The sequence below is a fragment of the Stenotrophomonas chelatiphaga genome, from assembly GCF_032054965.1.
Classification (GTDB): Bacteria; Pseudomonadota; Gammaproteobacteria; order Xanthomonadales; family Xanthomonadaceae; genus Stenotrophomonas; species Stenotrophomonas chelatiphaga.
The window spans coordinates 1-46,910 of the sequence record NZ_DAMBRS010000019.1; the positions used below are offsets into that span (position 1 = coordinate 1).

General features: G+C 67.4%; 39 protein-coding genes, 3 tRNA genes and 1 pseudogene. 30 read left to right on the forward strand and 13 right to left on the reverse strand.

Features of this window, described 5'->3' with window-relative positions:
• Window positions 1-174: 174 nt before the first annotated feature.
• Window positions 175-261: transfer RNA gene (locus RTX79_RS17145), tRNA-Leu, on the forward strand.
• A 108-nt stretch (window positions 262-369) separates the two neighbouring features.
• Window positions 370-456, forward strand: a tRNA-Leu gene (locus tag RTX79_RS17150).
• Window positions 457-499: 43 nt separating this feature from the next.
• Here RTX79_RS17150 and RTX79_RS17155 read toward each other — a convergent pair.
• Window positions 500-1,249 (reverse strand): sulfite exporter TauE/SafE family protein, encoded by a 750-nt coding sequence (locus RTX79_RS17155; RefSeq protein ID WP_312684995.1) that lies wholly within the window; start codon window positions 1,247-1,249, stop codon window positions 500-502.
• 89 nt (window positions 1,250-1,338) lie between these two features.
• On the opposite strand from RTX79_RS17155, the gene RTX79_RS17160 reads away from it, so the two are divergent.
• Together RTX79_RS17160 and RTX79_RS17165 are read left to right on the forward strand one after the other, a co-directional pair.
• Window positions 1,339-2,235, forward strand: a complete 897-nt coding sequence (locus RTX79_RS17160; protein WP_057507881.1) for a LysR family transcriptional regulator — start codon at window positions 1,339-1,341, stop codon at window positions 2,233-2,235.
• Window positions 2,236-2,310: 75 nt separating this feature from the next.
• A tRNA-Leu gene (locus RTX79_RS17165) sits at window positions 2,311-2,397 on the forward strand.
• A gap of 160 nt (window positions 2,398-2,557) precedes the next feature.
• Here RTX79_RS17165 and RTX79_RS17170 read toward each other — a convergent pair.
• From RTX79_RS17170 to RTX79_RS17185, 4 genes and pseudogenes are all read right to left on the reverse strand, one after another.
• Window positions 2,558-4,141: a DHA2 family efflux MFS transporter permease subunit gene (locus RTX79_RS17170; RefSeq protein ID WP_057507880.1), complete on the reverse strand. Its 1,584-nt coding sequence runs from the start codon at window positions 4,139-4,141 to the stop codon at window positions 2,558-2,560.
• Between the two features lie 96 nt (window positions 4,142-4,237).
• Window positions 4,238-5,401, reverse strand: a pseudogene (gene emrA / locus RTX79_RS17175) (multidrug efflux MFS transporter periplasmic adaptor subunit EmrA); the annotation flags it as partial.
• Window positions 5,402-5,412: 11 nt separating this feature from the next.
• Window positions 5,413-6,906: an efflux transporter outer membrane subunit gene (locus tag RTX79_RS17180; RefSeq protein ID WP_312684997.1), complete on the reverse strand. Its 1,494-nt coding sequence runs from the start codon at window positions 6,904-6,906 to the stop codon at window positions 5,413-5,415.
• Window positions 6,903-7,346, reverse strand: coding sequence for a MarR family winged helix-turn-helix transcriptional regulator (locus RTX79_RS17185; RefSeq protein WP_057507878.1), 444 nt, complete (start codon window positions 7,344-7,346; stop codon window positions 6,903-6,905). Before RTX79_RS17185 ends, RTX79_RS17180 begins: the two co-directional genes overlap by 4 nt.
• 145 nt (window positions 7,347-7,491) lie before the next feature.
• Between RTX79_RS17185 and RTX79_RS17190 the strand changes: the two genes are divergently transcribed.
• Both RTX79_RS17190 and parC read left to right on the forward strand, forming a co-directional pair.
• Entirely contained in the window at window positions 7,492-8,397 is a 906-nt protein-coding gene (locus RTX79_RS17190; protein WP_057507877.1) for an AraC family transcriptional regulator, read from the forward strand.
• A 58-nt stretch (window positions 8,398-8,455) separates the two neighbouring features.
• Window positions 8,456-10,699 (forward strand): DNA topoisomerase IV subunit A, encoded by a 2,244-nt coding sequence (parC, locus tag RTX79_RS17195; RefSeq protein ID WP_312685000.1) that lies wholly within the window; start codon window positions 8,456-8,458, stop codon window positions 10,697-10,699.
• A 118-nt stretch (window positions 10,700-10,817) separates the two neighbouring features.
• On the opposite strand, the gene bfr is transcribed toward parC, so the two are convergent.
• Entirely contained in the window at window positions 10,818-11,306 is a 489-nt protein-coding gene (bfr, locus tag RTX79_RS17200; protein WP_057507875.1) for a bacterioferritin, read from the reverse strand.
• A 152-nt stretch (window positions 11,307-11,458) separates the two neighbouring features.
• On the opposite strand from bfr, the gene RTX79_RS17205 reads away from it, so the two are divergent.
• Window positions 11,459-13,768, forward strand: a complete 2,310-nt coding sequence (locus tag RTX79_RS17205; protein ID WP_312685002.1) for a penicillin acylase family protein — start codon at window positions 11,459-11,461, stop codon at window positions 13,766-13,768.
• Window positions 13,769-13,796: 28 nt separating this feature from the next.
• Here RTX79_RS17205 and asnB read toward each other — a convergent pair whose 3' ends face one another.
• Window positions 13,797-15,488, reverse strand: coding sequence for an asparagine synthase B (asnB, locus tag RTX79_RS17210; protein WP_312685004.1), 1,692 nt, complete (start codon window positions 15,486-15,488; stop codon window positions 13,797-13,799).
• Between the two features lie 362 nt (window positions 15,489-15,850).
• On the opposite strand from asnB, the gene RTX79_RS17215 reads away from it, so the two are divergent.
• Together RTX79_RS17215 and RTX79_RS17220 are read left to right on the forward strand one after the other, a co-directional pair.
• A complete protein-coding gene (locus tag RTX79_RS17215; protein WP_312685005.1) occupies window positions 15,851-16,744 on the forward strand; it encodes a tetratricopeptide repeat protein in 894 nt (297 codons plus the stop codon).
• A gap of 82 nt (window positions 16,745-16,826) precedes the next feature.
• Window positions 16,827-17,510, forward strand: a complete 684-nt coding sequence (locus tag RTX79_RS17220; RefSeq protein WP_312685006.1) for a pentapeptide repeat-containing protein — start codon at window positions 16,827-16,829, stop codon at window positions 17,508-17,510.
• Window positions 17,511-17,603: 93 nt separating this feature from the next.
• On the opposite strand, the gene dapE is transcribed toward RTX79_RS17220, so the two are convergent.
• Genes dapE through map form a run of 5 tightly spaced genes read right to left on the reverse strand, consistent with a single transcriptional unit; the run spans window position 17,604 to window position 23,569 of the window.
• Window positions 17,604-18,731 carry a succinyl-diaminopimelate desuccinylase gene (gene dapE, locus RTX79_RS17225; RefSeq protein WP_312685007.1) on the reverse strand — a complete coding sequence of 376 codons (1,128 nt, stop codon included), beginning with the start codon at window positions 18,729-18,731 and terminating at the stop codon, window positions 17,604-17,606.
• A complete protein-coding gene (locus RTX79_RS17230; RefSeq protein ID WP_309687026.1) occupies window positions 18,728-19,090 on the reverse strand; it encodes a Spx/MgsR family RNA polymerase-binding regulatory protein in 363 nt (120 codons plus the stop codon). The genes dapE and RTX79_RS17230 overlap by 4 nt, the downstream gene beginning before the upstream one ends.
• Window positions 19,091-19,095: 5 nt before the next feature.
• Entirely contained in the window at window positions 19,096-20,154 is a 1,059-nt protein-coding gene (gene dapD, locus RTX79_RS17235; protein WP_312685010.1) for a 2,3,4,5-tetrahydropyridine-2,6-dicarboxylate N-succinyltransferase, read from the reverse strand.
• Window positions 20,154-22,790 carry a [protein-PII] uridylyltransferase gene (locus RTX79_RS17240; RefSeq protein ID WP_312685034.1) on the reverse strand — a complete coding sequence of 879 codons (2,637 nt, stop codon included), beginning with the start codon at window positions 22,788-22,790 and terminating at the stop codon, window positions 20,154-20,156. The genes dapD and RTX79_RS17240 overlap by 1 nt, the downstream gene beginning before the upstream one ends.
• A 2-nt stretch (window positions 22,791-22,792) precedes the next feature.
• Window positions 22,793-23,569, reverse strand: coding sequence for a type I methionyl aminopeptidase (gene map, locus RTX79_RS17245; RefSeq protein ID WP_042613845.1), 777 nt, complete (start codon window positions 23,567-23,569; stop codon window positions 22,793-22,795).
• 224 nt (window positions 23,570-23,793) lie between these two features.
• Here map and RTX79_RS17250 point away from each other — a divergent pair, with 224 nt between their 5' ends.
• The 16 genes from RTX79_RS17250 (at window position 23,794) to bamA (ending at window position 41,507) form a co-directional block, all read left to right on the forward strand.
• On the forward strand, window positions 23,794-24,336 hold the full coding sequence (locus RTX79_RS17250; protein WP_057507866.1) for a Csu type fimbrial protein: 543 nt from the start codon (window positions 23,794-23,796) through the stop codon (window positions 24,334-24,336).
• 14 nt (window positions 24,337-24,350) lie between these two features.
• The gene (locus tag RTX79_RS17255; protein ID WP_312685013.1) at window positions 24,351-25,088 is read left to right on the forward strand and encodes a fimbrial biogenesis chaperone; all 738 of its coding nucleotides are present in this window, start codon (window positions 24,351-24,353) and stop codon (window positions 25,086-25,088) included.
• A complete protein-coding gene (locus RTX79_RS17260; protein ID WP_428696032.1) occupies window positions 25,039-27,450 on the forward strand; it encodes a fimbria/pilus outer membrane usher protein in 2,412 nt (803 codons plus the stop codon). Before RTX79_RS17255 ends, RTX79_RS17260 begins: the two co-directional genes overlap by 50 nt.
• Window positions 27,447-28,481, forward strand: a complete 1,035-nt coding sequence (locus RTX79_RS17265) for a Csu type fimbrial protein (RefSeq protein ID WP_312685015.1) — start codon at window positions 27,447-27,449, stop codon at window positions 28,479-28,481. Before RTX79_RS17260 ends, RTX79_RS17265 begins: the two co-directional genes overlap by 4 nt.
• Before the next feature lie 113 nt (window positions 28,482-28,594).
• A complete protein-coding gene (locus RTX79_RS17270) occupies window positions 28,595-28,843 on the forward strand; it encodes a hypothetical protein (protein ID WP_312685016.1) in 249 nt (82 codons plus the stop codon).
• Window positions 28,843-29,550: a fimbrial biogenesis chaperone gene (locus RTX79_RS17275; protein ID WP_312685017.1), complete on the forward strand. Its 708-nt coding sequence runs from the start codon at window positions 28,843-28,845 to the stop codon at window positions 29,548-29,550. Before RTX79_RS17270 ends, RTX79_RS17275 begins: the two co-directional genes overlap by 1 nt.
• 237 nt (window positions 29,551-29,787) lie before the next feature.
• A complete protein-coding gene (gene rpsB, locus RTX79_RS17280; protein WP_042613841.1) occupies window positions 29,788-30,597 on the forward strand; it encodes a 30S ribosomal protein S2 in 810 nt (269 codons plus the stop codon).
• A 125-nt stretch (window positions 30,598-30,722) separates the two neighbouring features.
• Window positions 30,723-31,601 carry a translation elongation factor Ts gene (tsf, locus tag RTX79_RS17285; protein WP_057507860.1) on the forward strand — a complete coding sequence of 293 codons (879 nt, stop codon included), beginning with the start codon at window positions 30,723-30,725 and terminating at the stop codon, window positions 31,599-31,601.
• A gap of 211 nt (window positions 31,602-31,812) precedes the next feature.
• A complete protein-coding gene (locus RTX79_RS17290; protein WP_057507859.1) occupies window positions 31,813-33,351 on the forward strand; it encodes a sensor domain-containing diguanylate cyclase in 1,539 nt (512 codons plus the stop codon).
• A 122-nt stretch (window positions 33,352-33,473) separates the two neighbouring features.
• Window positions 33,474-34,205, forward strand: coding sequence for a UMP kinase (gene pyrH, locus RTX79_RS17295; protein ID WP_057507858.1), 732 nt, complete (start codon window positions 33,474-33,476; stop codon window positions 34,203-34,205).
• A gap of 90 nt (window positions 34,206-34,295) precedes the next feature.
• Complete coding sequence (gene frr / locus RTX79_RS17300; RefSeq protein WP_057507857.1) at window positions 34,296-34,853, forward strand: ribosome recycling factor; 558 nt, start codon at window positions 34,296-34,298, stop codon at window positions 34,851-34,853.
• Entirely contained in the window at window positions 34,850-35,626 is a 777-nt protein-coding gene (gene uppS / locus RTX79_RS17305; RefSeq protein WP_428696033.1) for a polyprenyl diphosphate synthase, read from the forward strand. The genes frr and uppS overlap by 4 nt, the downstream gene beginning before the upstream one ends.
• A complete protein-coding gene (locus RTX79_RS17310) occupies window positions 35,623-36,465 on the forward strand; it encodes a phosphatidate cytidylyltransferase (RefSeq protein WP_057507855.1) in 843 nt (280 codons plus the stop codon). The genes uppS and RTX79_RS17310 overlap by 4 nt, the downstream gene beginning before the upstream one ends.
• Before the next feature lie 2 nt (window positions 36,466-36,467).
• Window positions 36,468-37,658, forward strand: a complete 1,191-nt coding sequence (gene dxr, locus RTX79_RS17315) for a 1-deoxy-D-xylulose-5-phosphate reductoisomerase (RefSeq protein WP_312685023.1) — start codon at window positions 36,468-36,470, stop codon at window positions 37,656-37,658.
• Between the two features lie 34 nt (window positions 37,659-37,692).
• Window positions 37,693-39,051, forward strand: coding sequence for an RIP metalloprotease RseP (gene rseP / locus RTX79_RS17320; protein ID WP_057507853.1), 1,359 nt, complete (start codon window positions 37,693-37,695; stop codon window positions 39,049-39,051).
• A 95-nt stretch (window positions 39,052-39,146) separates the two neighbouring features.
• Window positions 39,147-41,507: an outer membrane protein assembly factor BamA gene (gene bamA, locus RTX79_RS17325; RefSeq protein ID WP_312685026.1), complete on the forward strand. Its 2,361-nt coding sequence runs from the start codon at window positions 39,147-39,149 to the stop codon at window positions 41,505-41,507.
• Between the two features lie 222 nt (window positions 41,508-41,729).
• Here the strand turns inward: bamA and RTX79_RS17330 are convergent, their stop codons facing one another.
• The gene (locus tag RTX79_RS17330; RefSeq protein ID WP_312685028.1) at window positions 41,730-42,296 is read right to left on the reverse strand and encodes a hypothetical protein; all 567 of its coding nucleotides are present in this window, start codon (window positions 42,294-42,296) and stop codon (window positions 41,730-41,732) included.
• Window positions 42,297-42,561: 265 nt separating this feature from the next.
• On the opposite strand from RTX79_RS17330, the gene lpxD reads away from it, so the two are divergent.
• Genes lpxD through RTX79_RS17355 form a run of 5 tightly spaced genes read left to right on the forward strand, consistent with a single transcriptional unit; the run spans window position 42,562 to window position 46,765 of the window.
• Complete coding sequence (gene lpxD, locus RTX79_RS17335; RefSeq protein WP_123699466.1) at window positions 42,562-43,584, forward strand: UDP-3-O-(3-hydroxymyristoyl)glucosamine N-acyltransferase; 1,023 nt, start codon at window positions 42,562-42,564, stop codon at window positions 43,582-43,584.
• Window positions 43,581-44,036 carry a 3-hydroxyacyl-ACP dehydratase FabZ gene (gene fabZ, locus RTX79_RS17340; protein ID WP_057507850.1) on the forward strand — a complete coding sequence of 152 codons (456 nt, stop codon included), beginning with the start codon at window positions 43,581-43,583 and terminating at the stop codon, window positions 44,034-44,036. Before lpxD ends, fabZ begins: the two co-directional genes overlap by 4 nt.
• Window positions 44,037-44,055: 19 nt before the next feature.
• Window positions 44,056-44,847, forward strand: coding sequence for an acyl-ACP--UDP-N-acetylglucosamine O-acyltransferase (lpxA, locus tag RTX79_RS17345; protein ID WP_057507849.1), 792 nt, complete (start codon window positions 44,056-44,058; stop codon window positions 44,845-44,847).
• A complete protein-coding gene (gene lpxB / locus RTX79_RS17350) occupies window positions 44,844-46,091 on the forward strand; it encodes a lipid-A-disaccharide synthase (RefSeq protein ID WP_057507848.1) in 1,248 nt (415 codons plus the stop codon). Before lpxA ends, lpxB begins: the two co-directional genes overlap by 4 nt.
• The gene (locus RTX79_RS17355) at window positions 46,088-46,765 is read left to right on the forward strand and encodes a ribonuclease HII (RefSeq protein ID WP_312685032.1); all 678 of its coding nucleotides are present in this window, start codon (window positions 46,088-46,090) and stop codon (window positions 46,763-46,765) included. The genes lpxB and RTX79_RS17355 overlap by 4 nt, the downstream gene beginning before the upstream one ends.
• Window positions 46,766-46,910: the final 145 nt, after the last annotated feature.

Sequence of the window (46,910 nt, forward strand, 5' to 3'; positions counted from 1 at the left end):
GACGCACTAGCTTCAGGTGCTAGCGGGGGCAACTTCGTGGAGGTTCGAGTCCTCTTCTGGGCACCAAAACAAACAACCCTCGCGCAAGCGGGGGTTTTTTGTTGGGCGCGATAAAGCGCTTGAAAAACAGGGTTGACAGCCTCTTCACCCCTCTGCATAATTCGCTCCCTCGATGCCCAGGTGGCGGAATTGGTAGACGCACTAGCTTCAGGTGCTAGCGGGGGCAACTTCGTGGAGGTTCGAGTCCTCTTCTGGGCACCAAAACAAACAACCCTCGCGCAAGCGGGGGTTTTTTGTTGGGCGCGATAAAGCGCTTGAAAAACAGGGTTGACAGCCTCTTCACCCCTCTGCATAATTCGCTCCCTCGATGCCCAGGTGGCGGAATTGGTAGACGCACTAGCTTCAGGTGCTAGCGGGGGCAACTTCGTGGAGGTTCGAGTCCTCTCCTGGGCACCATCGATAAAAAAAACCCCGCTGATGCGGGGTTTTTTTTGCCTGCTCATCCGATCCACGGACGCACCACCAGCTCGATTCCCAGCAACAGCAGGAAGCCGAGGAAACACAGGCGGAACGCACGCGCGCTGATCCTCCCGCGGATCTTCTGACCCAGCCACATCCCCGCCAGCGCCGGCACGATCGCCAGTGCACTCAGCCCCAGCTGCTGCACACCGAACGCGCCGTGCACCAGCAGACCGGTGGTCAGCGAGATCGTCGATACCGTGAACGCCAGGCCCAGCGCCTGCACCAGCTCATCGCGATCCAGCCCGAGCGACTGCAGGTACGGCACGGCCGGCATCACGAACACTCCGGTGGCACCGGTGACCAGCCCGGATACCGCGCCCACCAGCGGCGACAGCCAGCGCTCCTTGCGCGCTGGCACGCGCAACGCCGGCGCGAAGGCCGAGTACACCGCGTACACGATCAGCGCCACGCCCAGTGCCAGGCCGGACCAGCGCGCCTGCACCCGCACCAGCAGCGCCGCGCCGGCCACGGTAGCGACCACCACGCCCAGCATCATCGGCCACAGCCGGCGCACGATGCGCCCGATCGACGGCCCGGCCAGGATCTGCCACGCATTGGTGACCAGCGTCGGCACGAACAGCATCGAGGCGGCAGCCACCGGTGACAGCGCGCTGCCCAGCAGGCCCATCGCGACCGTGGGCAGGCCCATGCCGGTCACGCCCTTGACCACGCCGGCCAACACGAACACCACCACCAGCAGGAAATAGAAGTACAGCGAATCGTTCATTGCCCCATTAGGACCCGCCACCGGCTTGCGGCACAATGCGGCATGGATCATCGCGCCTTCGGCTGGGCCGAAGGCAGGGAGCAGGAGATATGCGAATGGACCTGGCCGACCTCCGCCTGTTCCTGGCGGTGGTTGAAGCCGGCAGCATCACCGCCGGGGCCGCACGCGCGCACCTCGCCCTGGCCTCCACCAGCGAACGACTGCGCACGATGGAGGCCGAAGCGGGGATCGCGCTGCTGACCCGCCACCCGCGCGGGGTCACCACCACCGAGGCCGGCGAGGCCCTTGCCCACCACGCACGCCTGATGCTGCGCCAGCAGTCGTTGCTGCGCGAGGAACTGCAGGAGTTCGCCAGCGGCGCGCGTGGCACCCTGCACCTGTATGCCAACACCGGCGCACTCACCACCTTCCTGCCCGGCCGCCTTGCCCCGTGGATGGCGACGCGGCCGCGCCTGCACGTGGACCTGAAGGAACGCACCAGCAAGGAGATCGTGCGCGCGGTGCGCGGGGGGCAGGCCGAGGCCGGCATCACGTCCGATGCGGTGGACAGCGCCCCGCTGCAACTGCAGCCGGTGGCCGATGACCCGCTGCTGCTGATCGTGCCGCCCCACCATCGTCTCGCGGCCAGCCCCTCCACCCGGTTCGCCGAGGTGCTGGGCGAAACCTTCGTCGCCCTCGCCGATGGCAATGCGCTGCAGGAACATATCGAAGACAACGCGCGTGCGCTCGGCCGCAGCCTGTCACCGCGCATCCGCATGAAGACCTTCGAAGGCGTGTGCGAGATGGTCGGCCATGGGATCGGCATCGGCATCGTGCCGCGCTCGATCTGCCGGCAGCATCGGCGACGTTACGGCTTCCACGCAATAGCGCTGGAAGATGCGTGGGCGCGCCGCCAGCTGAGCCTGTGCTTCATCCGCTGGAACGGGCTGTCGCGTTCCATGCAGAGCCTGCTGCTGCACTTGGGCGGGCACGCAGTGGATGACTGATGCGGCGGCGTCATCGGAATGCAGAAATGTTGTTGACACAAATTAATTCGTTCCCCATAATTCTCCTCCTGAGTCGCCCAGGTGGCGGAATTGGTAGACGCACTAGCTTCAGGTGCTAGCGGGGGCAACTTCGTGGAGGTTCGAGTCCTCTCCTGGGCACCACGACTCGGAAAATGATCAAACCCGCGAAAGCGGGTTTTTTCATGTCCGGCGTTTACGTAGCGACGGCCGCTGGCCGTCAATCTTCAGCGTTGGCCGTCGCTTGTTTACCGCTGTGCGCGCCAGGCATGGCCCGGCGCTTCCGTAATGTCCGCGCCTGCGATCAGTGCCCGCCCGCCGCCGCCGCACTGCCCGCACCCGCGCCGAAGGGCGGCTTGGCCAGCCACAGGAACGCGATGATGGCCAGGAAGATCCAGCCCAGCAGGAAGAAGATATCGTTGAACCCCATCTGCGATGCCTGATGGTTGATCATCGTATTGAGCGCTGCCGCGCCGTGCTGCAGGTCACCCTGCCCCATCGCGGTCACCTGCTCCTGGATGCCGGGCTGGTACACCGAAATGTGTTCGGTGATGTCGGCATGGTGCACCTGGGTGCGCCGTGACCACAGCCAGGTGGTCAACGACGCCGCGAAGCTGCCGCCCAGCGTGCGCAGGAACGTGGCCAGGCCGGAGCCAGCGGCGATCTCGCGCCCGTCCAGGTCGGACAGCAGGATCTGCAGCACCGGCATGAAGAACAGCGCCACGCCCACGCCCATCAGCAGCTGCACCCCGGCCACGTGCTGGAAGTCCACCTGCAGGTTGAATCCGGAACGCAGGAAGCTGGTGAAGGACAGGAACACGAACGCCACCGAGGCCAGCATGCGCATGTCGAAGCGCGATGCGTACTTGCCCACGAACGGAGTCATGATCACCGGCAGGATGCCGATCGGCGCGGTGGCCAGGCCGGCCCAGATGGCCGTGTAGCCCATGTCACGCTGTAGCCACTGCGGGATCAGCAGCGACACGCTGAAGAACGCCGCATAGGCCACCACCATCGCCATCGTACCGGCCCGGAAGTTGCGATGCCGGAACAGGCGCAGGTCGACGATGGGATCCTTGTCGGTCAGTTCCCAGATCAGGAACACCGCCAGGGCAACCACCGAAACGCAGGACAGCGCTACGATCATCGGAGAACTGAACCAGTCTTCGTCGTTGCCCAGGTCGAGCACCAGCTGCAGCGCACCGACGCCGATCACCAGGGTGACCAGACCGACGTAATCCATCTTCGGCTTTTCGATCTGCTCCGGGCGGCCCTTCATCTGGTTGCCCACCACCAGCGCGGCGAAGATGCCCAGCGGCACGTTGATCAGGAAGATCCATTCCCAACTGTAGTTGTCGGTGATCCAGCCACCCAGGATCGGCCCGCAGATCGGCGCCACCACGGTGATCATCGCCAGCAGCGCCAGCGCCTGCCCGCGTTTCTCACGCGGGTAGATCGACACCAGCAGCGACTGGGTGATGGGATACATCGGGCCGGCAACGAAGCCCTGCAGTGCGCGCGATACCACCAGCATGCCCATGCTCTGGGCCAGCCCGCACAGCAGCGAGGCAATGGTGAAGGCCAGCGTGGCCCACACGAACAGCTTGGTCTCGCCGACCCGGCGGCTGAGCCAACCGGTCAGCGGCAGCGCGATCGCGGTGCTGACCGCGAACGAGGTGATTACCCAGGTGGCCTGCTGCGAACTGGCCCCCAGGTTGCCGGCGATGGTCGGCAGGGACACATTGGCGATGGTGGTGTCCAGCACCTGCATGAACGAGGCCATCGCCAGGCCCGCGGTGCACAGGGCGACGTTGGGTGGCAGGAAACCGGCGGCCGGGGCGGCCGGCGGGCCCGGCGTACCGGGCACGGCAGGGGCTTGGGAAGACATGGAAACTCAGCCTGCCTTGGATACGTGGGGCGGCGTGGTCGGCTGCTGGCCCACCGCGGCGGTCGCCTTCGGGCCGGCCGCGGCGGCAGCGCCGGCGCGCTGTGGCAGGTTGCCCTGGATGATGGCGTGGATCGCATCATCGGCATCGTGCATCTGCTTGGCGTACACGTCGGTGTCGAACACCGAACCGGTAGCGGCCTGGCTGGGCAGCACCTCGCCCTTCTGGTCACGCAGGCTCACTTCGGCTTTCATCGACAAGCCGATGCGCAGCGGGTGTTCGGCCAGTTGCTTGGCATCGATGGCGATGCGCACCGGCACGCGCTGCACGATCTTGATCCAGTTGCCGCTGGCGTTCTGCGCCGGCAGCAGCGAGAACGCCGAACCGGTGCCCATGCCCAGGCTGGTCAGGTGGCCGGTGTAGCGCACATCGCCGCCGTACAGGTCCGAACGCAGCTCTACTTCCTGGCCCAGGCGCATGTGCCGCAGCTGGGTTTCCTTGAAGTTGGCTTCCACCCACATCTGCTCGGTCGGCACCACGGCCATCAGCGCATTGCCCGGCTGCACGCGCTGTCCCACCTGCACCGAACGACGCGCAACGTAGCCGGTGACCGGCGAAACGATGCCGGCACGCGCATTGTTCAGCCACGCCTGGCGCAGCTGCGCTGCGGCGGCCTGTACGTCCGGCTGGGTGGCGATCACGGTGTCGTCCACCAGCGCACGGCTGCGCTCGAAGGTCTCGCGCGAACCGGCCACGGCCGCTTCGGCAGCGGCCAGTTCATCGCGTGCATGCGCCAGCTCTTCGTTGGAAATGGCGCCGGTGGCGGCCAGGTCCTTGCGGCGGGCGAAGTCATCGCGGGCGCGCTTCAGAGTGACCTGGCGGGCGTTGAGTTCAGCCTGCGCACCTTCCACGCTGCGGTACAGACCGCGCACCTGGCGCACGGTACCGGCCAGCTTGGCTTCGGCCTGCTGCAGGGCGACTTCGGTATCGGACGGATCCAGCTGCACCAGCACCTGGCCGCGCTCCACGCGCATGCCATCGTCGGCCGCGATGCCGACCACCGTACCGGTGATCATGGAGGTGATCTGCACCTGGTTGCCGCCGACGTAGGCATCGTCGGTTTCTTCGAACCAGCGGCCGAACATGAAGTACCACAGCGCGGCGGCAGCAATCAGCAGCAGCACGATGACAAGCAGTCCGCGCAGCAGCTTGCCGCGACGGCTGGGAGCGGCGGGGGCCGCGGATGAGGGAGTCTGGCTCATGGGAGGCTTCTTCAGGAATGCGAGGAATCGGAAAGGGAGGCGGCGCGGCGGCTGTCATCGGCGGTGGGATCGAAGCCCCCGCCCAGCGCCTGGCTCAGGCGGATCGAGGACAGCACCTGCTGCGACTGCAGCCCGGCCAACCGCTGCTGCGCCTGCAGCAAGGTGGACTGCGCGGTCAGCACATCGAGGTAGCCGCCGATGCCGGCGCGGTAGCGCTGTTCGGCCAGTCCATGCGCGGCGCGCGCGGTGTCCACCGCCTGCTGCTGCGACTGCGCCTGCTGCTGCAGCGAGCGCACGGCGTTGACCTGGTCGGCCACCTCGTGCAGCGCATCCAGCAGCCGCTGGTTGTAGCTGGCCACGGCCAGGTCATAGTCGGCGTCCTTGCTGTCCAGGCCGGCGCGCAGGCGGCCGCCATCGAATATCGGCAGGCTCAGCGCGGGGCCGATGTAGGCGAAGGTGGAGCTGCTCTGCAGCAGGTCACCCACGTTCGGGGCGACCACCCCGGCCAGCGCGGTGAGATTCAGGCTGGGATAGAACTTCGCCTTGGCGGCATCGATCTGCCTGCCGGCCGCTTCCACCCGCCAGCGCGCGGCCACGATGTCCGGACGACGACCCAGCAGCGCGCTGGGCAACACGCCGGGCAACTGCAGGGCCAGCGGATCGAGATGGCGCGGCCGTTCGATCTGCAGCCCGCGATCCGGGCCCTGCCCGACCAGCGCGGCCAGTGCCGTGCGGCTCTCGTCGATCTGCTGCTGGGCGGCCTGCAGCTGCTGCTGCGCGGCCGGCACGCGTGCCTCGGCCTGGCGCACCTGCAGGTCGCTGTCGATGCCGGCCGCGCGGCGCTGGCCGGTCAGCTGCAACGCCTTCTGCGAGCGCGCCAGCTCTTCGGCTGCCACGTCGTGCAACTGCCAGGCATAGGCCAGCCCGGCATACGCCTGGGTGATGTTGGCCGACAGGTTCAGTCGGGCGGCCTGCGCATCGATGGCCGCCGCGTGGGCGCTGTCCACCGCCGCTTCCCAGGTCGCACGCTTGCCGCCCCACAGGTCCACGCCATAGCTGAAATTGAACGCGACCTGCCCACTGCCGGCGTAATGGCCACCGGCCTCATCGCCGAGCATCGACTCGGGCAGGCGCAGCCCGGTGTAGCCACCGGATACGGACAGGTTCGGCAGCTGATCCGCACGCGCACCGCCGACCTGCGAACGGGCCTGGCGCAGGCGTGCGTCGGCCGCTTCCAGGCTGGGGTGGCTGGCCAGGCCTTCGCTGATCAGCGCATCGAGCTGCGGGTCGCCCAGCGCGGTCCACCAGTCGCGGGCGGGGAAACCAGCCGCACCCAGCGTGGCATCGGCCAGCGTGCGCTCGCTGTGCAGGGAATCGACGTCGCGCAGCGCGCCCTGCGGCTGCAGGCCACGGCTGCTGGCGCACGCGGCCAGGGCCAGCGCCAGGCCGGCAAGCAGCAACGGCCGGCCGTGCCGCCATGGAGTAGAGAGAGTGATGGGAGTCATGGAGTCGCCAGGGAGTCGCGGATTCGGGTCAACAGGGAGAGCAGCTGCGCGCGTTCGTCGGCGCTGAGCTCACGGGAGGCGTAATCGATCACGTCCTCGCCACGTTTCTGCAGCCGCAGCCACAGCGCGCGGCCTTCTTCGGTCAGTACGATCTGCAGCGCGCGCCGGTCCTGCGCATGGGCTTCGCGGCGAACACAGCCCAGCGCTTCCAGCTTGTCCAGCAGGCGGGTCACCGCGCTGGGCACCTGGTCGATCGCCCTGGCCAGTTCGTTGGCGGTGCACGGCGCCATCCGCGCAAGCACTTTCAGGCCGATGTAGTGGGTGAAGTTGAGGCCAAGGTCCTCTTCGGCCATCGAGGCATCGAGCTGGCGGACCAGGCCGTCGCGCACTTGGCGCAGCAGCAGCCCGAAGCTGGGGGGAGAGTCGGAAGGGCAGATCATGGGGTAGCATTCTCTTCCAAAAAATATATTTCTCAATAGAAATATTTCGATCTGGCAATGAATGCTGTGTTGCAGCAATGGGCGTGATCGCGAAGGTGGCTACCTTAACGGGCGTCCGGAGTGGCCGGGTAGTACAATCCAGCCAATGAATGACAGTTTCCAGCCAATGCCGCCGGCCCATGTGCGCCAAGGTCCAGATACCGAAGCCGCCAGACAGCTGCTGCGTGACAGCGCGTTGGAGTGGTTCGAACGCGAGGACGGGCTGCCGGTGGTGGGCTTCCGCATCGACAGCCCGACCGGGCTGGCCAACGAGGTGGACTGGCATACCCACGGCCGTGCCCAGCTGATCTGCGTGGAAAGCGGCCTGCTGACCACCCGCACCCGCCACGGTACCTGGTCGCTGGCGCCCGGATCGGCCGGCTGGATGCCCGCCGCCGAACCGCACACGGTGGCCATCGATGGGCCGCTGCGCGGCTGGGGCATGGTGCTGGCGCCGGCGCTGTGCCATGACCTGCCCGCCGACCCCTGCGTGATCGGCATTTCTCCGTTGCTGCAGGCCGTGGCGCTGCGGGTCTGCGACTGGCCGATCGCCGATGCGGCCAGCGCCCGCCAGCAGCACCTGATCGAGGTGCTGCTGGACGAGATCCGCGCCGCCCCGCGCCAGCGCATGCACCTGCCGATGCCGCGCGACCGGCGCCTGCTGAAGATCGCCTCGCAGCTGCTGGCCGAACCGGCCGATGACCGCAGCCTGGCGCAGTGGGCGGCGTGGGCGGGCCTGTCGACCCGTTCGCTGACCCGCCATTTCCGCGAGGAGACCACGCTCAGCTTCGCCCACTGGCGCCAGCAGGCGCGGCTCGCCGAGGCGCTGCGCCAGCTCAGCGAAGGCCGCGCGGTGTCCGATATCGCCCACGCACTGGGCTTCAGCAGTTCCAGCGCCTTCGTCACCGTGTTCCGGCGCCACTTCGGGGTGCCACCGGGACGCTACCTGGCGCGCGCCGGGCGCGGACTGGATCCACCGCGTGGCTTGGCTTCTCCGGCCGCATCCGGATAATCAACGCATTGCGAGGGCGACGGCCGTCGCTGCCTCCGAACACAGGTAACAACCCCGCATGACCGATCTTGCCCGCCCCGTCTTCCACGGCTTCGAACAACTGCCGCTGCGCGAGTATGCCGAGCGCGCCTACCTCGACTACTCGATGTATGTCGTGCTGGACCGTGCGCTGCCGTTCCTCGGCGACGGCCTCAAGCCGGTGCAGCGCCGCATCATCTATGCGATGAGCGAGCTGGGACTGAACGCCGCTTCCAAGCCGAAGAAGTCCGCCCGCACCGTCGGCGACGTCATCGGTAAGTACCACCCGCATGGTGACAGTGCCTGCTACGAAGCACTGGTGCTGATGGCGCAGCCGTTTTCGTACCGTTATCCGCTGATCGAAGGCCAGGGCAACTTCGGTTCCAGCGACGACCCGAAATCCTTCGCGGCGATGCGTTACACCGAATCCAAGCTGACCCCGATCGCCGAAGTGCTGCTGGGCGAACTGGGCCACGGCACCACCGACTGGACGCCGAACTTCGACGGCACCCTGCAGGAGCCGACCTGGATGCCGGCGCGGCTGCCGCACCTGCTGCTCAACGGCACCACCGGCATCGCCGTGGGCATGGCCACCGACGTGCCGCCGCACAACCTCAACGAGATCGTCAGCGCCCTGCTGCACCTGCTGGAAGATCCCGATGCCAGCGTGCGCGACCTGTGCGAACACGTGAAGGGTCCGGATTATCCGTCCAACGCGGAGATCATCACCCCGGCCGCCGACCTGCTGCACATGTACGAAACCGGCCATGGCAGCGTGCGTGCGCGCGCGACCTTCCTCAAGGAAAACGGCAACGTGGTGGTCAACGCCCTGCCCTTCCAGGTTTCGCCGTCCAAGGTGATCGAACAGATCGCCGCGCAGATGCGCGCCAAGAAGCTGCCGTGGATCGAGGACGTGCGCGATGAATCCGACCACGCCAATCCGGTGCGGGTGGTGCTGGTGCCGCGCTCCAACCGGGTCGACGCCGACCAGCTGATGGGCCACCTGTTCGCCACCACGGACATGGAACGCAGCTACCGGGTCAACCTCAACGTGATCGGCCTGGATGGGCGCCCGCAGGTCAAGAACCTCAAGACCCTGCTGAGCGAATGGCTGGCCTTCCGCAGCAGCACCGTGACCCGCCGCCTGCAGCATCGCCTGCAGAAGGTGGAGCGTCGCCTGCACCTGTTGGAAGGCCTGCTGGTCGCCTTCCTCAACCTGGACGAGGTGATCCACATCATCCGTACCGAAGACGAGCCGAAGGCCGCGCTGATCGCGCGCTTCGGCCTGTCCGACGACCAGGCCGAGTACATCCTGGAAACCAAGCTGAAGCAGCTGGCGCGCCTGGAAGAGATGAAGATCCGCGGCGAGCAGGACGAGCTGGCCAAGGAACGCGACAGGATCCTCGGCATCCTGGACAGCAAGGCCAAGCTGAAGAAGCTGATCAAGGACGAACTGACCGCCGATGCGAAGAAGTTCGGCGATGCCCGTCGTTCGCCGCTGGTGCAGCGCACGGCCGCCCAGGCCATCGACGAAACCGAGCTGGTGCCCAGCGAGCCGATGACCGTGGTGCTGTCGGAGAAGGGTTGGATCCGTGCGGCCAAGGGCCATGACGTGGATGCGTCGTCGATGAATTACCGCGACGGCGACAGCATGCTGGCTTCGGTGCGTGCACGCAGCACCCAGCAGGTCGCCTTCCTGGACAGCGAGGGCCGCGCGTACTCCACGCCGGTACACACCTTGCCGTCGGCACGTGGCAACGGTGAACCGCTGACCGGCCGCTTCTCGCCGGCGCCCGGCACCAGCTTCGTCACCCTCGCCAGCGCCGAACCGAATGGCCGCTTCGTGCTGGCCTCCACCCACGGCTATGGCTTCGTGACCCGCTTCGAGAACCTGATCGGCCGCAACAAGGCCGGCAAGGCGATGCTCAACCTGGCATCGGGCTCTTCGGTGCTGCAGCCGGCGCTGGTGGCCAACGTGGACACCGACCGCATCGTGGCGGTGACCAGTTCGGGCAACCTGCTGGCGATCGCCGCCAGTGACCTGCCGGAACTGGACAAGGGCAAGGGCAACAAGATCATCGAGATCCCCAAGGCCAAGCTGGCCACCGAGCGGGTGGTGGCGGTGGTGGCGATCAGCCCCGGCCAGACCCTGCAGGTACGCAGCGGCCAGCGCACCATGGGCCTGAAGTTCAGCGAGCTGGACGCCTACCTGGGTTCGCGCGCCACGCGTGGCCACCTGCTGCCGCGCGGTTGGCAGAAGGTGGAAGGGCTTTCGGTGGAATGAGCGAGGTAGCGCCGGGCCCTGCCCGGCGCCACCCACCCTCCGCGATCGGACAAAAAAAAGCCGGGGAAATCCCCGGCTTTTTCGTTGCTGGCTGGCGCGAAGCTGGCTGGCTGCGAGGTTAGTGCGCGGCAGCGCCCTTGCCGTCGATCTTGCTCAGCTGGTAAAGCTCCAGGCCGATGCGCTGGATCAGGCCCAGCTGCTGCTCCAGCCACCAGGCATGGTCTTCTTCGGTGTCCTTCAGCTGCACCAGCAGCATGTCACGGCTGACATAGTCCCCGTTGGCTTCGCACAGCTTCATGCCGGCGGCCAGGTTGTTGCGCACCAGATACTCGGTGTCCAGGTCCTTGCGCAGCATCTCTTCCACGGTCTTGCCGGGTTCGAAGGCATGCGCGCGCATGTCCGGGTCTCCGCCCAGGAACAGGATCCGGCGCAGCAGCGCATCGGCGTGCTGGGTTTCTTCTTCCATTTCGTGGTTCAGGCGTTCGTACAGCGCGAACAGGCCCTGGTCCTCGTAGCGGCGGGAATGGATGAAGTACTGGTCGCGGGCGGCAAGCTCGCCGCGCAGCAGTTCTTTCAGGCAGGCGATGACGTCCGGATTGCCTTTCATGGGGGATGCTCCTTTGACTCGATGGCGCCATGGTGCCCTATCCGGAAATCCCGTGATCTAATCGGAATCAATCGCAGTCGCGTCACGTCTGCGATCTGCCACACGGGCTGGCTAGACTCGTCCCACCCTCCTCTCCTGCAAGGAAGCGTCCCATGCGTCGATGGTTGATGCGGCTGTTCTGGCTGCTGCTGGTACTGGCCCTGGGACTCGGCCTGACCGGGTGGTGGCTGCTGCGCGGAAGCCTTGCGCCGCTGGACGGCGAGCAGGTCCTGGGCGGACTGCAGGCCCCGGTGACCGTCAGCCGCGACCGCCTGGGCGTGGTCACCATCGAAGGCGCCAGCCAGCGCGATGTGATGCGCGCGCTGGGCCAGGTGCATGCGCAGGAACGCGGTTTCGAGATGGACCTGATGCGCCGCAGTGCCGCTGGCGAGCTGTCGGCGCTGTTCGGCCCGGCCGCGCTGGAGGCGGACAAGCGGATGCGCGTGCATCGCCTGCGCCATCGCGCGTCACGGGAACCGGTGAGCGCCGAACTGCAGGCTTACGTGGAGGGCGTGAATGAAGGCATCGCCCGCCTGCGCGTGCGCCCCTGGCCGTACCTGCTGCTGCGCCAGCAGCCTGCGCCGTGGCAGGCCAGCGACAGCCTGCTGACCGGCTATGCGATGTATGCCGACCTGCAGGATCCAGGCAACCAGAGCGAGTTGGCGTACAGCCGCCTGCGTGCGGTGGTGCCGCCGGCGCTGTATGCGCTGCTGAGCCACGATGGCAGCAGTTGGGATGCGCCGCTGATGGGCGGGCCGCGGGGTGATGCACAGCTGCCCGCCGCCGATGTGCTGGACCTGCGTGGCCAGCCTGCCGCGCCTGCCGCTGCCGTGGCCGATATGGATGTCAAAGGCAGCAACAACTTCGCCGTGGGCGCGGCGCTGACCGCCGATGGCCGCGCGATCCTGGCCGACGACATGCACCTGGGCCTGCGCGCGCCGAACATCTGGTTCCGCGTGCGCCTGCGCTACCCGGATCCGCAGGCCCCCGGCGGAAAGGTCGACGTGAGTGGATTTTCGCTGCCCGGCCTGCCGGCGATCATCGTCGGCAGCAACGGATACGTGGCGTGGGGGTTCACCAACAGCTACATCGACACTGCCGATTTCCAGCCGGTGCCGGCCGGTACCAAGCTGGCCGAGTACCACGAAAAGATCGAGGTGGCGGGTGCCCCGCCGGTGGATTTCATCGTGCGCGAAAGCGCATGGGGTCCGCTGCTGCACCAGCGCGCTGATGGCAGCGGCGATGCGCTGCGCTGGGTTGCCCACCAACCCGGTGCGGTCAGCCTGGCGTTGACCGGACTGGCGCGCGTGGCCGACATCGACCAGGCATTGCAGGTTGCCGACCACACCCGCATCCCGGCGCAGAACCTGCTGCTGGCCGACCGCAACGGACGTATCGGCTGGCGTGTGCTGGGTGCGCGCCCGGACCGTGCCGCCGGCTGCGCGCCCACCGATATGCGCACCACTGCGGCCGATGGGTGCCCGGCATGGGGCATCCGCAGTGATGCGGCGCCCTCGCTGATTGATCCACCCACCCACCGCCTGTGGACGGCCAACGGCCGTGTCATGGACGGCGAGGCACTGGCCGTGGCCGGTGACGGGGGCTACGACCTCGGCGCGCGCGGGGCACAGATCCGCGATGCGCTGCAGGCCAGCGAACGTTTCAGCGAAGCGGACCTGCTGGCGATCCAGCTGGATGACCGCGCGCTGTTCCTGCAACGCTGGTGGCAACTGCTGCGCCAGGTAGTGGTGGGCTCCAATGACCCGCAACTGCAGCGGCTGGAGGCCGTCACGCGCACCTGGGACGGCCATGCTTCGGTGGACTCGGTGAGCTACCGGGTGGTGCGCGGCTTCCGCGGGATGCTGCTGGACGAGGTCTCCGGCGCGATGCTGGCACCGGCCAGACAGACGCTGGGCGATGACTGGCTGGAGCCGCGGCTGGCGCAGTTCGAAGGCGTGCTGTGGCCGCTGGTCACCCAGCGCCCGGCACACCTGCTGCCGCCTGGCCACGCAAGCTGGGACGCGCTGCTGGCCGACACGGCCAAGCGCCTGGAAGCGGACCTGAGCGCGCAGGGACCGCTGGCCGAACGTAGCTGGGGCGAGCGCAATACCGCCGCGATCTGCCACCCGATCAGCCGTGCCCTGCCGGCCATCGCCAGACGCTGGCTGTGCATGCCGGCCGAGCCGCTGCCCGGTGACAACAACATGCCGCGCGTGCAGGGCCCGGGCTTCGGCGCTTCACAGCGGATGGTGGTGTCCCCCGGCCACGAAGACCAGGGCATCATCCATATGCCGGGTGGCCAGAGCGGCCACCCGTTGTCCCCGTTCTGGGCGGCCGGACACGAAGATCATGTGCACGGGCGGCCGACCCCGTTCCTGCCGGGTCCCAGCCAGCACACGCTGACCCTGCGGCCTGCCCGCTGACTTCCCCGCCTGGCGGGCTACCCGCGCATCACGCCAATGCGGCCTCGTGCACGCCGGCGATCGCCCGTCCGGACGGGTCCGCCGCGGCGGCGAAGCTGGCATCCCAGGCAATCGCCGCCGGTGACGAACAGGCGATCGACTTGCCGCCGGGCACCGTTTCCGCCGCCGCATGGCTGGGGAAGTACTGCTCGAACACGTGGCGGTAGTAGTACGCCTCCTTGGTCTGCGGCGGGTTGTGCGGGAAGCGCTTGTCGGCGGCAGCCAGCACGCGGTCGCTGACCTGCGCTTCGGCGTGTGCCTTCAGCCCGTCGATCCAGCCGTAGCCCACGCCATCGCTGAACTGCTCCTTCTGGCGCCACAGGATGCTCTCCGGCAGATAGCCTTCGAACGCCGCACGCAGCACGCCCTTCTCCACCCGGCGGCCACCGGAGGCTTCGCTGCCCACCATCTTGTGCGCGGCATCGAAGCGCATCGCCACGTCCAGGAACTCACGGTCCAGGAACGGGACGCGTGGCTCCACGCCCCACGCCATCATCGACTTGTTGGCGCGCAGGCAGTCGTAGTTGTGCAGCGCATCCAGCTTGCGCACCAGCTCGCTGTGGAACTCACGTGCATCCGGCGCCTTGTGGAAGTACAGGTAGCCACCAAAGATCTCGTCGCTGCCCTCGCCGGACAGCACCATCTTCACGCCCATCGCCTTGATCCGGCGCGCCAGCAGGAACATCGGGGTGGAGGCGCGGATGGTGGTGACGTCGTAGGTCTCGATGTGGCGGATCACCTCCGGCAGCACGTCCAGGCCTTCTTCGAAGGTGTATTCGAAGCCATGGTGCACCGTACCCAGCGCCTCGGCGGCAATAGCGGCGGCGGCGAGATCGGGCGAGCCCTTCAGGCCGATGGCGAAGGAATGCAGCCGCGGCCACCACGCCTCGCTCTCACCACCGTCTTCGATGCGTCGGCGCGCATAGCGTGCGGCCACCGCGGCCACCAGCGAGGAATCCAGGCCACCGGACAGCAGCACGCCGTACGGCACATCGCTCATCAGCTGGCGCTCCACCGCGCGCTCGAACGCTTCGCGCAGTTCGGCCAGGTCCACCGGCTTGCCCTGCACCGCGTCGTACTCGCGCCAGGACTGCTGGTAGTAACGCACCAGCGCGCCGGTTGCGCTGTCGTAGTAATGCCCCGGCGGGAACTGCGCGGCATCGGCGCAGGTGTCCACCAACGCCTTCAATTCGGAGGCCACGCGCAGGCGCCCCTGCGCATCGTGGCCCCAGTACAGCGGCACCACGCCGATCGGATCACGCGCCACCAGCACCCGCGCAGCCGCCTTGTCCCACAACGCAAAGGCGAAGATGCCGTTGAGCCGTTCCAGCCACTGCGACGGCTCACCCTGGCGGTACAGCGCATTGATCACCTCGCAGTCCGAGCCGGTCTGGAACGCGTACGGCTGGTCCAACCCGGCCTTCAGCTGCTGGTGGTTGTAGATCTCGCCGTTGACGGCCAGCGCCAGGCCGCCATCTTCGGACAGCAGCGGCTGCGAGCCACCGGCGGGATCGACGATGGCCAACCGCTCGTGCACCAGCAGCGCGCCGTCGTCCAGGTAGACACCGCTCCAGTCCGGGCCGCGGTGGCGCTGGCGCTGCGAGGATTCCAATGCGTGGCGGCGCAGCGCGGGGAGGTCATCGCCGGCCTGCAGGCCGAATATTCCGAAGATCGAACACATGGGGGAAGCTCCTGTTTGGGGTCTATACGTGGCGGGGGTGTTCGACCGGCCAGCCTGGCCCGGGAGGTTTCCCGGGCACAAAAAAAACCCGCATCGGTCGATGCGGGTTTCCTGGTGTCCGGGTGTGTAGTGTCTTATCTACCCAGGGCGCAGTCCCGCATCGGCCGCGCACGATTATTCGCGCGCAGGTTATTGCGGTTGGTATTGCCGACGGCGGTGGCGGGGAGCAAGGACATGGATCGACCGTAACCGGGTTCCGGCGGCGGCGCAACTGTTGCGATGGCAACCGTTCCTGCGTGCGCGTTCAGCCGCCACGCGGTCGGCGTCGGGGATAATCTCCCGCCCCCTGCAGGACTTCACGGATGATTCCCTTCTCCCGCCGCGCGCTGTTGCACGCGCTGGCACTGCTCGCGCTGGCCGGTTGTGCCAGCACGCCGACCCGCCCACCCAGCGACACCGAGCGCGATGCCCTCGCTGCGGCCGCCGATGGCCGTTTCGACTCGGCGCTGCGCGTGGCCCGGATGTACCAGAGCTGGAATGATCCGCGCGCGCTGGACTGGTATGCGCGCGCGGCCGCGACGACCCCGCGCACGCACCACAGCACCGGTGCGGAGGAAACGCTCGGCACGCTGTACGCGCGCGGCCGCCTGGACAGCAGCGACGAACCCCAGAAGCCCGCCGACGTGGTCATGAAGGCGTCACCGCGCAAGGCGTTCCACTGGTTCCAGAGCGCGGCCTACCACGGCTCGCCCTATGCGATGCACGACCTGGAGCGCTGGTACGAGGGTCGCGGCGACATGGCCGGCGCGCTGCGCTGGCGGCTGCGTTCGGCGGTGTACCTGCGTGAACTGTACAAACTGAAGCCGCTGCGCGAGGCGACCAGCGGCTCGGCAGCGCACGGCCAGCCGATCGCTCCCGGCCCGTCACCCAACCCGGTCATCGCCGGCATCCAGCGCCGCGCCGCGCGCGGCGACGCCGAGGCCCAGGTCGACCTCGGCGCACTGCATGAAGCCGGCATCGGCGTGGTGCAGGACAAGGCCGAAGCATTGCGCTGGTATGCACGTGCCGGCAACCAGGGCAACGTGTATGGCCAGTACCTGGCGGGGCTGGCCGTCGGCCGCGGTGGCGATGGACTGGCCAAGGACGTGGAGGCAGCGGCGGCATGGTTCGCCCAGGCCGAGGCACAGGGCTTCTACATGGCAGCCGAATCCTACTGGCGCGAGGCGATCGCACCGCCGTTCTGGACCTTCGAGTAACCGCGCAGCAGGCAACGTTGTACACACTCCGGCGCAGTGCTCAAGACTACTGCGTGCGATGCCCATCACCCAGAATGGCGGCATGAAAACCCCTATCTTCCGTGCTGAAATCCTCACCCGGGAACGCATGCAGGCGATCATCGCCGCGCATCCACGCGCGGCGATCTTCGAAGGCTGCACGTTCGACCACGGCGACTTTTCGCGGCTGGACATGGACGGATTCCAGTTCAACCAGTGTTCGCTGGCGGGGGCGAACTGGTTGGCGGCGTCGCTGGAGGAAAGCCAGTGGAGCAAGTGCCGTGGCGCGGCGTGCGACTTCAGCTCGGCCCTGCTGAGTGACTCGCGCTTTTCGCACTGTGATCTCAACAACAGCCACTGGCGGCGCGCCACGTTGTCCTCGGTGCAGTTCCAGGATTGCAAGCTGACCGGGGCCCACCTGCAGGAGGCAGGCGGGTGGGCGTTGGAGTTCCGCGACTGCCTGCTGGTCAGCGCCGACCTGCGCGGCCTGTCGTTCCGCAAAGCGCAGCTGCACGGCCTTGATTTCTCCGACGCGGAACTGTCTGGCTGCGACTTCCGCGATGCCGTATTCAACGGCGGCAGCCTGCGCAATGCGCAGACCCGGCTCACCCGTTTCGAAGGTGCCGACCTGCGCGGCACCGACATCAGCGGGCTCAACGTGATGGATGCCAAGCTGTTCCGGAAGGCGGTGATTTCGCAGCGCCAGGCCGCCGCGGCGCTGGCCGCGTTCGGCCTGGTGGTGGCCTAGGCGCGATCGGCGGCAGCGCCGAGCCATGCTCGGCGAGATGCATCCGCGCGCCCGTTGCACGGAGCCGCCGAGCATCGCCCAAGGCGACCCACCTCACGCCAACAGGCGTTCAATCAGCCGCTGGTACAGCGCCGGCAGCTGCTCCAGGTCGTCCACGCGCACGTTCTCGTCGACCTGGTGGATACTGGCGTTGACCGGTCCTACTTCGATGCACTGCGCGCCCAGCGGCGCGATGAACCGCGCATCCGAGGTCCCGCCACCGGTGCTTTCTTCCGGCGGCGCACCGGCGAATTCGCCCAGCACCTCACGCGCCACCCGGCGCAGCGTGCCTTCCGGGGTATGGAACGGCTCACCACTGCGATGCCATTTGAGGGTGTATTCCAGCCCGTGCCGGTCCAGCAGCGCAGCGATCACCGTCTCCAGCTTGTCTGCGTTCCAATGCGGGTTGTAGCGCAGGTTGAAGTCCACCTGCAGCTGGCCGGGAATCACGTTGTTGGCACCCGTGCCCGCATGCACGTTGGACACCTGCAGGCTGGTCGGCGGGAAGCTTTCAAAGCCCTCGTCCCAGCGCCGGGCCGTCAGCTCGGCCAATGCAGGTGCGGCCTGGTGGATCGGGTTGCGCGCCTTGTCCGGATAAGCGACATGGCCCTGCACGCCCTGCACCAGCAGGCGCGCCGACAAGCTGCCGCGCCGACCGACCCGCAACAGGTCACCCAGCCGCGCAGTCGATGACGGTTCGCCGGTGATGCACCAATCGATACGCTCGCCACGTTCGGCGAACAGCCGCGCGACATGACGCACCCCATCGATCGCATCGCCTTCTTCGTCGCTGGTCAGCAGCACCGCCAGCGTGCCCGGATGCTCCGGGTGCGCGGCAACGAACTGCTCGGCCGCCACCACGAAGGCGGCCACGCTGCCCTTCATGTCGGCTGCCCCGCGGCCGTACAGCACGCCATCACGCACGGTCGGCACGAACGGATCGCTGGCCCAGTCCGCCACCGGCCCGGTCGGCACCACATCGGTGTGGCCGAGCAGTACCAGTACCGGTCCGCCGCTGCCGTGGGTGGCCCACAGGTTGTCGACCTCGCCCAGCCGCAGGTGCTCGCACTGGAAGCCAGCGGCCTGCAGCCGCGTGGCCAGCAGTTGCTGGCAGCCCGCATCATCGGGGGTGACCGACGGCCGTGCGATCAGGTCGCAGGCCAGGTCGAGCACCGCACTCACGCGCCCACTCCGAAGCGCTGCTTGAAGCCATTGTCCGAAAAGCCCTGGCTGACCGTGCCATCGGCGGTCACCACCAGCGGCCGCTTGATCAACTGCGGGTATTCGCGCAGCAGCAGCTTCCATTCGGCATCCGAACCGGCCGCCTTGCGGTTGTCCGGCAGTTGCCGCCACGTGGTGGAGGATTTATTGACCAGCGCGGGGAAGCCACCGGCCTGGCTGGCCCAGTCGACCAGGGTCTCAGGCGACGGCTTGTTCTCACGGTAGTCGACGAAGGTATACGGCACCTCGAAACGGTCCAGCCACTTGGTGGCCTTCCTGCAGGTATCGCAGTTCTTCAACCCATGCACGGTGGTGGTCATCGCGGTCAGTCAGCCAGGCCGCGCAGCAGGTCGTTGACGCTGGTCTTGCTGCGGGTACGCGCGTCCACCTGCTTGACGATCACCGCGCAGTACAGCGAATGGGTGCCGTCGGCCGAAGGCAGCGAACCGGACACCACCACGCTGTACGGCGGGATGTAGCCGTAGCTGATCTCGCCGGTGGCGCGGTTGTAGATGCGGGTGCTCTGGCTGAGGAACACGCCCATGCCGATCACGCTGTGATGGCCGACGACAACGCCTTCCACCACTTCCGAACGCGCGCCGATGAAGCAATGGTCTTCGATGATGGTCGGGCTGGCCTGCAGCGGCTCCAGCACGCCACCGATGCCGGCACCGCCGGACAGATGGCAGTGCTGGCCGATCTGCGCGCACGATCCCACCGTGGCCCAGGTATCGACCATGGTGCCTTCGCCGACGTAGGCGCCGATGTTGGTGAAGCTCGGCATCAGCACCACATCCTTGCCGAAATACGTGCCGCGGCGCGCGATCGCACCCGGCACCACGCGAACGCCGGCGCGGCGGAACTTCGCTTCGTCATAGCCGGCGAAGCGCGATTCGACCTTGTCCCAGAACGGCGCCGGGCGCGCATCGACCACCGCCATGTCGTTGACGCGGAAGTACAGCAGCACGGCCTTCTTCAACCATTCGTTGACCTTCCAGCCGCCGTGCCCGTCCGGCTCGGCGACGCGGAATTCGCCGCTTTCCAGCCCATCGATGACCCGGCCGACCAGCGGCTTGGTGGAACCTTCCAGCTCATGCAGGGTGAGCGTGGCACGGCGCTCGAAGGCGCTCTCGATGCCGAACTTCAACTCCTCCACGCCCACGGCGGGCGGCTTGCGCAGCGACTTGCGCGCGATGTTTTCCGCGCGTGCCTTCTCCGCCGGCACCTTCTTCGCAACGGCAGGCTTGGCCGCCGCCTTTTTCACCGTCTGCTTGACGGCCACGGCCTTGCCGCCGGTGCTCTTCTTGGTTGCCACGGTCTTGGCAGCGGCGCTCTGACCAGCCTTCGGCTGTTGTGAAGCTTTCTTGGTCGGCTTGGTGGCCATCAGTGGGTATCTCCGGTGTTTCGGTCTGGGTCCAGGCAGGACAGCATGGCGTCCTGCAGCTGCTGCCTGGCGGTTTCATCCAGGGGAAGGTCGTGTTCGTCAGTGATCACGAAAGTGTCTTCGGCGCGCTCGCCGAAGGTGGCGATGCGCGCGTCATGCACGCGCAGTCGCTGGTTGCGCAGCACGTGCGCCACATCGGCCAGCAGGCCGGGGCGGTCGGGCGCGACCAGGCTGAAACGGGTGCCGGCGGCATCGCCCGCTTCGTCGCGGAACTCGATGCGCGGAGCGAAGCGGAAGTGCCGCAGCTGGCGCGGGATCGCACGCCGCGAAGGACGCAACCGCGACAGGTCGCCGGACAGCGCCTCGCGCAGGGCGGCCTCGAGCCGCAGCGGGTCGCCGTCGGCGAAGCTGTCGGCCGGATTCACTTCGAAGGTATCGAAGATGGTGTCGGAGGGTCCATCCAGCACGCGCGCACGGTGGATGCCGTAGCCCTTGCGGTCAAGCGTCATCACGATCGCGGCGAACAGGCCATCCCGGTCGGGCGAATGCACGAACACTTCCAGCGCCGGGTCGTCCGGGCTGATCGGGCGCACTTTCACCAGGGTGTGGCCCTGGCGGACCGGCACCAGGGCACCGGCCTGCCACGCCAGCTGTTCCGGGCGCAGGCGGATGAAACCTTCATCGGGCATCACCGCGAACTGGCGGTTGATCGTGGCATCGTCATAGCCCTGCTCGCGCACCAGCTGGCGCACGTACTCGCGCGCCTCGATCACCCGCTCGGCAGCCGGCAGCGGCGGCTCCAGCCCTTCGCGCAGCGCGCGGCGGGTGGCGAAATAGAGGTCGGCAAGCAGCCGGTCCTTCCATGCATTCCACAACTTCGGGCTGGTGCCGGCGATATCGGCGCAGGTCAGCAGGTACAGGTAATCCAGCCGTTCGCGGCTGGCCACCAGCGTGGCGAAGCGATGGATCACCGCCGGATCGGAGATGTCCTGCTTCTGCGCGGTCACCGACATGCGCAGGTGCTGCTCCACCAGCCAGGCCACCAGATCGGTGTCGGCAAGGCTCATTTCCAGGGTCTGGCAGAATTCCCGCGCGTCCACCGCGCCGAGCTCGGAATGATCGCCACCGCGCCCCTTGGCGATGTCATGGAACAGCCCGGCAAGCAGCAGCAGTTCGGGCTTGCGCAGGCGCGGCCACACCTCATGGGCGATCGAGAAACGTTCAGCGGCCTTGCTGCTGGAAAACTCACCCATGTTCCGCAGCACCATCATCGTGTGCTGGTCCACGGTATAGACATGGAACAGGTCGAACTGCATCCGCCCGCTGACCTGGGCGAAGGCCGGTATCCACTGGCCGAGCACGCCCAGCCGCGCCATCCGTGACAGGGTATCGACCGGCCGCGGCTGGCGCAGCAGCGAAAGGAACTGCTGCCGCGTGTGTGGCCAGGCGTGCTGGTAATCCGGCAGTTGCGGCAGCGCTTCGGCCAGTGCGCGCGCAGTAAGCGAATGCAGGCCGCGCACCTGGCTGTTGTTGGCCCAGCTGGAGAACAGCGCGAACACTTCGCCGATGTCCCCGCGTGGCCAGTCCGCATCGTTGGCGGCCAGGTAACCGCGGCGCAGCGAGAAGCCGACCGTCAGCGGTTCGGGCACCGCTTCGCCATCGAACTGTTCCTCGAAGCGCTGCAGCAGCCGGTCGCTGATCCGCCGCACCACCGATGCGGCGCGGTAGAAGCCCTGCATCATTTTTTCGACGCCCAGGCTTTCCACATCGTCTTCGAACCCCAGCCGCGCGGCCAGGGTCTTCTGGTAGTCGAAGCGCAGCCGCTCTTCAGGGCGGCCGGCCACCAGATGCAGTCCGTAGCGCAGCCCTGCCAGCACCCCACGCTCGCGCTGCAGGGCCACTGCCTCGTCCGCGCCGAGGTGGCCGAGGCCGACCAGCGCCTCCAGTTCGCGCACGCCGAAGGCGCGCAGCGCCATCCAGCCCAGCGTATTGAGGTCACGCAGCCCGCCGGGGCCGTCTTTCAGGTCCGGCTCCAGGTTGTCGGCGGTATCGCCGAAGCGGGCATGCCGCGTGCGCAGTTCGTCCAGCTTGGCGAGGAAGAAGGCACGCGGCGGCCACAGCGCGCCATCGTCAATGGTCTGGCGCAGCGCGCGGCGCGCGCCTTCGGCGGCGACCAGCGGACGCGCTTCGATCAGCGCGGTCAGCACGGTCTGGTCGGCGGCGGCGTCGCGGCATTGCTGCAGCGAGCGCACTGCATGGCTTACCGGCAGCCCGCAATCCCACAGCAGCGCGAACAGGCGCGACAGCCCGGCTTCGGCGGCGTGCTGGGCCGACGTTTCGCCCAGCACCAGCACGTCGATGTCCGAATGCGGGAACAGCTCCCCGCGCCCGTACCCGCCCACCGCAAACAGCGAAAGTGCCTGCCAGGCCGGCATGCAGCGCTGCCAGGCGAGGCGGATCAGATGATCGGCGGCGCGCGCGCGCAGCGCCAGCAGGCGTTCGATCCGATCGCCCTGGTCGAAGCGGCGGTGCAGGCGCGCATCGGCCTGCTGCAGCGCCTGGCGCGCCGCGGCAGCCCATTCGGCATCGGGCACCGACGAAGCCGGCGTGTCCAGCAACGAACCCGCCGGCAACATCGTCAAGCGACCTGCGATTCGCCCGGCGACAGGGTCAGCACGTCCACGCCGGTCTCGGTGACCGCGATCATGTGCTCCCACTGCGCCGACAACTTGCGATCCTTGGTGACCACGGTCCAGCCGTCCGGCAGCACCTTGTTGTAGCGGGTGCCCTCGTTGATCATCGGTTCGATGGTGAAGGTCATGCCCGGCTGCAGCACCAGGCCCTGCCCCGGGCGGCCGTAATGCACCACCTGCGGCTCATCGTGGTAGACCTTGCCGATGCCATGGCCGCAGTACTCGCGCACCACGCTGAAGCGCTCGCTTTCGGCGTAGCTCTGGATGGCATGGCCGATATCGCCCAGCGTGGCGCCCGGCTTGACCGCACGGATGCCGCGCCACATGGCTTCATAGGTCGCATCGACCAGGCGCTTGGCCATCACCGACGGCGTGCCCACGTAGTACATGCGGCTGGTGTCGCCGTGCCAGCCATCCTTGATCACGGTGACGTCGATGTTGACGATGTCGCCGTCCTTGAGCACCTTGGCCTCGCTGGGGATGCCATGGCAGATCACGTTGTTGACCGAGGTGCATACGCTCTTGGGGAAGCCGCGATAGCCGACGTTGGCCGGGATCGTCTTCTGCACGTTGACGATGTGGTCATGGCAGATGCGGTCCAGCTCTTCGGTGGTGACACCGGGCTTGACGAAGGGCGTGACGATGTCCAGCACTTCGCTGGCCAGCCGCCCGGCCTCGCGCATCAATTCGATTTCCTGGGGGGTTTTCAGATTTACGCTCATGCCCGCCATTATCGCCGATCCGGGCCCGATGCTGAACGGGTCCGTTTCATCTGCGACAGCCGGGGTTGAGGGTCCGGCGCAGACCCGGGCAACGAAAAGTGTGACGGCCGTCGGCCACCCCTCACCCTCCGACCACGGTTTTGCGCTTATAAACGTCATGTAGCAACGCGTTCGACTGCATCGTTTCGGTTCAGGACCCTGAAGGGTCCAAGGAGATCCCGCCCATGCGCTCTTCACGTAGTTCTCGCCGTCTTGCCCTCAGTGGCCTGACCCTCTGCCTGGCCTTCGCGGCCGCCCCTGCCTTCGCGCAGAACAGCGTGACCTTCAACGTCCGCATCGCCATCACCACTTCCTGCACGATCGCCGCCGCGGCGCCGACCGACGTCGATTTCGGTACGGTCGCGTCCACCGCCACCGCCCCGGTACTGGCGCAGGGCACCATCACCGCCCAGTGCTCGGCATTGACCCCCTACTCCATCGCGCTCAACGCGGGCAGCAATGCCGCGACCGCCGGTGACGTGACCACGCGCCGGATGCGGCATACCGATGCGGCGGTGACCACCAACAACTTCGTCGGCTACCAGCTGTACCAGGACGCCGGACGCACCAACGTGTGGGGCGCGACCACCGCCACCAACACCGTGGCAGCGGTGGGCAACGGCACCCCGCAGCCCTACAACGTCTACGGCCGGGTACTCAATCCCAGCGTGAACAACGCAGCAGCCGGTTCCTACCTGGATACGGTCACCGCCACGATCACCTACTGAAGAGGGTGACCGTGATGACCCCGACCAAGCGCCGATGGGCTTCCATCGGCCTGCTGGCCCTGTGCGCGCCGATGTTTCCTGCCGCCGCCATCGCCGCCAGCCTCCAGGTAGCGCCGACCCGGCTGGAACTGCGCCCCGCGCAGACCAGCGAGGCCCTCTGGCTGACCAACACCGGCACCGCGCCGATGAAGGTGCAGATACGGGTGTTCGGCTGGCAGCAGGCCGGTGGCGAGGACCAACTGGTGGAAACCCAGGACATCCAGCCCAGTCCACCGGTACATGACCTCGCTGCGGGCCAGCAGCAGCTGGTACGCCTGGTGCGCATGGCACCGGCCGAAAGCGCCGCCCAGCAGGCCTACCGGGTGGTGGTGGACGAACTGCCGCGGCTGGACCCGGAGGCGCGCGGCATGCAGTTCGTGCTGCGCTACTCGGTGCCATTGTTCCTGCAACCGGCCGATGCCGATGGCCTGAAGCCGCGGCTGGCCGCCCGCGCGCTGCCGATGCCCGACGGCACCCCCGGCCTGGAGGTGCGCAACGAAGGCGATGGCTATGCGCAGTTGGCCGACGTCGCCATCGGCGACCCGCAGCGCCCACGCATCCTGCGCCCCGGGCTGGTCGGCTACGTGCTGCCTGGCCAGGTGATGCACTGGAACCTGGACACCGCGTCGTTGCCCGAGGCGGCCACGTTCTCGGCGAAGATCAATGGCGAACCGGCACAGACCGCGCTGCCCGCGACGCCACCGGCTCGCTGAGGCGGCCGTGCGCATCCTGCTCGGGCTCGTGCCGATCAGCGCCCAGGCGGCGGACGTGGTCGCCGCCGGCGCGATGCCCGATGCGATGCTGCCACCGCCGACTCCGCTTACTGCCAGCCAGTCGCTGTACCTGGAAGTCACCCTGAACCAGGCGCCGCGTGGCCTGCTGCCCTTCATCGACCAGCACGGCCGCCTGCAGGCCTTGCCCCAGGTGCTGCGCCAGCTGGGCTTCCCTGCCCGCGGCGAGGCGCCGGTCTACCTGGACCAGCTGGTCGGCGTGCAGGTGCGCTACGACGCCCGCATGCAGACCCTGGCCATCGATGCCCCGCTGGACCAGTTGGACCTGCCCACCGCCTCCATCGGCGCCCGGGCCAACGACATCCCCCGTGCCAGCGCCTCGCCCGGCGTACTGCTCAATTACGACCTGTACGCCACCCATGTCGAAGACCAGTCCAGCCTGGCCCTCACCTCGGAACTGCGGGTGTTCGGCGTCGGCCGCGGCACGCTGTCCAACCTCTCGCTGCAGCGCCGCTTCCAGGACGGCGATGCGCGCCGCTGGCGCAGCGAAAGCGTGCGCCTGGATACACGCTGGACGCTGGATTTCCCGGAACAAGCGGTCAGCCTGGAGGTCGGCGATTTCTACAGCGGCTTCCTGGACTGGAGCCGACCGGTGCGGATGGGCGGCATCCAGGTAGGGCGCAACTACGGCCTGCAACCCTATCGCGTGTTGTCACCGACGCCGAGCTTCCTCGGCCAGGCCGTGGTGCCTTCGAACGTGGAGCTGTACGTGGACGGGCTGCGCCAGTACAGCGGAGAGGTCCCGGTGGGGCCGTTCCAGCTGGCCACCCAGCCCGGGATCAGCGGCACCGGCACCGCGCAGGTGGTGATCACCGATGCGTTCGGCCGCAGCCGCACGGTGGATTTCGACTTCTACGGCACCCAGCAGCTGCTGGCACGCGGCCTGACCGACTGGTCGGTGGGCGTGGGGCGACTGCGCGAAGACTACGGCGTGCGCTCGTTCGCCTACGACGACCGGACCCTGGCCAGCGCCACCTGGCGCCACGGCGTCACTGACCGGTTCACGGCCGAAGCCCACGCCGAAGCCGGTGGCGGCCTGCGCCAGGCCGGCATCGGCGGCGGCTGGCTGGCGGGCCGCGCGGGCGTGCTGACCGCCGCCTATGCACGCAGCCAGTACGGCGATCTGCAGGGCGGCCAGTATTCGGTCGGCTACAACTGGAACAACCGCCGGTTCAACGTGAACCTGCTGAGCCGACGCAGCCATGGCGACTACCGCGACCTGGGCGCCCTGCAGGACAGCCTGCCGCCAGACATCACCGAACAGGCCACCTTCGGGGTCAGCCTGGAGCGCTTCGGCGCGGTCAGTGCCAGTTACCTGCGGCTGCGCCAACCGGATGGGCAGGACGACCGCTATGCCAGCCTGTTCTGGTCGCGCAGCTTCGCCCAGCGCTGGTCGGCGTATGTATCGGCCAATCAGAACCTGGGCGACAGCAGCGACCGCAGCGTCTACGTTTCGCTCGCCGCCACCCTGGGCAACAACCGCCAGGCCAGCGTGGCCGCCCAGCGCAACGGCGGCGAACAGCTGTACAGCGTGGACGTGTCACAGCCGGTACCGGGGGACGGCGGCGGCAATGGCATGGGCTGGCGGGTGCAGGCCCGGCAGGGCGACCGCGGCACCGGCGGTCTGGCCGAGGCCGGCTGGCTGACCCCTACCGGGCGCTATTCGGTGGGCGCGGTGCACGAGGGCGACAGCACCTACGGTTATGCCAACGCCGGCGGCGCGCTGGTGTGGATGGGCGGCCACGTGTTTGCCGCGCGCGAAGTCAACGATGCGTTCGCGGTGGTGTCCACCGGCGGCTTCGCCGGGGTGCCGGTACGCCTGGAAAACCGGGAAATCGGCGTCACCGACCGCAACGGCCTGTTGCTGGTCAGCCCGCTGCTTTCCTGGCAGCGCAACCGGCTGTCGATCGACACCATGGGGCTGCCGGCCGACATCGCCGCCGAGCGGGTCGACGATTGGGTCACGCCCAGCCAGGGTGCCGGGCTGGGGGTCAGCTTCGGCCTGCGTCGCAGCCGTGCCGTGCAGTTCGTCGCGCAGGACCGCGCCGGCGTCGCCTTGCCGGTCGGCAGCGTGGTCCGCTTCGGACAGCAGGGTGAGGCGCTGGTCGGCTATGACGGTGCGGTGTACCTCCAGGACCTGCCCGCCGATGGCCGCTTGCAGGTGACCACGCCGGAGGGCCCGTGCCAACTCCAAATCAGCCCGCCGCCGGTGACTGCCAGCGGCGCGATCCCGCGCCTGGGCCCGGTGACCTGCACGCCGCTGCCAGCGCAGGAGACCCGATGATCCGTGCATGGGCGGCCGCGCTGCTGGTGCTGCTGGTGCTGCTGGCCTGGCCTGGCGCTGCACGCGCGGATACCACCTGCACCGCCACCGCGTCGGCAGTGGCCTTTGGCAACATCAGCAACATGGCCGCGTCGGCCACGCCGGCCAACATGGGCGTGACCATCACCTGCACCACCGGCGGATTGACCCTGCTGGCCAACGTGCGGGTGCGCCTGTGCGTGGGCATCGGCAGCGGCAGCGCCTCCACCGCGGTGCTGCCGACCCGGCAGATGACCAACGCCACTGCAGACCCGCTGGCGTTCCAGCTGTACACCGATGCCGCCCGCCAGGTGCCCTGGGGGCTGCTGCAGGCCGGCTCGCCCCCCGCACAGGACCTGCAGCTGAGCTACGCCGCGCCGTTGCTGGGCGGCAGCGGCAGCATCACCACCACGGTCTACGGGCAGGTCCCGGCGAACCAGACACTGGCCACCGGCAGCTACAGCAGCGCCTTCACTACCGGCAATGTGACCCTGACCTACGCCTACAACGAGGTACTGCTCGGGACCCCGACCATGCCGGGCAGCTGCACCGACGCCGCGGCCACCAATCGCAAGAGCGCCAGCAACGCCTTCCCGTTCACCGCCACCGCCACCGTGCTGCCGCAGTGCGGCAGCTACCTGGTGACCGACATGGAGTTCGGCACGGCCGCAGGCCGGATCGCCACGCCGATCAACCAGACCGCCCAGCTGACCCTGACCTGCGTGCGCCGTACCGCCTTCAACGTGTCGTTGGACAACGGACTGCATGCCTCCGGCAGCACCCGACGCATGCGCCATGCGACGGCCACCACGGCGTTCATTCCGTATGAGCTGTACCGCGACAGCGCGCGGCTGCAGCGCTGGGGCAACACCGTGGGCACCGACGTGGTGGCCGGCACCGGCACCGGCGTGGCACAACAGGTCATCATCTACGGGCGCGCCCCCGCCACCACCGGCGCCCTGCCGGTGGCCGGCAACTACGCCGACCGGATCACCGTGACCATCACCTACTGACCGCGACGTGCAGGGTTCCCCGTTAAAGCCGGCGGGCGCGCAGCCGATAAGGGCTGAAGTGCAGCGCAGGGGACGACGGGATGGCAACGCGACGGGGGTACAGGGCACCAGCCATGGCGGCCTGCCTGCTGCTGGCCGGCGGCGCGCATGCCGCAACCGAAGGCCAACCGCTGCGCCTGCGGCTGGTGATCGTGGAAAGCTGCCAGGACGGCCCGCTGCCTGCAGGCTCAGCGGACGCTGCCGCACGCTGCGGCGCTCCGCACCAGCGCAGCGAGCCGGCCCGCCTGCCCGAACAGCTGCGCCAGCTGGCCCCTGACACCGACGCCACGGAAGGCAGCAGCGCACCCCTGATGGTGTTCTGATGCCTGCGGCAGGCCCACTGCGAGGACGACGGACGCTGGCCCTGCTGCTGGCCGGCTGCGCCGGCGCCAGCCAGGCACTGGAGCTGCGTCCGACCACGCTGCAACTGCAACCGGGCCAGACCCAGGCCGAACTGTGGCTGGTCAACGACCAGCCCTCGCCCTGGCAGGGTCGCATCCTCGTCCATCAGTGGGACCAGTCCAGCGGCCGTGACCGGTTGCAGCCCACCACCGCCATCGTCGCCAGCCCGGCCCTTCCGCACCTGCCAGCGGGCGCCCGCCAGCGGGTCCGGTTGGTACTGCCGTCGGCCCTGGACGCGCCGGGCGAACAGGCGTTCCGGGTGCTGATCGAGCCGTCCGACCCCCGCCTGCCGCGTTATTCGTTGCCGCTGTTCATTTCGCCACAACGCACCGTGGCCAGCGCGTTGTCGGCGCAGCTGGGCGCGCGCGGCGCCACACCCTGCCTGCGACTTCACAACCCCGGCAGCCACCGCGCGCGCCTGCAGGACCTGGCCTTCGTTGCCCCTGATGGCGCGCGGCAGCCCCTGCAGCCCGGCCTGTCCGGCTATGTACTGCCCGGCGCCACGGTGTGCTGGGGGCTGCCCGAGCGTGCCGATGGCTACGCGGGCGGCCGTTTCCAGGCCCGCCGCGACGGCACGGCAGCCGAAGACCTGGGGCCGATTGCAGCCGGCGCCAGCGCCGGTCTATAATCCCCGGATTACCTGCCGCATCCTGCGCGGGAAATCGTCCACACCGGACGTCACCGGTGAATCCACACCCATCGTCCCGATCCGTGCCGGGGTGCCCCGCAAGGGGTTCGGCCACGGAGACGATGGGGAAGCCCAACCCCGGAACCATCAATGCGCGCCCGCGCAGTCCCGCACACTTTCCGCGGGCGTCCCGCAAGGGACAACGGAGCACGCCGGTTCCCTGCCAGGAGTTTTGCAATGCCCCAGATCACCATGCGCCAGATGCTCGAAGCCGGCGTCCACTTCGGTCACCAGACCCGTTACTGGAACCCGAAGATGGCCCCTTACATCTTCGGCGCCCGTGGCAAGATCCACATCATCAACCTGGAAAAGACCGTCCCGCTGTTCAACGATGCGATGAACTTCATCTCCTCGGTTGCCCAGAAGCGCGGCACCATCCTGTTCCTGGGCACCAAGCGCAGCGCGCGTGAGTCGATCCGCGAAGAAGCCGAGCGTTGCGGCATGCCGTTCATGAACCAGCGTTGGCTGGGCGGCACCCTGACCAACTTCCGTACCGTCAAGCAGTCGGTTGCGCGCCTGAAGGAACTGGAAGCCGGCGAGAACGACGGCAGCTTCGAGAAGCTGGTCAAGCACGAAGTGCTGGGCCTGCGTCGCGAGCGCGACAAGCTGGAAGCTTCGCTGGGCGGCATCAAGGACATGAACCGCCTGCCGGACGCGATCTTCGTCATCGACATCGGCCACGAAGACATCGCCATCAAGGAAGCCAAGAAGCTCGGCATCCCGGTGATCGCCGTGGTTGACACCAACTACAACCCGGAACTGGTGGACTACGCCATCCCGGGCAACGACGACGCCATCCGTGCCGTGCAGCTGTACGCCCGTGCCGCCGCTGACTCCGTGCTGGAAGGCAAGGCCGCTGCGCCGCACGCCGCCACCGTGCGCGAAGAAGAGTTCGCCGAAGCCGCTGAAGGCGAAGAGGCCAAGCCGGCCCGTCGCGCTCCGGCCAAGAAGGCTGCGCCGAAGAAGTCCGACGACGCACAGGCCTGATCCAGGCCGCGGGTGGATGCACTGCGTCCACCCGCCCTGCCGGCCGCCCCGGGCGGCTGACAGCACCCTGTCATACGGGCCGGCCAGCATGCCGGCCCAACCCCTTTCTTTTGTGAGGTAATCCCATGGAAATCACTGCTTCCCTGGTCAAGGAACTGCGCGAGCGCACCGGCGCCGGCATGATGGAATGCAAGAAGGCGCTCGTTGAGAACAACGGCGACATCGAAGTCTCCATCGAAGCGCTGCGCAAGTCCGGCCTGGCCAAGGCTGACAAGAAGTCCGACCGCGTTGCCGCCGAAGGCGTCATCGTGGCCGCCCAGGAAGCCGGCAAGGCCGTGCTGGTCGAGATCAACTCCGAAACCGACTTCGTCGCCAAGGATGAGAACTTCACCAACTTCGCCAAGTCGGTGGTCGACGTTGCGCTGTCCTCCGGCGCTGCCGACATCGATTCGCTGAAGGCCGCCAAGCTGGCTTCGGGCGACACCGTCGACGAGACCCGCGCTGCGGTCATCGCCAAGGTCGGTGAGAAGGTCGACGTGCGTCGCATCGTGCGCCTGGAAAGCAGCAACAATGTGGCGGCCTACGTCCACGGCGGCCGCATCGGCGTGCTGGTGGAACTGGCTGGCGGCGACGCCGAGCTGGCCCGTGGCCTGGCCATGCACGTGGCCGCGATGAATCCCCCGCACAACAAGGCGTCCGACGTTCCGGCCGACTTCGTTGCCAAGGAGAAGGAAATCGAGCTGGCCAAGATGACCGACAAGGACAAGGCCAAGCCGGCTGACATCCTGGAGAAGATCATCAGCGGCAAGATCGCCAAGATCGTCAACGAAGTCACGCTGTACGGCCAGCCGTACGTGCTGAACACCGACCAGACCGTCGAGCAGGTGCTGAAGGCTGCCGGCGCCGACGTGGTGGGCTTCAAGCGCCTGGCCGTTGGCGAAGGCATCGAGAAGGTGGTGGAAGACTACGCCGCCGAAGTGATGAAGCAGGCCGGCCTGGCTTGATTGCCGGACTGACCTGATCCACGGAGAAGCCGCGCCCTGCGCGGCTTTTTCGTTTTCGCGCCGGGGACGCACGACGCGCGGGCGGGACCGCCTTTGCGTTATGCGGCGATCGCGCCGATACTTCTTCCGGGGGAGTTCGTTGGGTGCAAGGGGCAATACGCAGATCTGTGACGGAACCCTCATCCCGCCACACATGAACGAACGACCCGATATGCCTCCCGAGCTGACAGCTGTCCTGGCGCTCTGCCGCAATCTCCCGTCGCCTCCCGGCATCGCGCTGCGCATCATCGAACTGGCCCAGGATCCCGAAGCGGACCTCAGCACGGCCGCCGACATCATCGCCATCGACATGGCGCTCAGCGCGCGCATGCTGCGCATCGCCAATTCGCCGCTGTACGCCAGCCGCCGCCGGATCGACAACCTCGGCCAGGCACTGACCATGCTGGGCCTCAATGCCACGCTCACCCTCGCGCTGGGTTTCACCCTCACCCAGGGCGTGGTCGGCGCGCCGGGGGGCCGCGAACAGGACCTGCGCGAACGCGCCTGGCGCCGCAGCATCCTCAGCGCGCTGGCCGCCAGCCAGCTCGGCCAGGCGCGCGGCCTGCGCCGGCTGGAAGAGCTGATGCTGGCCGGCCTGCTGCAGGACATCGGCGTGCTCGCCCTGGCCCAGTCCCATCCGGATACCTACCTGCCGTTGCTGCGCGATGCCGGCAGCAATGCTGCCCTGCTGGACGCCGAACGCGCGCAGCTGCAGTGCACCCATGCCGAGGTCGGCGCCTACATGGCCGCGCAGTGGGACCTGCCGCGCTACCTCAGCGAAGCGATCAGCCACAGTGAAGACACGGCGCTGTCCGAGGACGTGTTCCAGGCCTGCGTCCAGCTGTCCGGCATGGTGGCCGACATCTGGCTGGACAGCGACCCGGACGCCGCACGCGAGCGTGCGCTGGAACAGGTCCATGCGCGCCTGCAGCTGGACAGTGCGCAGTTCGACCAGGTGCTGGCGCAGATCAGCGAGGCCCTGCCCACCATCGCCAGCCTGTTCGACACCTCGCCAACCACCCCGGCGCGCGTGCAGCTGCTGATCGACCACGCGCAGGAGCTGGCCACGCTGCGCAACCTGCGCCAGATGCAGGACGCCGAGCAGGCGCGGCGCCGCGCCGACGAGTTCGAAGCGCGTGCCAACCGGCTGTCCGAACAGGCCCACCGCGATGCCCTGACCGGCGTGCTCAACCGCCGCCAGCTGGAAGCGGTGCTGGAACAGGAATTCCTGCGCGCCACGCGGCATGGCTGGCCGCTGTCGGTCGCCTTCATCGACCTGGACGACTTCAAGAAGATCAACGATGCGCACGGCCACCTGACCGGCGATGAAGTGCTGCGCGAGTTCGCCGGCACGCTGCAGGGGCAACTGCGCACCAGCGACACGGTGGCACGCTTCGGCGGCGAAGAGTTCGTCGCGCTGCTGCCCAACACCACCGAATCGGTCGCCCTGGATGTGATCCGCCGCGTGCTGGCGCGCATCGTGTCCACCCCGATGGCGATGCTGGAAGGCGGGCCGCTGTTCATCACCTTCTCCGCCGGCGTGGCGACCCAGGGCGGCTATGAGCGCTTCGCCGACGTGCAGGGACTGCTGCGTGCGGCCGACGATGTGCTGTACCGCTCCAAGAACCTCGGCCGCAACCGGGTGATCGCCCGTTCTCCCGGCGACGGCGCGGTACCGCTGCCTCCACTGGAAACGCCCACCGTCGCCTGAACCACGGCAGCGGCCACACGCTGGTGCGACGGGCCTGGCGCGGGGCCTTGCGCGAAATAACTACAGCAGCGCCTCGCTTGCCAGTAGAATCTGCCGGGAATTCACGCACCCTGAGGTCCCCCATGTCCAAGCTCGCCTATCGCCGAATCCTGTTGAAACTTTCCGGGGAGGCGCTGATGGGGGACGAGGACTACGGCATCGACCCCAAGATCATCAACCGCCTGGCCCGTGAAGTGGTCGAAGCCCAGCAGGCCGGCGCGGAAGTGGCACTGGTGATCGGTGGCGGCAACATCTTCCGCGGCGCCGGCCTGGCCGCAGGGGGCATGGACCGCGTCACCGGCGACCAGATGGGCATGCTGGCCACGGTGATCAACGCGCTGGCCATGCAGGACGCGCTGGAAAAGGTCGGCGCCAAGGCCCGCGTGATGAGCGCGATCAAGATAAACGACGTGTGCGAGGACTACATCCGCCGCCGCGCCATCCGCCACCTGGAAAAGGGCCGCCTGGTGATCTTCGCCGCCGGCGTCGGCAGCCCGTTCTTCACCACCGATTCGGGCGCCGCCCTGCGCGCCATCGAAATCGGCGCGGACCTGCTGCTGAAAGCCACCAAGGTCGATGGCGTGTACGACAAGGATCCGAACAAGCACAGCGATGCGGTGCGCTTCGACAGCCTGACCTACGACGAAGTGATCATCCGCGGCCTGGAAGTGATGGACACGGCGGCCTTCGCCCTGGCGCGCGACAGCGACCTGCCGATGCGCGTGTTCGACATGGGCCAGCCGGGTGAACTGCTGAAGATCCTGCACGGCGAGAACATCGGCACCCTGGTCAGCGGCCGCAATCCCGCCGCCTGAGCGCCGGATGCATGACCGGGGCCCTGCGGTCCCGGCTGGGCGCCTATTCGCCTATAATCGCCCGATTCCAGTAATACCCAGGACCGGGCGATGCTCAACGACATCAAGCAGAACGCGCAGACGCGCATGGCCAAGAGCATCGACGCTCTGCGCCACACCCTGACCACCATCCGCACCGGCCGCGCCTCGCCGGCGCTGCTGGACGGCATTTCCGTGCTGGCCTATGGCTCGCAGTCGCCGCTGGCCAACGTGGCCACCATCAGCGTCTCCGAAGGCCGCTCGCTGGTGATCTCGGTGTTCGACAAGTCGCTGGTCTCAGCGGTCGAGAAGTCGATCTACGCCTCCGACCTGGGCCTGACCCCGACCGTGGTCGGCACCGTCATCCGCCTGAACCTGCCGCCGCTCACCGAAGAGCGCCGCAAGGAACTGGCCAAGACCGTGGGCAAGGAAGGCGAGGAGACCAAGGTATCCATCCGCAACATCCGCCGTGATGCCAACCAGGAAGTGGCCAAGCTGCTCAAGGACAAGGAAATCACCGAGGACGACAAGAAGCGCGCCGAGGACGATATCCAGAAGCTGACCGACAACAGCATCAAGGACGTGGACAAGGTCGTTGCGGAAAAAGAAAAGGAACTGATGGCGGTCTGAAGCCGATGCCTTCAGCCCCGCCCCCGCTGCCCAGCGCGCTGCCGCGCCACGTTGCCATCATCATGGATGGCAACGGGCGTTGGGCACAGCAGCGCCGCCGTCCGCGCATGATCGGCCACCGTGCCGGCGCACGCGCGGTCAACCGCACCATCGACCGCTGCCTGGAACTGGGCATCCCGGCACTGACCCTGTTCGCGTTTTCCAGCGAAAACTGGGGCCGCCCGGATGACGAAGTACAGGCGCTGATGAAGCTGTTCCTGCACGCGCTGGATCGCGAAGTGGACGAACTGCACCGGCGTGGCGTGCGCGTGCGCTTCATCGGCGAACGCGAGCGCTTCGGCGCCTCGCTGGTCAGCCGCATGCAGCTGGCCGAACAGCGCACCGTGGACAACACCGCGATGACCCTGTCCATCGCCGCCAGCTACGGCGGCCGCCAGGACATCGCGCGCGCCGCGCGTACGCTGGCCCAGCAAGTGGCCGCCGGCCGCCTGTTGCCCGAACAGATCGACGAAGACCTGCTGGGCAGCCACGTGGCGCTGGCCGACATGCCGGCCCCGGACCTGTTCATCCGCACCGGTGGCGACACCCGCATCAGCAACTTCCTGCTGTGGCAGCTGGCCTACACCGAACTCTGGTTCACCGATGTATTGTGGCCGGACTTCGATACCGACCAGCTGCAGCGCGCGCTGGACACCTACGCCGGGCGGGAGCGCCGTTTCGGCCTGACCAGTGCCCAGATCGCTGCCCTGGCCACCGAGACGTCCAGCCCATGACCAAGACCCGAGTCCTCGCCGCGCTGATCATGGCGCCGGCGGCCATTGCCGCGATCCTGCTGCTGCCCAGCCAATGGCTGGCCGCCGCCGCTGCCGCGGTGTTCCTGATCGGCCTGTGGGAATGGCTGAAGCTGGCCGGCGTGGAAGATACGCTGGCCCGTACCACCCTGCTGCTGCTCAACCTGGTGCTGATGGTGCTGGTGGTCTGGGACCGCGACGCCTCGCTGTTCCTGTTCCGCGTGGCCGCGCTGGTCGGCGTCGGCTGGTGGCTGCTGGCCCTGCTGTGGCTGCGCTTCTTCAATTTCGGTGCGCAGCCGGACAGTCCGGCGCGCGCCCTCAAGCTGCTTGCCGGCACCCTGGCGATCCTGCCTGCGTGGGCCTCGCTGGTGCTGCTGCATGCGTCCAGCGACCAGGGCCACCTGTGGCTGCTGACCGCGCTGGCCGTGGTCTGGGCCGCCGATTCGGGCGCCTATTTCGCCGGCCGCACCTTCGGCAGGCACAAGCTGGCCCCGCGCATCAGCCCCAACAAGACCTGGGAAGGCCTGTTCGGCGGGCTGCTCGCCGGCCTGCTGGTGGCCACCGTGTTCGGCCTCGGTTTCGGCGTGGATGCCTGGCAGCTGGTCACCCCCGCGCAGCTGCCCTGGCTGCTGCTGGTGACCGTGGTGGCGGTGTTCGCCTCGGTGCTTGGTGACCTGTTCGAGAGCCTGCTCAAGCGCCACGCTGGCGCCAAGGATTCGGGCCACATCATTCCCGGCCATGGCGGCGTGCTGGACCGCGTCGACGGCGTACTGGCCGCATTGCCGGTGTTTGCCATCGGCAAGGAAATCTTCGGACTCTGACCATGCATGCTGCCCCTGCCCTGCGCCGTGTCGCCGTGTTCGGCGCCACCGGCTCGATCGGCGCATCGTCGCTGGACGTCATCGCGCGCCACCCGGACCGCTTCCAGCCGACCGTGCTGGCCGCCGGCACCCAGGTCGATGCGCTCATCGCGCTGTGCCGTGTCCACCGTCCGCTGCACGCGGTCATTGCCGATGAGGCGCTGTACGCGTGCCTGCGCGATGGCCTGCGCGAGGCCGGGCTGGGCACCGCCGCGCACGCCGGCAGCGCCGCGCTGGACGCGCTGGCCGCCGGCGATGACTGCGATACCGTGATCGCCGCGATCGTCGGTGCCGCCGGGCTGTCCTCCACGCTCGCCGCCGCTGCGGCAGGCAAGCGGATCCTGCTGGCCAACAAGGAATCGCTGGTGCTGGCCGGCGAGCTGCTGATGCACACCGCGCAGCAGGCCGGCGCGGAGATCATCCCGATCGACAGCGAACACAGCGCCATCTTCCAGTGCCTGCGCTCGCGCGATGCCAGCCTGGAAGGCGCAGGCGTACGCCGCATCCTGCTGACCGCGTCCGGTGGCCCGTTCCGTGGCCGCAGTCGCGCCGAACTGGAACAGGTGACCCCGGCGCAGGCCGTGGCCCATCCGAAATGGTCGATGGGCCCGAAGATCTCGGTGGATTCGGCCACCCTGATGAACAAGGGGCTGGAAGTCATCGAAGCCCACCACCTGTTCAACGTCCCGGCCGCGCGGATCGAGGTGCTGGTACACCCGCAGAGCCTGGTCCATTCGCTGGTCGAGTTCATCGATGGCTCCACCCTGGCCCAGATGGGCCTGCCGGACATGCGCACCACGCTGGCCGTGGGCCTGGGCTGGCCGCAGCGGATCGACGCCGGAGTCGGCGGGCTGGACCTGCTGCTGCAGGGACGTCTCGATTTCGAAGCCCCCGACACCGATGCGTTCCCGTGCCTGGCGCTGGCCTGGCAGGCGATGCAGGCCGGTGGCACTGCCGCGGCCGTCCTCAATGCCGCCAATGAAGAAGCCGTTTCAGCGTTTCTTCAGGGAAGGATAGGCTTCCTGACCATTCCCGCGCTTGTGGATAACGCTCTGTCAACACTGCCGGTCGAGCCTGCCGATACACTGGGCGGCCTGCTCGCCGCCGACCAGCGTGCCCGCCTGCTCACCCGGACTGCCATCGAAGCCCTCTGAATGCCCTGCCCCGCCACCACCGCCGTGCGCTGCCATGACTGAGTTCCTCGGATCGGTATGGTGGATGATCGTCAGCCTGGGCCTGCTCGTGACCATCCACGAGTTCGGGCACTACTGGGTTGCGCGCCGCTGCGGGGTCAAGGTGCTGCGTTTCTCGGTGGGCTTCGGCAAACCGCTGTGGTCGCGCCGCGACCGCCATGGCACCGAATTCGCCATCGCCGCCATTCCGCTCGGTGGCTACGTGAAGATGCTGGACGAGCGCGAGGTGGAGGTGCACCCCCACGAGCGTGGACAGGCCTTCAACCACAAGACCGTCTGGCAGCGCATCGCGGTGGTGGCGGCCGGTCCGCTGGCCAACCTGCTGCTGTGCATGCTGCTGCTGTGGGCGATGTTCGTGATCGGCAAGCAGGATTATTCCGCCACCGTCGGCCGGGCGACCGGCATGGCCCAGGCCGCCGGCCTGCAGGGCGGCGAGCGCATCCTGTCGGTGGATGGCCGCAGCGTGGCCACCGTCGGCGAAGCCAGCATGGCGCTGACCGCCGCCGCCATGGACCGCCACGATGTCACCCTGCAGGTGGTCGACGCCCAGGAACGCCAGCACCAGCGCGTGCTGCCGCTGTCCCAGCTGCCGGCCGGCTTCGACGAACGGCGGGTCGCCCCGCTGGCCGGGGTCAACTGGCAGTTCTGGCTGCAGCCGGCGCTGGTGGACCGGCTGGTGGACGACTCCGCGGTGCGCGGGGTGTTGCAGCCCGGCGACCTGATCGTGGCGGTGGACGGCGAGCGCATCGATGCCGCCGACCAGGTGTACCCGGCCGTACAGGCGTTGGGCAAGCGCGGCGGTGCCGGGATGATCGACGTGCTGCGCGGCGGCGAGCGGCTGGCACTGGAAGTCACCCCCCGGCAGGGCCTGGACGGCAACCGGCAGCCCATCTGGCAGCTCGGCATTGGTTTTTCCGAGTCCCATGCCCCGGCCTACGACACCGTACTGAAGTACGGCGCCTTTGCCGCCGTGCCCGTGGCCATCCGGGAAACCGGGCGCATGGCCGCCGATTCGCTGGGCATGATGCGCCGGATCGTCACCGGCAGCGCCTCGCTGCAGAACGTTTCCGGCCCGGTCACCATCGCCCGGGTGGCCAATGTTTCCGCGCAGCGCGGGCTGGATTGGTTCCTCCAGTTCCTGGCCCTGCTGTCGCTGAGCCTGTGCATCATCAACCTGTTGCCCATCCCCGTCTTGGACGGAGGGCACCTGCTGTATTACCTTATCGAGTTGGTCAAGGGCAGCCCGCTCAGTGAGCGCGCCATGGCCGCCGGGCAGTTCGTTGGCCTGGCGCTGCTGGCAGGGCTGATGGGATTGGCGTTCTACAACGACATCCTTGGCCTGGTCACCCGATGAACCTGGGCTCCTTGATGAACTTTTTCCTGCTGTCGCCGTCTACACGTCGGCATCCCGCATCCCGCAACACGCAATCGACCTCAACCGGACGTGACATGACGCGACTCCCGAACCGCCGCCTGCTGGCCCTCGCCCTCGCTGTTGGCATCGGCGCCCCCGCACTGGCCCAGGCTGCCGCCCCCTTCACGGTCAGCGACATCCGCGTTGACGGCCTGCAGCGGATCAGCTCCGGTACCGTGTTCACCTACCTTCCGGTGGAACGCGGCCAGGCCCTGACCGACGCCAAGATCAGTGAAACCATCCGCGCCCTGTACAAGACCGGCTTCTTCGAAGACGTGCAGCTGGACCGGCAGGGCGACATCCTGGTGGTCACGGTCAAGGAACGCCCGGCCATCAACAAGCTCACCGTCACCGGCAACAAGGACATCAAGTCCGACCAGCTGCTGAAGGGCCTGAGCGACATCGGCCTGAGCGAAGGCGGCACCTTCGACCGGCTCAGCCTGGACCGGGTGACCCAGGAGCTTCGTCGCCAGTACAACGACCGCGGCAAGTACAACGTGGAAATCACCCCGGTGGTGAGCCCGCTGGACCGCAACCGCGTGGACATCGCGATCACCATCAAGGAAGGCAAGGCGGCCAAGATCCGCCACGTCAACCTGATCGGCACCGAGAAGTTCGAAGCCGAGGACATCCTGGACACCTGGGAGTCGAAGGAACACAACTGGGCCTCGTGGTATCGCCGCGATGACCAGTACTCCAAGGAAAAGATGTCCGGCGACCTGGAAAAGCTCAATTCCTGGTACCTGGACCGCGGCTACGTGGACTTCAGCATCGACTCCACCCAGGTGTCGATCAGCCCCGACAAGCGCGACATGTTCATCAGCGCCGGCGTCACCGAAGGCGAGCAGTACAAGATTTCCGAGATCAAGGTCAGCGGCGATACGGTGCTGCCACAGGAAGACGTCGAGCGCATGGTCATCCAGAAGGCCGGCGACACCTTCTCGCGCGCGCTGCTGGAATTCAGCAGCAACAGCATCACCAATTCGCTGGCCAACATCGGTTATGCGTTCGCCAAGGTGAACCCGATCCCGACCAGCAACCGTGCCGACCGCACCGTGGCGATCAACATGCAGGTCGTCCCCGGCCCGCGCGTTTCGGTCCGCCAGATCGTGTTCCGCGGCAATACCCGCACGTCCGACGAAGTGCTGCGCCGTGAAATGCGCCAGTTCGAGAACAGCTGGTACTCGCAGGCCGCCATCGACCGTTCCAAGATCCGCCTGCAGCGCCTGGGTTACTTCGAGGCGGTGGAAGTGGAAACCCCGGCGGTCACCGGCAGCAACGACCAGGTCGACGTTGTGTACAACGTCAAGGAAACCACCTCGGGAAGCTTCGTGTTCGGCCTGGGCTACTCGCAGTCCTACGGCATGACCACCTCGGTGCAGCTGTCGCAGAACAACTTCCTCGGCGGCGGCAACCGCGTGTCGGTGGAAGCATCGCGCAGCAGCTACCTGCAGCGTTACGGCTTCAGCTACACCAACCCGTACTTCACCGATGACGGCGTGTCGCTGGGCTACAACCTGTCCTGGCGCGAACTGGACTACTCCGACTTCAATACCGCGCAGTACAACAGCACCAACGGTGCGGCGCAGATGGTGTTCGGCGTGCCGATCACCGAGACCGATACGGTTTCGTTGATGTTCGGTATTGATAGCAACCAGATCCAGACCTACGGCGCGACGCCGAAATCAATCGTTGATTACATCAATGCGGTGGGCCGCAAGACCTTCCATGCTTGGCGCACCGAGCTGGGCTGGGCGCGCGATTCGCGCAACGATTATTTCATGCCGACCCGCGGCACCTACCAGCGCGTGGGCCTGGAGACCACGCTGCCCGGATCCACGGTTGAGTACTACAAGCTTAATTATCAGATCAGCAAGTACTGGCCGATCATCCCGTCGCTGGTGATCAACACGCGTGTTGAAGTCGGCTACGGCGACAGCTACGGCAAGGACGAGTCCCGCGTGGTCACGGAGTCGGACGGTACGCAGCGGGTGATCACTGCATCCGGCCTGCCGTTCTATGAGAACTTCTACGCAGGCGGCACGAACTCGGTTCGCGGCTTCGAGGACAATACGCTGGGCCCGCGCGAGGTCACTATTGGCTATCCCAATGGCCAGCCGCTGGGTGGCTCGTTCAAGACCGTCGGCTCGGTTGAAGCCTATTTCCCGCGCCTATTCGACAGCCCGTCGGCGCGCGTGTCCGCGTTCCTTGACTTCGGCAACGTCTACAACGGCGTCGACAACTTCAAGGCCAACGAACTGCGCGTCTCCACCGGTGTCGCCCTGCTGTGGCGTGCCCCGGTGGGTCCTATCTCGATCAGCTACGCCTTCCCGCTGAAGAAGGAAGACGGGGACGAAGTCGAACGCCTGCAGTTCACCTTCGGCGGCCAGTTCTAAAGCTGCTACAGGCCTACAAGAACGCCGGGCATTGCCCGGCGTTTTTTTGTCTTCCGTAGAGTCCACCCATGTCGACTGCTCCAGAGCACACAATGCGTCCGCAAGTCATGGCCGGTGCTACATTCTAAATCGCTTCTTTGCGGGCAATCGGTCAGTTATCAACACTGACTGGGCATGCGTCATGCCGACTTACTTGGTGGTTCCTTTGTCTGTGCCGACTAGCTACAGGAACATATAGCCGAGAATGCCGTCATTCACTGCCGACGCGTTGCCCTCGCAGTCAGCAGCAGGCGTGTCAAGGTGCCGCCAATCTCTACCCTTCCAACGCACGACACACCGGTAAAGTGGCACTGTGCCTGGAAGCTCCATCGTGGAAATATGACCTATGAAGGACTGCTCGGGTGCATATTGCCCCTCACAGTTCGAATCTGGCGAGGTGAAATAGTTCCAATTTCCCGGTCCGTTGCAGGAGTAAAGAGGTGTACTGTTCTCAAAGGGCGTCGCCGAAAGAAACCCAAGTGTGCCTTCGAGCCGCCATCCGCGCATGTGCCAATTTTCAGGCCAGTAGAAATTGGTCGAGTGCGTCCCGGTCTTTGACCGATACATGCGAATGATCTCCCGGAGAGTCACCCCCTCGGGCAGCGCCAAGGTGGCAGAATCGCTCGACTCAATGGCAGCTGCCTCCACTAGCAGCTCTGCCACGCCGACACGATTCGAATCCTGTGCCCAAGCGCTACCGGCCAATGAGAACAATGGAACCACCAAGGCCAGCGTCAAAACCTTCTTCATGTTTACTCCTTCCAACAAAAGGCGGAGCAGTTGCTCCGATGTGAGCGTCATGCCCACAGCCGAGCCTAGGTGGCGGACCTCCGGCACGCCTTCAAATAGCGCGCAAAGCAGTGAGGACTGCCGCGCGGTGACGTCTGGATGGTGGGCATCGCTGGCGAGGCTTCACGGAGAAGCGTCCCGGCCAGAGGCCTGGATCCACCGGGGACGCGGCCAGCCGGATCGTCGGCAACATGACCGCTGTCACGGCACGCGGTAAACTCCCCGCGTGAATACTCCTACCTACACCGCCCAGCAACTCGCCGAGCAGTTCGGCCTGCAGGTCCATGGCGATGCCTCCACCTCCATTGGTGGCGTGGCAACGCTGGCCCATGCCGGACCCGGCCAGCTCACCTTCCTGGCCAACCCGCGCTACCGCGCGCAGCTGGCCGACAGCCAGGCCGGCATCGTGGTGCTGCGCGCCGACGACGCCGAAGCCGCGCCCGGCACGGCGCTGGTGGCCAAGGATCCCTACAACACCTTCGCCCGCATCGCCGCCCTGTTCGACGTGGCACCCACGCGCGCGCCCGGCATCCACCCCAGCGCGGTCATCGACCCCAGCGCGCAGGTGGCCGCCAGCGCCCATGTCGGCCCGTTCGTCACCATCGGCGAGCGCAGCGTGGTCGGCGAGAACTGCATCATCGGCGCCGGCAGCGTGATCGGCGAAGACTGCACGCTGGACAGCGGCTGCGAACTGATCGCCCGGGTCACCCTGGTCACCCGGGTCAAGCTGGGCAAGCGCGTGCGCATCCATCCCGGCGCGGTGCTGGGCGCCGATGGCTTCGGCCTGGCGATGGACGCCGGCAAGTGGATCAAGGTGCCGCAGCTGGGCGGCGTGCGGATCGGCGACGACTGCGAGATCGGCGCCAATACCTGCGTGGACCGCGGCGCGCTGGAGGACACCGTGCTGGCCGAAGACGTGCGCCTGGACAACCTGGTGCAGATCGCCCACAACGTGCAGATCGGCGCGCATTCGGCGATCGCCGGCTGCACCGGCATCGCCGGCAGCGCCAAGATCGGCCGCTACTGCCTGCTGGGCGGTGCGGTGGGCGTGGTCGGCCACCTGGAAATCTGCGACAAGGTCGTGATCACCGGCAAGTCGGTGGTCCGCAACTCGATTACCGAGCCAGGCGAATACTCGTCCGGCACCCCGTTGACCGACAACCGCACGTGGCGCAAGAACGCCGCGCGCTTCAAACAGCTCGATGCGCTGGCCCGTCGCATCCTGTCTGTGAGCAAGGAGAAGGAATGAGCCAGGAACAGACCCTGCCGGACATCGCCCAGATCCGGGCATTGATCCCGCACCGCTACCCTTTCCTGCTGGTGGACAAGGTCGTATCGCTCGACTTCGAGAACCGCAGGATCGTGGCGCGCAAGAACGTCAGCATCAACGAGCCGTTTTTCCAGGGGCATTTCCCGGAACAGCCGATCATGCCCGGCGTGCTCATCATCGAAGCCATGGCCCAGGCCGGTGGCGTGCTGACCCAGCTCACCCTGGGCCGCGATGCACAGTCCAAGCTGTTCTACATGGTGAAGGTCGACAACGTCCGCTTCAGTGACAAGGTCGTCCCCGGCGATGTGCTGGAAATGCACGTGGAGATCAAGCGCGTGATCCGCAACATGGCGGTGTACGACTGCAAGGCCTTCGTCGACGGCAAGATCGTCGCGTGCGCCGAAGTCATGTGTGCCGGCACCCGCGAATAACCCAACAGGAGGACCACCGATGAGCGGACACGCTCCGTTGATCCACCCCACGGCCGTGATCGATCCGTCGGCGAAACTCGCCGACGGCGTCCGCGTGGGCGCCTTCACCCTGATCGGCGCCGATGTCGAAATCGGCGAAAACACCGAGATCGGGCCGCACTGCAGCGTGCACGGTCCCACCCGGATCGGCCGCGACAACCGCTTCATCAGCCACGTGGCGGTGGGCGGTGAACCGCAGGACAAGAAGTACGCGGGCGAGCGCACCGAACTGGTGATCGGCGACCGCAACGTGTTCCGTGAGTTCGTCACCCTCAACCGCGGCACCGGCGGCGGCGGTGGCATCACCACGATCGGCAACGACAACTGGATGCTGGCCTACACGCACGTGGCGCATGACTGCCACGTGGGCAACCACTGCGTGTTTTCCAACAACACCACGCTGGCCGGCCATGTGACCGTGGGCGACCACGTGATCATCAGCGGTTTCGCCGGTGCGCACCAGTTCTGCCGGATCGGCGCGCATGCGTTCCTTGGCATGGGCGCGTTGACCAATGGCGACGTGCCGCCGTTCACCATGGTGGGAAGTGATTCGCTCGGCCGCCCGCGCGGCATCAACAGCGAAGGCCTCAAGCGCCGCGGTTTCGATGCCGAGCGCATCGCCAGCATCAAGCGCGCCTACCGCACCCTGTACGTGGCCGGCCTGCCGCTGGCCGAAGCCAAGGTCCAGCTGGCCGAACAGGCCCGCAGCAGCGAGGACGTGGCCGAGCTGCTGGCATTCATCGAGCAGGCCGAGCGGCCGCTGCTGCGATGAATCCTGCGCCGCTGCCGCCGACCGCTGCGGTCATCCCGCTCCGCGTGCACAACGCCAGCCTGCCGGCGCGCGTGGATCCGCGGCCGCTGCGCGTTGCGCTGGTGGCCGGCGAAGCCTCCGGCGATCTGCTGGGTGCGGGGTTGGTGAGCGAGCTGAAGGCCCGTTTCCCGAATGCCGAATTCGCCGGCATCGGCGGCGACAGCATGCGCGGTGCCGGCTGCCAGACCTGGTTCGATGCCAGCGAGCTGGCAGTGATGGGCCTGACCGAAGTACTGCGGCACCTGCCACGCCTGTTGAAGCTGCGCGCACAGTTCCGCCAGCGCGTGCTGGAATGGCAGCCGGACGTGTTCATCGGCATCGACGCCCCTGATTTCAACCTGCCCGTGGAGCGCTGGCTGAAGCAGCGTGGCATCCGCACCGTGCACTACGTCAGCCCCTCGGTGTGGGCCTGGCGCGAGAAGCGCGCCGAGAAGATCGGCGCCAGCGCCGACCTGGTGCTGTGCCTGTTTCCGATGGAACCGCCGATCTACGCCCGGCACGGGATCGATGCGCGTTTCGTCGGCCATCCGATGGCCGATGACATTCCCCTGCACGTGGACCGCGAGCAGGCGCGCGCGGCGCTGGGCCTGCCTTCCAACGCCAAGGTGCTGGCGGTGCTGCCCGGCAGCCGGCTGGGTGAAATCAGCCGGCTCGGCGAACCGTTCTTCGAGGCGGCCTGGCAGGTATGCGAACGCATCCCGGGCCTGCACGTGGTAGTGCCGGCAGCCAATGCGGCCTGCCGTGCATTGATCGACCAGCAACTCTCCGGCTCGGCCCTGCCGGTCGCGCATTCGCATGTGCTGGATGGCCAGGCGCGCATGGCGATGATCGCCGCCGACGTGGTGGTGCTCGCCTCCGGTACCGCCACCCTGGAAGCGATGCTGGTGAAGCGCCCGATGGTGGTGGGCTACCGGGTCAACGAGCTGACCTACCGGCTGGTCAAGGCACTCGGCCTGCTCAAGGTGGACCGCTATGCCCTGCCCAACATCCTGGCCAACAAGGACCTGGCGCCGGAACTGATGCAGCACGACTGCGTGCCGGAAAAGCTGGCCGCGGCGATCCAGCAGTGGTTCGACCACCCGCAGAAGATCATCGACCTGCAGGCCACCTACGAGCAGCTGCACGGTGTCCTGCGCCGCGATGCGTCGGCACGCGCCGCCGACGCCGTAGCCGAACTGGTCGCACGCGGGGCGGTGGCTTCGTGAGCCGTCGCGGCGCTGCCGCCGCCACGCTGGCGCTGTTCGGCGCAGGCGGTCCGGCACCGGTGGCGGTGCAGCGCATCGCCGGGGTGGACGAAGCCGGTCGCGGCCCGCTGGCCGGTCCCGTTGCAGTGGCCGCGGTGGTCTTCAACCCGGCACGGCCGCGCATCAACGGACTGGATGATTCAAAACAGCTGACCGCCGCCCGCCGCGACCAGCTGTACGACCGCATCATCGAGCGTGCGCTGGCCTTCCATGTCGTGCTGGTGGATGCGCCCACCGTGGATCGGCTGAACATCTACCAGGCCACCCTGCAGGGCATGCGCGAGGTGGTGGCTGCGGTGGCCCACGTGGCCGATTTGGCACGTATCGACGGCAACGTAGTGCCCAAGGGCCTGGTGCTGCCGGGCGAGGCGTTGATCGGCGGCGATGCCATCGACCGCGCGATCATGGCCGCCTCGATCCTGGCCAAGGTCAGCCGCGACCGTTACATGCAGCAGGTGCATGCGCAGTACCCGCATTTCGGCTTCGACCAGCACAAGGGGTATGGCACGCCGGCGCACCTGGCGGCGTTGCGCGAGCACGGCCCGTGCGTGGAGCACCGACGCAGTTTCGCGCCGGTGCGGGAGTGCCTGGCGGTGCCGGTTGCGGTGCCTGTGGAGATGGCGCTGGCGCTGTGAGTTGGGCGAACGGGTGAGACCCCCTCGCGGGTGGCTGTTGTTTGAAGCTGCAGTTGGGGGTGGGCCGGGCGGGGAGGCTATGCGGGGCACGCGCAAGTACGTCCATGTAGCTCTTCGCGGCTCCTGCCGCTCAAGGCCCCGCACA

Excerpts from the sequence above, each read along its gene's own strand:
- RTX79_RS17260 (WP_428696032.1), top strand. The coding sequence starts at position 25,039 with ATGGCGAACCGGCACAGACCGCGCTGCCCGCGACGCCACCGGCTCGCT.
- rpsB (WP_042613841.1), top strand. The coding sequence starts at position 29,788 with ATGCCCCAGATCACCATGCGCCAGATGCTCGAAGCCGGCGTCCACTTC.
- RTX79_RS17205 (WP_312685002.1), top strand. The coding sequence starts at position 11,459 with ATGCGTCGATGGTTGATGCGGCTGTTCTGGCTGCTGCTGGTACTGGCC.
- RTX79_RS17185 (WP_057507878.1), bottom strand. The coding sequence starts at position 7,346 with ATGATCTGCCCTTCCGACTCTCCCCCCAGCTTCGGGCTGCTGCTGCGC.
- RTX79_RS17215 (WP_312685005.1), top strand. The coding sequence starts at position 15,851 with ATGATTCCCTTCTCCCGCCGCGCGCTGTTGCACGCGCTGGCACTGCTC.
- RTX79_RS17170 (WP_057507880.1), bottom strand. The coding sequence starts at position 4,141 with ATGTCTTCCCAAGCCCCTGCCGTGCCCGGTACGCCGGGCCCGCCGGCC.
- fabZ (WP_057507850.1), top strand. The coding sequence starts at position 43,581 with ATGAGCCAGGAACAGACCCTGCCGGACATCGCCCAGATCCGGGCATTG.
- RTX79_RS17180 (WP_312684997.1), bottom strand. The coding sequence starts at position 6,906 with ATGACTCCCATCACTCTCTCTACTCCATGGCGGCACGGCCGGCCGTTG.
- RTX79_RS17160 (WP_057507881.1), top strand. The coding sequence starts at position 1,339 with ATGCGAATGGACCTGGCCGACCTCCGCCTGTTCCTGGCGGTGGTTGAA.
- lpxB (WP_057507848.1), top strand. The coding sequence starts at position 44,844 with ATGAATCCTGCGCCGCTGCCGCCGACCGCTGCGGTCATCCCGCTCCGC.
- RTX79_RS17310 (WP_057507855.1), top strand. The coding sequence starts at position 35,623 with ATGACCAAGACCCGAGTCCTCGCCGCGCTGATCATGGCGCCGGCGGCC.
- RTX79_RS17330 (WP_312685028.1), bottom strand. The coding sequence starts at position 42,296 with ATGAAGAAGGTTTTGACGCTGGCCTTGGTGGTTCCATTGTTCTCATTG.
- RTX79_RS17190 (WP_057507877.1), top strand. The coding sequence starts at position 7,492 with ATGAATGACAGTTTCCAGCCAATGCCGCCGGCCCATGTGCGCCAAGGT.
- RTX79_RS17155 (WP_312684995.1), bottom strand. The coding sequence starts at position 1,249 with ATGAACGATTCGCTGTACTTCTATTTCCTGCTGGTGGTGGTGTTCGTG.
- RTX79_RS17270 (WP_312685016.1), top strand. The coding sequence starts at position 28,595 with ATGGCGGCCTGCCTGCTGCTGGCCGGCGGCGCGCATGCCGCAACCGAA.
- rseP (WP_057507853.1), top strand. The coding sequence starts at position 37,693 with ATGACTGAGTTCCTCGGATCGGTATGGTGGATGATCGTCAGCCTGGGC.
- RTX79_RS17265 (WP_312685015.1), top strand. The coding sequence starts at position 27,447 with ATGATCCGTGCATGGGCGGCCGCGCTGCTGGTGCTGCTGGTGCTGCTG.
- RTX79_RS17220 (WP_312685006.1), top strand. The coding sequence starts at position 16,827 with ATGAAAACCCCTATCTTCCGTGCTGAAATCCTCACCCGGGAACGCATG.
- frr (WP_057507857.1), top strand. The coding sequence starts at position 34,296 with ATGCTCAACGACATCAAGCAGAACGCGCAGACGCGCATGGCCAAGAGC.
- dapD (WP_312685010.1), bottom strand. The coding sequence starts at position 20,154 with ATGGCCACCAAGCCGACCAAGAAAGCTTCACAACAGCCGAAGGCTGGT.
- lpxA (WP_057507849.1), top strand. The coding sequence starts at position 44,056 with ATGAGCGGACACGCTCCGTTGATCCACCCCACGGCCGTGATCGATCCG.
- pyrH (WP_057507858.1), top strand. The coding sequence starts at position 33,474 with ATGTCCAAGCTCGCCTATCGCCGAATCCTGTTGAAACTTTCCGGGGAG.
- RTX79_RS17230 (WP_309687026.1), bottom strand. The coding sequence starts at position 19,090 with ATGACCACCACCGTGCATGGGTTGAAGAACTGCGATACCTGCAGGAAG.
- RTX79_RS17250 (WP_057507866.1), top strand. The coding sequence starts at position 23,794 with ATGCGCTCTTCACGTAGTTCTCGCCGTCTTGCCCTCAGTGGCCTGACC.
- tsf (WP_057507860.1), top strand. The coding sequence starts at position 30,723 with ATGGAAATCACTGCTTCCCTGGTCAAGGAACTGCGCGAGCGCACCGGC.
- RTX79_RS17240 (WP_312685034.1), bottom strand. The coding sequence starts at position 22,790 with ATGTTGCCGGCGGGTTCGTTGCTGGACACGCCGGCTTCGTCGGTGCCC.
- RTX79_RS17290 (WP_057507859.1), top strand. The coding sequence starts at position 31,813 with ATGCCTCCCGAGCTGACAGCTGTCCTGGCGCTCTGCCGCAATCTCCCG.
- dxr (WP_312685023.1), top strand. The coding sequence starts at position 36,468 with ATGCATGCTGCCCCTGCCCTGCGCCGTGTCGCCGTGTTCGGCGCCACC.
- RTX79_RS17275 (WP_312685017.1), top strand. The coding sequence starts at position 28,843 with ATGCCTGCGGCAGGCCCACTGCGAGGACGACGGACGCTGGCCCTGCTG.
- map (WP_042613845.1), bottom strand. The coding sequence starts at position 23,569 with ATGAGCGTAAATCTGAAAACCCCCCAGGAAATCGAATTGATGCGCGAG.
- bfr (WP_057507875.1), bottom strand. The coding sequence starts at position 11,306 with ATGAAAGGCAATCCGGACGTCATCGCCTGCCTGAAAGAACTGCTGCGC.
- asnB (WP_312685004.1), bottom strand. The coding sequence starts at position 15,488 with ATGTGTTCGATCTTCGGAATATTCGGCCTGCAGGCCGGCGATGACCTC.
- parC (WP_312685000.1), top strand. The coding sequence starts at position 8,456 with ATGACCGATCTTGCCCGCCCCGTCTTCCACGGCTTCGAACAACTGCCG.
- bamA (WP_312685026.1), top strand. The coding sequence starts at position 39,147 with ATGACGCGACTCCCGAACCGCCGCCTGCTGGCCCTCGCCCTCGCTGTT.
- RTX79_RS17255 (WP_312685013.1), top strand. The coding sequence starts at position 24,351 with ATGACCCCGACCAAGCGCCGATGGGCTTCCATCGGCCTGCTGGCCCTG.